Here is a 57,671-nt window from a genome sequence, read left to right as displayed (position 1 = left end):
CGAAGCGGCATTGTTTGCGAACCCGCTGGAAGTCTGGAGAAAACCAGAGTCAAGTATGGATCTGCAAATTAGCTATCAGGTCAATGACAATTTGGCGCTGACGTTTGATGGCACTAACTTGACTGAAGAAATTTACCAAAGCTATTACGGCGAAAACGGTTCAAAAACCAATAACTTTGGCTCTGCACTTTACAGCCGTACCTTTGCTATTGGAGCGCGTTTGACCTTCTAATTTTTATCTCGTTTCTGTTTAAACACTTTGCAGTTTTACTGCTGAGTGTTTAAACAAACTCATAAAGGTCAATCATTGGCCTTTGTCGTTGAGTTTCACTCTTGCTGTTGATGTCAACACGCAATGGTGAAACTCATTTTTTTGTGCCTTTAAAAATAATTAATAACCGAGGGTCTCACTATGTACAGCTTTGTTCGTTTATTCAGGTATATATCAACAGCGATAATTTCTGCGGCAGCAATTTTAGCCATTAGTTTTAATGTATTTGCAATCACGTTAACCGGCACTACCGATATTCACGATCCATCCACCATTATTAAAGATGGCAATACCTACTGGACATTTGGCACTGGTGGTGGCGCAAGTAATTTCCCCATTAACGCACTTTACTCAACTGATTTGATTAATTGGAAGCGTGGCGCATCGCCCATTCCCGCCAATACCTATCCATCATGGATCAGCAACAAAGTGCCTGGCTTTGATGGAAATTTTTGGGCGCCGGATGTGATTGAAATGAACGGAAAATTTTATTTGTATTACTCCGCATTTTCATCCACCTCGGGCATGCGTTCTGCAATTGGAGTTATGGTCACTAGCTCTCTGAATAATCCCAACTGGCAAGATTTGGGCATGATAGTGTCTACTGTCGATGAGGGCACTCTCAATGGGCAGCCAGTGAATGCGATTGATGCTGGTTTATACCGCGATGCGCAAAATAATGTATGGATGGTTTACGGTTCACACTATGCAGGAATTTTTGTTCGCCAAATTAATCCTGCCACTGGCAAGCTGATGAATAGCTCCCGTTACCCGGTAGTAGGCAATAATTATGCGTGGCATGAATACGAAGCGGCGCAGGTAAAATATATCAACGGTTATTACTACATGTTCGTGAATCTGGGTGAATGCTGTATGGGCAACCAAAGCAATTACTACATAGTCACTGGCCGCTCCACAAGTCCAACGGGTCCGTTTTTGGATAAAAATGGTAAAAGTTTATGGAATTACGGCGGCAGCACACTATTAATGTCCGATGGTAATTATATCGGCCCAGGCCACTTTGGTTATTTCTATAACAATGGCCAGCATCTCGCATCGATCCATTACTACGATGGCAGCACTGCAAATGGTTGGCCTGCACGTTTGGATTTATTGCAAATGACTTTCGCCAATGGTTGGCCGGTATTCAATCGCAACTTTTCAATAAAAAGCGATGCTAATGCGCGCATTAATGGCACCTATCGTATTACCCCGGTGCACAGTGGAAAATCGTTAGATGTAGAAAATTGCGCAATAGCAAACGGCACCAATCTGCGCCAGTGGAGCTGGATCAATAACAGCTGCCAGAAATTTATTGTTACGCGTGTTGATGATGTGTGGCATCGCATCTCGCCTGCCAATGCAAGCGACAAAGCTTTCGATGTAAATTCATTCTCAACTGCTGATGGCGCTAACCTGATGTTGTGGACATATGCTGGCGGCCACAATCAACAATTCCGTTTCCAGTCTGCAGGTTCCGGCCGTTATCGAATTATCAATCGCAACAGTGAAAAATGTTTGGATATTGCGGGTGCATCTACAGCGGATGGTGCCAATCTGTATCAATGGCAATGTGTGGCGAACAGCACTAATCAAATGTTTACTTTGCAGGCGCAGTAATTTTAACAGGCCTTCACTCGTTGAAAAGTTACGTTAATCCTGTGTCAGAAATAACGATAAGCATTATATTCCCACCTATTGGTGGGAATATTTTTCAGGAACTTTATAATGAATCTACTTAATGCATGTCGCGTAATTGCGCTAGGTTTCAGTGTTTGCATAGCTCCGGTTTTCGCGCTGGAGCTTGTGCCATTGCGCGATGTGCAGTTATTGGAAAGTCCATTCCTACATGCGCAAAACACTAATAAAAATTACTTGATGGCATTGGATGTTGAAAAATTGCTTGCGCCATTTCGCCGCGAGGCAGGGTTGCCTTTTAAAGAAACTTACGGCAACTGGGAATCGACCGGATTGGATGGCCATATGGGTGGTCATTATGTTTCCGCGCTTGCGCTGATGTATGCCTCTACACGTGATAAAGCTGTATTGGAACGTTTGGATTATGTCATCGCCGAATTAAAGAAATGTCAGGACAAAATAGGTTCCGGTTATATTGGTGGTATTCCCGCCAGTAACAAAATGTGGAGCGAAATTGCGAAGGGGGATATCCGCGTGGATAACTTCTCTACCAATGAGCGCTGGGTGCCCTGGTACAACCTGCATAAAATATACGCCGGCCTGCGCGATGCTTATATCTATGCGAATAGCGTCGATGCAAAAAAAATGTTGGTGAAATTATCCGATTGGACAATCGAATTAACCAAAACATTATCGCCTGAGCAGATGCAAGCCATGCTGCGCACCGAGCATGGCGGTATGAATGAAATATTTGTCGATGTAGCGGAAATTACTGGCGATAAAAAATACCTCGCCCTTGCACAAGCATTTTCCCATCAAGCGATTTTACAACCGTTGGAAAAATCGCATGACCATTTAACCGGCTTGCATGCCAACACCCAAATTCCCAAGGTGATCGGTTTTAAACGCTATGCCGATGCGACTAATAACCCTGAGTGGAAGCGTGCAGCGGAATTTTTTTGGCAAACGGTAATCGACAAGCGCACTGTTGCCATTGGTGGAAACAGCGTAAAGGAGCATTTTCACGATACGCAAGATTTCTCGCCGATGGTCAATGAGGTTGAAGGGCCTGAAACTTGCAATACCTACAATATGCTCAAACTAACCGAGTTGTTGTACCTTTCTTCTGGCAACCAGTCGTTCGACAATCAAGCATCGGGCCTTAAAAATTCATCGCAGCTTAAGTATGTAGATTATTACGAGCGCGCACTCTACAACCATATTTTAGGTTCACAAAATCCCACTACCGGCGGCTTTGTGTATTTTACCCCTATGCGCCCCAATCACTATCGCGTTTATTCGCAAGTGCACGATGGTATGTGGTGTTGTGTGGGGTCGGGGTTGGAGAGCCACTCAAAATACGCCGAATTTATTTATGCGCGCGATAAAAGACCTAAAAAAGACCCGGATGTATTCGTCAATTTATTTATCCCATCGCAAATGGAATGGAAGGAGCAGGGCATAAGCCTGACACAAACAACACTCTTTCCCGATGAGGCAGCGACACAAATCGTAATAGATAAATCAGCGCGCTTTAGTTTGCATTTGCGTTACCCTAATTGGGTCGAGCAAGGTAAATTAGAATTGCGTATTAATGGTAAAAAAGCCGATGTAACGCAACTGCCAGGTGACTATATCGCACTGGAACGCCGCTGGAAAAAAGGCGACACAGTTGAGTTGACCCTGCCGATGCACACCGAGTTGGAAAAAATGCCCGATGGTTCCAACTACTACGCGATACTGCATGGGCCAATTGTACTTGCCGCTAAAACCCAACCCTTTGCCAATGAGCAATTGGATTATTTTGCCGATGATTCGCGCATGGGGCATATCGCCCAAGGGAAAATGTGCCCTTTGGAAGCTGCTCCCTTTTTATTGGGTAATAGCCGCGAGTTTATCCAACAATTAAAACCTGTGGCAGGTAAGCCGCTCACCTTTAACGCATCGGGTTTAATCAATGGCCAGAATTTACAGCAGATTGAATTAATCCCCTTCTTCCGGCTGCATGAATCACGCTATGCGATTTATTGGCCCTACACCACAGCAGCCAATTTGGAAAAATCGCGCGCTAAGGCTGCTGCCGATGAACAAGCGCGCCTCACATTGCAGGCAAAAACGATTGATCAGGTCGCCCCGGGCGAACAACAACCTGAATCCGATCATTTTTATAAAGGTGAGCAAAGCGAAACAGGAATTTACAAGGGTCGCCACTGGCGCCACGCGCGCGCCTGGTTTAGTTACGAATTAAATGATAAACAGCAGGAAGCAAAAACACTGCGGATTACTTATGCGGGAATCGATAGCGGTCGCCGTTTTGAAATCTGGCTGAACGATGTTGTTATCGCCAAGGTACGTTCGCAGGCTAATAGCCAAGAATTTTTTACGATGGATTATGCAATTCCAGCGGAATTGGTAAAAAGTGCCAAGGGTAAATATACCCTGAAATTTGTTGCCGAAACCGGTTCGATCGCCGGTGGAGTTTACGGTGTGAGGTTGCTGCGGGAATAAGTTGCCTAATCCCCCTTGCCAATACTTACATGCCTCGCGAAGCGATAATGCTGCAAGTGAGTTTGATTATGGCTTTTAGTGTTGCTGGCGTCGTGCCATAAGATCTGCCACCGGGTCGGCGGAATTTAATTTTGCATCAATTAAATCGGCTTGCGCGCGGGTTTGATGGAGTAATGAAATGAGCATGCGCACTTCATCGTACATTTCGCCGTGAGTTTCGTTACTTAAACGCCGCCCCATCTCTTGTCCAAGCCGCAATAACTCAGCCAGTTCACGCGCGGTCTCGCCTTGCTCTTCACGTAAAATATCTTCTCTGGTCATCATATACCTCCGTTAAAAACCACATTCCCTACAGGGGTGTTTACCATGTGTAGTTACAGCCTAGCCCCAATGTGTTTTTTAAACAAAGAGTTAATGTTCATAAACTGAAATGCTTATGATCAAAAAGTTATGAAAAAATAATTTTGTATTTTTTTGTGATCTTCCGCACTTATTCCGTTAAGTGCGGTAATAAATTTTACTCAGATTATTTCAACCGTTTGCTTTTATATAAATCCAACTCTTCTTCATCTACAATTGGCCAGCTTTCTTTATCCCAGCTGATATTCAGTATTTTGAGTTTCTGCAAATAGTTGTCTGCGGTTTCGTAGGCGTGCAGCACTAAATAATCTTTACCATCCCAGCTATAAGCCCCGTTGTGGCCAAGGCCAACCCAGTTTTTATTACCGTTGATTAATAAGCTGCCACCGCCGTCATTCATGTCTTTACCGGTTTTATCCAAATAAGGGCCAATCGCATTTTTGGATCTACCGACCACCAAATGATAAGTAGAGTTCGCACCTTTGCAACAGAGTCCCCATGACGCAAACAAATAATAGTAATCACCTTTTTTGAAAATAAATGGCGCCTCAATTTCTCCGGGACCCGCATTGCTGCTGGTACTTGCGGGCACCTGATCGCGTTTGGCAATGCTGTGCCATTCTTGTGGTTCGGCAGGACGTGTCCAATCATTATTGAGCTTGAATATTTTCAGCCCGCTCCAGAAAGAGCCAAAGCTCATCCAGGCGGCGCCTTGTTCATCCACAATTACGGCGGGGTCAATTGCATTCCACATATCGCGATTGGGCACCGATTGAATCACTATGCCTTTATCTTCCCAGCGATAATCCGGCGATTTGGGATTTAAGGTTTTATTAACGGTTACGCCAATCGCCGAGGTATTTTTACCGAAGGCGGAAACCGAGTAATACAAATAAAACTGGTTGTTGCGCTGGATAATATCGGGCGCCCAAAGGTGGCTGTTAAAACCGGGTGCTACGGATTTTGCCCAGGTAGGTTCAGTGGCAAAGGCGCGATCTGACAGCTTCCAATTCACACGATCCTTGGAGCTGTAAATGGTGATACCTGGGCCGGTGCTGAATAGGTACCAGGTATCGCCTTCGCGCGCCATAACCGGGTCATGTACATCGACTTGTTTGGCGTTCGTGAAAGGCGCTGTGATCATTAGGGCGGCAACACCAAGAAATCTGGCTAAGCGCTGGTTTAGGGAAGGGGTAGCGGGCTGGGTTGATTGCATAAGTCTCTCTCGTATTGGTCTAATTCTTAGAATATGTAATATAATATTAATCTATTGAGAATAATAGTTAACCCGTGTAAAGCCGGTCAGGCCAGGTTGATACACGTAGCCGAGGTAATCCCATGAAGTCTGTGTTGAGTGTAGCGGCCTTGTCCGCGATTGGATTAGTAAGTGGATTGTTGATGTCATGTACGCCTGTGTGCGAACTCCCACCGCCAGCGGCTCAGTTGTCCGTTGCGGAGCCTTTGGTGGCACAACGAGCTGATCCGTTTATCCATCGCACACCTGAGGGGCGCTATTACTTTATTGCCACCGCGCCGGAGTTTGACCGCATTGAATTGCGCGCTGCTGATTCACTCGCGGATTTAAAAACCGCAGCGGCCAAAACCGTTTGGCGTAAACGCAACACAGGTGCGATGGGCGCAAATATCTGGGCACCGGAATTACATTATTTTAATAACACCTGGTACATCTATTTTGCCGCGGGCGATGCCGAAAAACCCTGGTTGATCCGCATGTATGTATTGGCCAATGAGTCGGTTGATCCATTAATAGGCGAGTGGAAAGAATTAGGCCGCGTAAAAACCGCGCGCGATTCCTTTGCGCTCGACGCTACCAGTTTTGAACATAAAGGCCAGCGCTATCTGGTGTGGGCGCAAAAAGATCCAGAGGAAAAATTAAATTCGGCGCTGTACATCGCCAAATTAATTTCACCTACGCAAGTCGGCGAAGTGGAAACTGAAATTTCCCGCCCGCAATTGGACTGGGAAATCCAGGGCTATAAAGTCAATGAAGGTGCAGCGGTGATTGTGCGCAACGGTAAAATTTTTATCAGTTATTCTGCGAGCGCTACTGATCACCGTTACGCGATGGGATTATTGTGGGCAGACGCCGAAAGCGATTTGCTTGCGGCATCCTCCTGGCATAAGTTGCCGGAGCCGGTGTTTACCACTAACGAAACCTTGCATCGCTACGGCCCCGGGCACAATAGTTTTACCCTGGCGGATGATGGTCAAACCGACATTATGGTATATCATGCGCGCGATTATTTAGAGCTGCAGGGCACGCCGCTTACCGATCCCAATCGCCATACCTATATTCGCCGCCTCGGCTGGACGAGCGAAGGTTTTCCGGATTTTGGGCAGAATAAACCGGACACCGAATAATCCCATTAATTATCAAATTGAAAAAATCTGAGAGTCTATTGTTAATGACAACCACCACGCCAATTACCCAAAAACTATTCGGCACCATAGCTGCCGGTGAAGTAGTAAATGAATATACCTTGACCAATAAACGCGGTAGCAGCGTAAAAATTATTAACCTCGGCGGCATCATCACCGAGTGGCATATGCGCGATAAAAACGGCGCGCTTGCCGATGTGGTCTTGGGCTTTGATACCCTCGAACCCTATCTGGATATCGGCCCCTATTTTGGTGCACTCATTGGCCGTGTTGGCAACCGTATCGCCAATGCACAATTCACATTGGATGGCGAAACTTATTCACTGACCGCGAATAATGGCAGCAATAATTTGCACGGCGGGCCAATTGGTTTTGATAAAAAAGTCTGGAGCGCAATTACCGCAGACGATGCAAATGGTCCCATTTTAAAATTACATTTGTTGAGTGAAGATGGCGATCAGGGTTTTCCCGGTAATCTGGATGTCACCGTCACTTATCAATTCACGCATGATGACGAAATCATCGTGGATTATTTCGCCACTACCGATAAGGCTACACCAGTAAATCTAACCCAGCACACCTATTTCAATCTTGCGGGCAAGGGCGATATCCTCAATCATCAAATGCAAATCTTTGCCGACCATATTAACGCGGTAAATGAAGTTCAAATCCCCGTTGGCGCACCTATGCCAGTTGCTAATACTCCATTTGATTTCCGCAACCCGCGTCCTATCGGCGAATTAATTAATACCGAGCACGAACAAATTAAAAACGGTTTTGGTTACGATCACAATTTTCTGATCAATCAAAAAACTTACAAAGAATTAACCCTGGCTGCGCGTGTTGAAGAAGCAACTTCAGGTCGCGCACTGGAAGTATTCACTGAAGAGCCGGGCGTGCAATTCTATTCCGGCAACTTTTTAGATGGCACATTAGCCGGCAAAGGTATTACCTACCAAAAACGCACTGGCTTTTGTTTGGAACCGCAGCATGCACCGGACTCCATTAACCAATCGCAATTTCCGTCGATAGTCTTGCGTCCGGGTGAGGAATATAAAACTCGCACGATTTTTAAACTTTCGGTAAGCTAAGGGCTCAATTGTTTATCAAGGAGCAGATGTGATGAGTAGCTTACAGCTAGGTATGTTAGTGGCGATATTGTTGGTGTGGTTGTTAACGATTATTGATATAGCCAGGTCTTCCAGAGTGGATAAGGATGAAAAGCTGATTTGGATTTTTACCTGTTTAGCGCTCTCCTGGTTTTGCTGGATATTGTTTTACGCATTGGCGCCGCTTAAAAAGCGTTTTAGCTGAAGCCCTAATAAAAAACGCCCTGTATTTAAAAGTGCAGGGCGTTTTTTATTTCCCCCAAAGATAGAGTAAAACTGATGATTTGACTCCTGCATCGACTTTGCATAGTCTGCGCACATAAAACAATAAAACTCTAGATGCTATCAACCGTGCGGTTTTACACAACAACCAGTAATAGGGAATTTTATTATGGCAATACGATTCATTTCGTTACTTATTTGTGTCTGTTTTATTACCGCCTGTGGTGGTTCCGGTTCTTCGGTTTCTTCAAGTCGCTCATCTCTGGCTAACTCGATAGCAACGACATCCTCATCAAGCGTTACAGCGTCCTCTAGTAGTGCTACAGCAATCCGGCAGCAAATTAACCCTCGCGAAGCCAAATTTTTTCAAGAGGCGGGTTTATGGCTAGGTTATACCAAAGTGGATGCTCGTAATCGTTTTGCGCAGGATGATCCACAAAAACCGTTTCTGGAAACACGCTTAACTGAAACCTCGGTAAATACGTATCTATTTACGCCAGCATCGAATGAGATTGCAGAAGGCTTATGTGTTTTTCCTCTTGACCCTGAGCAAACAAAGGACGGGTTTAGAAATATGTTGTTTGATACGCCGGTCGCCAATGAGCTTTATTGTGTAACTGACGATCATCTATTTCGTGAGGTAGATGGTTCCTATACGGTTGAGTATCACTGCGGCAGTGAGCTAGTTGCTACCACGCGCTTGGTCAAAGTATCGTCGGTAGCGGCGTTTAACGATCATGGTTTGATACTCGGCGGCGCACAAGTGCCACAGTCCGGTTGTTTTAACTGGAATCTGTCTCATTTCGAATTTTGGTCTTTGGATGCGCAGGGCAGGGATATACAGCTTGAAAGTGATGCCCATGTATTCAACGGCATTCAATTACGTACAGGCATCAATAAGCATTCAGTTTTATTTTATTTTAGAAATATTAAAAGTGCTTGGAAGTCTGGTGTGTATGATTTGGCTCCACATGATTTTAATGATCCTATGCTAATTGATAGCGCTGCTGTGGAAGTGCTTCCGGCAAATGCAGGCTTAGATGTTGATCCGCAGTGGCATATTTCAGTCAGTCATGGGGAGTTGCGTCTTGATCGTATTGAGCCACTTAGAATGAGTGGCAGTTTCCTATTGCATGAATCAGCTAATAAGAGTATCTCCGGTAGCTTTTCCTTTGATGTCAGTGAATATTTTACTGAATAAAACTTAAAATTTTTGCAACAGAAAAGCCCCACCTTTCAACCGAAAGGCGGGGCTTTTTGTTATCGCTTATTTATTCTGGCTATAGAGTCAGTCGTGGTAAGTAGCCACCTGGAAGAACTCCGAATACCGAGAGGACAATTAGTATAAGCAAGATAATGAACAAAACCCTTACCACTTGTGCAACGGGCGAGGGTAATGGCAGCAGGGATACCAACCACCAAATAAGGCCGAATACGACCAGATAGACGATTAAATTAATAAGAGAGTCCATATTGTTTTCCTTTAAAAATGGCTAAAGATTGGTGAGCGCACGTCATTTACATGTGCCTTTTTTAAATCCGGTAAGATGCTTATTGTCGAACAATCCATGACGCGTAAGTCGCCTGCATCATATAAAGGAAGGTGGCTTGCTGGCGGTGCGTTAGCGAACAAAAGGTATAGCGGACGGGTTTTATATTTCCCTTATCTGAACTGTAAAGATTCTCAAAAAGCTTGGTCTGTGGGTGATTTCTGGGTAGAATCTATTTGTCTTATAATATTAAGACAATATCAAACACAACCTCGCTTCATAACAATAATTTGCAGGTGATCACTATGTTTACACGTTTGCTCGCTGGCCTTGGCCTATGGGTGCTGAGCTTCACCGCTTCAGCTATCACCCTCTCCGGTTTAATCAACTCGCATGACCCTGGCACTATCACTAAAGATGGAAATACCTATTTCCATTTCACGACCGGTACGGGGATTTGGTATTCCACATCGACCAACCTCACCACCTGGACGGGTGCCGCTAGCCCGGTGTTCTCTACCTATCCGTCATGGATTTACAACAAAGTAAATAACTTCAGTGGATCGTTCTGGGCGCCGGATGTAATCCACATGAACGGTTATTACTACCTCTATTACTCGGTTTCGACGTTTGGGACTTCAGTGTCCGCGATTGGTGTTGCACGCACTGCCTCGCTTACATCGCCTAGCTGGACGGATTTGGGCATTGTGGTTGAATCCTGGGGCGGCAGTTCCGAGATTAATGCTATCGACCCTGCGCTTTACCGCGACCACGATGGCAAGGTGTACATGAGTTACGGCTCCTTTTTTGGCGGGATAGGTATCGCAGAAATAAATCAAAGCAGCGGCAAATTAAATGGCAGCGTGACCAAAATTTACGGCGGCAACCATGCCGATATTGAAGCGCCTTATATTTCACGCAACGGCGATTACTATTATTTGTTTATTAATCGCGGCGCTTGCTGTAACGGTGCAAGCAGCACCTATTACGTGCAAGTGGCGCGCTCAACGTCAATCACCGGCCCTTACACCGATGTGCGCACACTGCTGCCCAATACCGATGGCAAATACAAAGGCCCCGGCCATATTGGTGTGTTGAAACAAGACGGCTGTAATTATGTTTCTACGCACTATTACGATTTAAATGATAACGGTGCAGCCAAGCTCGATATTTTAAAAATGACCTACAGCAATGGCTGGCCCACATTAACGCGCAGTTTTTCGGTGGCGAGTTGCGGCGGTGTGAGCGATGGTTTGTATCGGATCACTGCACGCCATAGCGGTAAGGATTTACTGCCTGCTGCTAAATCCAGCGCAAACGGCGCGATGATTCAGCAAGAAACTTGGAATAGTTATCGCGCGCAACAGTGGTATCTGATCAACCAAGGTACTGGTTATTACAGTGTGATTAATGCTGCGAGTTTGAAAAGTTTGGATGTGTATAACAATTCCACCGCAGCCGGTGCGAACATCTCACAGTGGGATTATTGGGGCGGGGCAGGGCAAAAATGGAGCCTGACCAGCAACAGTGGTTATTACACGGTGAAATCGCAATTGAGTAATTTGCCGCTCGATGTGTTGAATTTAAGCACAGCTAACGGAGCGCAAATTATTCAATGGACTGCAACCGGTGCGACTAACCAGCAATTTAGTTTGACTCGACTGAAATAGATGTTTTATATCCGAAAAACTACAGCGCATTGAATGCGCTGTAGTTTTTTAATGGACTTTAATAAAAACGAGGTAAAAATGAAAAAAATAGGCAGTTATTTGGTCATGTTCAGTGTGTGCGTATTAGCCGGGTGCAGCAAGCCAGCGCCTGATTTGCTTACCAGTCCCGATAAACAATTGCACGTGAAGGTGTTTGTCACCAAACAAAATACACTTGCCTATTCAATTGATCGTGCAGCGCAACCGGTTGTGCTCGAATCGGATTTGGGTTTGCAATTAACCGCGGCTGATTTTACCCAGGGTGTTGCTATTGAATCCCAATCGCCAGTTGCTCCCGTAACTGATGAGTACAGCATGCGTGTGGGCAAAAAGAGCAAGATTGCCTACAGCGCCAATGAGCAAACCTTTGTTATTGAAAATGCACAGCAACAAAAATTACAGGTCACCTTCCGCGTTTCCAATGACGGTGTCGCCTTTCGCTATGCAGTGACCGATCCTGTGATTGCACAAAAACAATTTGTAAAAGAAACCACCAGCTTCCATTTTGCGCCTACTGCCAAAGCCTGGTTGCAACCCATGTCGGTCGCGCAAACCGGTTGGAGCAATACCAATCCTTCTTATGAAGAACATTATCAAATGGATATTCCGGTCGGCACCGCATCCACGCTGGGCGCGGGTTGGGCATTTCCCGGATTATTTAATACTAATAATAATTGGGTATTAATTTCGGAAGCGGGAATGGATGGCAGCTGGCATGCATCGCGTTTAGCCCATGACTCTGCCGATGGCGAATACACTGTCGCTTCACCGCAGGCACCAGAGGTGTTTACCAATGGTGGATTGCTCGCGAGTGGCACAGATAAATTAATTTCCCCCTGGCGTATTTTGGCAATCGGTGATTTGCCGACGATTATGCAATCCACCCTCGGTACTGATCTGGCCATCCCCGCCATTAGCTTAAAAAATGATTTTATAAAACCTGGTCATTCTTCCTGGAGCTGGGCGATTTTAAAAGACGATTTCACTACCTTTGATGTGCAGAAAAAATTTATCGATTACGCCGCAGATATGTATTGGGATTACACCCTAATCGATGCCGATTGGGATAAAAAAATCGGCTACGAAAAATTAAAAGAACTGGTTGATTACGCTGCGAAAAAAAATATCGGAATTTTAGTGTGGTACAACTCATCGGGCGATTGGAACCAAACGCCCTATAGCCCCAAAAGCGAATTGTTAACCCACGAGCAGCGCGCAGCCGTTTTTGCGCGTTTGCGTGATATAGGCGTTAAAGGTTTAAAAATTGATTTTTTTGCCGGCGATGGCCAATCAATGATTGCATATTACGTGGATATCTTAAAAGACGCAGCTGAATATAACTTGTCGGTGAATTTTCACGGTGCAACTTTGCCGCGCGGCTGGCAGCGTACTTATCCGCATTTGATGACCATGGAGTCGATCAAAGGTTTTGAGTTCACTACTTTCTCACAGGCGGATCAAGATCCGGTTGCCAAACATGTTGCCATGGCGCTGTTTGCGCGCAATGTGTTTGACCCAATGGATTTTACCCCTATGGCGTTTGGCGATATCCCCAATATCAAGCGTGTAACGGAAAACTCATTTGAATTAGCGGAATCGGTTTTGATGATTTCGGGCATCCAGCATTTTGCCGAGATTCCCGAAGGTATGGCGACAGCGCCGGATTACGTTAAAGATTTCCTGCGCGAATTGCCGCGCGAGTGGGACGATGTGAAATTTATTGACGGCTACCCGGGGAAATATCTGGTGCTTGCGCGCAAGGCGGGTGATGCCTGGTATATCGCCGGTATTAACGCCGAAGCAGAAAGCAAAACACTGACATTGGATTTGAGTTTTGCGGGCGATCAAAAAGGTGTGTTGATTGGCAGCGGTGAAACCGAGCGCAGTTTTGTGCAGCAGGAGATCAACAGCAAAACCCCACAAACAATTACTTTGCGACCAAGCGCCGGTTTTGTGGTGGTGTTGAAGTAAATGTTTACCGTAGGTAAAGCGGGCCGCGTAGGCTGAGGAACGAACCGCAACATGACCATGTCGCCGCGCCAACCAAAAGCGAAGTGGAGTATTGAATAAGGTTTCGGTGTGAATTTACAGATGGTCATGTTGCGGTTCGCAGTCTCACCCTACGCGGGCTGCACCAACCTACAAAAAATTAAAAAAGATGTAACCAGTGAGAGAGAAAACATAACTATGAAAAAATTATTAACCGGTCTGTTACTGCCCATTATTTTATTCGGTTGTGCGACCAAAGAACCAAGTAAAACACCCGATAAAATTGCTGCAGATCCCAACACCTTCACCAATCCCATCTACCCCAATGGTGCCGACCCCTGGTTGGAATATTTTCAGGGCAATTATTATTTAACCACCACTACCTGGACATCGCAGTTGGTGATGCGCAAATCGCCCACACTCGCAGGTCTCGCTACAGCAACACCAATTCATATCTGGTCAGAAAGTGAATTGGAGCGCTGCTGTAATTTTTGGGCATTTGAATTCCATCGCTTGAATACACCAAAGGGTTATCGCTGGTATGTGATGTACACCTCCGGTATCGCCGAAAATTATGATCGCCAACATTTAAGTGTGATTGAAAGCCAGGGCGATGATCCGCTTGGGCCTTACACTTACAAAGGTTCGCCTATGCCGGATATCTGGAATATCGACGGCAATTATTTTGAACATAATGGTGAATTATATTTACTGTGGTCGCAGTGGGTAAAAGACGAGCAGACCATTTGGATTTCCAAAATGTCCAATCCCTGGACAGTAACGGGCGAGAAGGTAATGATTTCCCGCCCGCAATACGAATGGGAATTTTCCGGCATGAAAGTAAATGAAGGCCCGGAAATTATCAAACGCAATGGCAAAACTTATATGGTGTATTCCGCGAGTTTTTGTAACACGCCGGATTATAAATTGGGGTTGGTTGAATTAACGGGCAGTGATCCACTTAAACCTGAATCCTGGCGTAAATTTGATAAACCCGTTTTCAGTAAAGCCAATGGTGTTTATGGCCCCGGCCACAACGGCTTTTTTAAATCGCCCGATGGCAGTGAAGATTGGTTGATCTATCACGGTAATGCTAGCGAGTTGGAAGGCTGCAGCAGTACCCGTTCGCTGCGTGCGCAAAAATTCACCTGGAACGATGACGGCACCCCGAATTTTGGCGAACCAGTTGCAGCCGGGAAACCGGTTGTTTCGCCTGCAGGTGAAAATGGCCCATTGATAACAAAAGTGCAAGGCACGCAGGTGCAATTGGTGAGCAAAGCCGATCAGCAATGTGTAACCAATGTGAATGGAAAAATCAGCAGTGCCGATTGCAACAGCACGCAGGCGAGTTGGACTCTGGATTACACCACCAACGGTAATTACCGTTTAGTAAATACAGCGGGATTATTTTTAGGGCAGGGCGGTGAGCAATGCGCTGCTAGCCCTTCTGCTGATTTAAATATTGCCCCATGGCACAACCAGCTTTGCCAGCAATGGCAATTGGTACCGCACGATAAAGGTTGGTTAACCTTGGTGAATGCACAATCAAAACAGGAGTTACAATTTGCCGATTGCAAAGAACCTGCACTTGCGGTGAGTGGAAAAAAATCCGTAGAAGATGTGCCACAATTCATCGAGAAAAAATCGGCCTGCACACTCTGGCGTGTACAACCATTGGGAGAAGTTGCCATCACCAGTATCCAAAGTGGTAAAGCAGTTACTTCAGCGGGTGCTATTGCAAAAGCGGGTAATAATATCGAACAGAATGAGTGGAACAACAACGCGAACCAACGCTGGCTATTGGTAAATACACAAGATGGTTACTACTACATTCAGTCCAGTGTAGATGCCAAGTTGTGCATGGCGATTGCCAATAAATCCATAGTGCCCGGCAGCAATGTCGAACTGGCTGCTTGTGGCGATATTCAAACCCAGTGGCAAGTGGATTTTTTAAACGATGGCACTGTAAAACTGGCGAACCGCAAAAGTAATCTAGTGCTGGATTTGGCGCACTGCGGTTTGGCAAACCACACCAATTTTGCACAAGGCCAATGGTTAAATTCCAATTGCCAAAAATTCCAGTTAAAGCCGATTAATTAAAAACCGATTGGTCCTCGCTCCCAGTTTGCAACTCTTCCTCACTCCCAAGCTCTGCTTGGGAGTTCACAACACCACCTCCCAATTATTAGCCAGCTCACCGCTCATTAATCTTTTCCTGAATTTTCCTTCATTTGACAATCCCTGTTGCTACATGTATACAAGTGAACAACTAACCCAACTACAATAATTGCTTCGTAATGTCTTCCCATGACATCTACGATAATCGGCAGTTTTTTGCCGGATACCCCTTGGTTTTTCATCAATGATAACGTTTTACCGGAATTTTGCCCTCGGCTCATTAGTGATGGTGATCCTGACGGCATGCTTGTTGACTATCGGCCATAAAAAATCACAGTTGGCAACGTCATTATTTCCCGCGCGCGATCAGGGTTTGGTTTGGAAAACATCGGTTGAGCCTGAGCAGCCAAAAGGAAAAACACAGTTATCACTCAGAAATGAAGTCGGTAATATCGAGTACGATTTTGTCCTTGATCCTGAGCAGCGGTTTCCTTATACCCACTATTCAATTTATTTTGTCGATGCGATCCAAACCTCGCTGCAGGTCGATCTAACGCGCTACCAAAGGGTGTCGTTTAACATTATCTGCGACCCAAAAAATGTGCTCCTGTTTACTCTGTTCAGTTTTGACGACAAGGTGACCGATCTGAAAAATCTTGTTACCCGCCGTGTATCCTCCACAGCAGTCACCTGCACCCAGAGCTGGACCAAGGTCAGTATTGCGCTGGATGATCTTGAAACGCCGCAGTGGTGGTTAAGTCAATACGGCTTTGACTACAGTGAAAAAGGTTACCGGCTCGATAAATCCATGGGATTCGCCTGGGTTAATTCCTTGCAAAGCCCTGCTAACACCCTCTCCAATGTAAAGCTCACCGATATCCAGTTATCGGGTTACGAGCCGCGCACTATTTATGCGGCCATTGCTGTTTGTGTGTGTTTATGGGTGCTATTTTTTGTGTGGCAATTGCGCCGCTATACGCGGGTGTTGACGCGGGAAATTCGCACGCGGGTGAAGGATGACCAACCGCTAATGGCCTACAAGAAATTATTTATTGAGCCGCAAAAAGATAAAGAAAAAGATGCGCTGCTGCGTTATATGGCGACGGAATATACCAACCATGACTTAAGCCTTGATGCAGCCATTGCATCGCTCAATATTAACCGCAATAAAATTAATGACATTTTAAAAGAAGAGTTGGGTCTGACGTTCACTACCTATTTAAACAAGTTACGCCTGACTGAAGCTGCGCGGTTATTGACTGAGAGCAGCCATGTGAACGTCTCTGAAATCGCCTACGCGGTGGGTTATAACAACGTCCCTTACTTTAATAAGCTGTTCAAACAAGAGTACGGTTGCGCGCCAAAAACCTTCAAAACCTTATATCAGTCAAAAGATCCGCTGTAGTAAAAAATCTACAGCAGTTTTATTAGCGAAAAATATTTTAATATTCCCCTCTCGTAGAATAAGCCTGGTCACTTACTTCTCTGTCATTTTTCGCACAAGAGCTTTCATTTTTCGCATCGCAATAAGAGGTTGTGCGAAAAATGAAAAGATTTCAGCTTATTTCTCTATATCGTTCGCATCTCTCCACCCCTTCATTGTGGGTTCGCTAGTCATATAACAATAATGCCGGTTCGCTCAAACCCTCACACCGATTGTTAGCTTTATGCCAACAACTATTGGTTAAAAAATTTCTATCACTCCATCGCTACTCTTATCGGAGATTAAGACAATGCACACAATAAATATTTTTCCTGAGTATATTACGCAGGCGTTTAAACGAACTCGCACCCTGGTTGCGGCGGGCGCTCTGCTGGCAATCACAGCACAAGGTACGTCAGCTGCCTGTACCTATACCATTGATAATGAATGGAACACTGGCTTTGTCGCGAGCATCACTATCAAAAATGATACGGGTGCAGCGGTCAATGGGTGGAGCATTAATTGGAGCTATTCCACTAACCGGATTACCAGTTCCTGGAATGCTAACCTCACCGGTTCCAATCCTTACACAGCGACCAATATTGGCTGGAATGGTAATATCGCTGCTGGCCAGTCGATATCCTTTGGTTTTCAGGGCAATAAAAACGGCGCTGCTGCGGAGCGTCCAACCATCAACGGCTCTGTATGTGCCGGTGGCACTGCTTCGTCGGTGAGATCCAGTGTTGCACCTAGCTCTGTGGCACCCAGCTCAGTGCCAAGAAGTTCGGTTGCTCCCAGTTCAATCGCCCCCAGCTCAGTGGCGCCCAGCTCGATTGCAGTAACTTCAAGTAGCCGATCTTCTGTTGCACCGACTACACGCAAATTCGTCGGTAACATCACCACTTCAGGTGCGGTGAGACCAGACTTTATTAATTATTGGAATCAAATTACGCCGGAAAACGAAGGCAAATGGGGTTCAGTTGAAGGCACGCGCGATCAATACAACTGGGCGCCGCTCGACCGGATTTATGCCTACGCGCGCGAACATAATATTCCAGTGAAAGCCCATACCTTTGTGTGGGGCAGCCAATTTCCAAGCTGGATTACTAATTTGAGTGCATCTGAACAAGCGGCAGAAATTGAAGAGTGGATTCGCGATTACTGCGCGCGCTATCCGGACACCGCAATGATCGATGTGGTAAATGAAGCGATTCCTGGCCATGCACCGGCTGCCTACGCACAAAATGCATTTGGTAATGATTGGATTATTAAATCCTTCCAGCTCGCACGCCAATATTGCCCTAACGCGATTTTGATTTTGAACGACTACAACGTGTTAAGTTGGGATACCGATAAATTCATCACGCTCGCCAGACCTGTTATCGCTGCCGGTGTAGTGGATGCATTGGGTGCGCAATCCCACGGTCTTGCTGATCGCCCACTATCAGAAACCACAACCAAACTGAATCAAATCGCGGCATTGGGTTTACCGATTTATATTTCTGAATATGACATCGAAAAAACCAATGACCAGGAACAATTGCAGGTGATGCAACAACAATTCCCGTTGTTCTATAACCACGCTTCAGTGAAAGGTATTACCTTGTGGGGCTACGTTGTTGGAAAAACCTGGCGCGAGGGTACCGGCCTGATCCAGGACAACGGAACATTCCGCCCGGCGATGACCTGGCTGATGAATTATCTTGCAACTACAAACCCGTCGAGCCAAAGTTCTGTACCCAGTTCAGTCGCTAGCTCATCCAGATCGAGTCAATCATCAGTGGTAATTTCCAGTTCATCATCAAGTGTGATTGTGCCCGCGAGTTCCACCAGTAGTTCGCGCCTATCTTCAAGTTCATTGCGTTCATCCAGTTCCAGTTCGATTATTTCGACAGCACCTACGTTGGTCTACGCGGTTAACTCGGGCGGCGGCAAAGTAAATTACAACGGCGTTGAATATCAGGCTGACCGTTTTAATACCGGTGGGACAGCGAACAGCACGACCGACAATATCAGCAACGTTGCAGAAGGCGCGCTCTTCCAAAGCGAACTCTACGGCACTTTCGGTTACGCAGTGCCAGTGACTAATTCCACTTACTCCGTCGAGCTGCATTTTGCCGAGATTTACCACACCACCGTTGGCAAACGCTCGTTCAATGTCTCGGTCGAAGGTAAACAGGAAATGTCGCAAACAGATTTGTATTCATTGATTGGTGCTGATGCTGCGTACACCTACACCGTGAACAACGTTCAGGTTACCGATGGCAAATTGAATATTGATCTGACAACGCTGGTTGATAATGCAACCCTTGCCGGTTTTGCGATTTACTCATCAACCGGTGGAAAATTTGTTGAGCCGCCAGTGGTTGATCCAGTTGCAACCAGCAAAGAAAATGAAGGCGCGGATTGCGTACTGGGTACAGCACCTGCTGCAACCAGCAATGCAAAACTGCCTGATCCTTTCAAAAAATATAACGGTGCACGCATCACTTCCAAAGCAGAATGGCGCTGCCAACGTCAGGAAATTTTGAAGCAAGTTGAAGCCTCTATTTATGGAGCAAAACCACCGAAACCTGAAAAAGTAACAGGCACCGTTAGTCGCACACAAATCACTGTGAACGTTGAGCATCAAGGTAAAACCGCCAGCTTTAGCGCCAGAATAGAAATGCCGAGCAATGTGAGCGGCCCGGTACCGGCGGTTGTTGTGCTCGGTGGTTTTGGTGGCGATACCGCAACCATTAAGGCAGAAGGTGTAGCAATCATTACTTATGATCCTTATGTTGTCGGTGCCGAGTCTGGCAGCCGTACTAATAAAACCGGTGCCTTCTACACGATTTACGGCAACAGAAGTACAACCGGATTATTGGCAGCATGGAGTTGGGGTGTGAGCCGTATCATCGACGTGTTGGAACAATCCGGCGCAACCATATTGAAGCCCGATGCAATCGGAGTAACAGGTTGTTCGCGTTTCGGTAAAGGCGCATTCGCAATCGGCGCGTTGGATCAACGCATCGCGTTAACCATGCCGTTTGAATCTGGTAGCGGTGGTGTTCCGATCTGGCGCGGCATTCCAGGCGAAGGCGCACAAAGCCCAAGCAGTGCTTACGGTGAAACCTATTGGTTAGGAGATGCCTTCAGCAATTACACCGCTGATACAAAACGATTACCGGTAGACACCCATCAAATTATTGCACTGGTAGCACCGCGCGGACTGTTCATTATGGACAATCCACACATCGCCAACCTCGGGCCAAAATCAGCGCACGCTGCTGCACTCGCTGGTGCAGAAGTTTACAAAGCGCTTGGTGCAGCCAGTTCCATCACCTACCACTCTAACGTAGCCGACGGATCTCACTGCGCTATTCGCCCGGAACACAAAGCACCAATGCAAGCCAACATCCGCCGCTTCCTGAAAAAAGAATCGGCGACCACGGGCGGTTTAACTGCGCGCTCAAACGCAACGGCAAATATCAACGATTGGGTGGATTGGATTACACCGACGTTGAATTAAGTTTGTTAGTGCCAAGGATGGTTAGTTGAATCATCAAAAAGCCAACATTATTTTTTGCAATGTTGGCTTTTTTGTTTTTTTGGCTTGTGAAAGACAGCGGAGTAATAGGTCGTAATTCAAACTGGCCTTAAAGGCTGCAATAGTGTTTACTTGTTTTTGTTGCCAAGTTTAGCCGTTGATAGTTCGATCTAAATTCCCGCATTCTGATGCTCAGCTTGTACTTGAAGGGCGCGCTTCGCTGAGCAAGCCGCCAGAGGTCGTGTAAGCAATTGCTATAGGAGTATGTATGGAGCCGATTTCAGTAATAGCGACGGGGTATGCAACCGATAAGCTAATTCAACTCGCTGAACGCATGGTTCACACACACGTTATTGAAAGATGGACTCGAAAGAGAGCTATAGAGTTTTATCGATATTTTTGCATATCGTTATTTGCCGAAGAGCCTGATGAAGGAAAGTGCCAAGACTTACTAAATCAACTTTTAGAAGATGACACTAAGTCTGAAATACTTTTTGAAGCATATAGGCTTGTATGTCTTGCTAAATCGAAAACAATTGGACCGCGCATCATTGCAGTTGTCGTAGCCGCGATTATCCAGCGAAATGGAATGGCAAATGGCGACGAAGAAATTCTGCTAGCAGCTGCCGAAACACTTTCAGATGATGAGCTTCTGTCATTTAGTGTGGCGGTAAAAGAATTTGGTGAGCCAAATGAAAAAGAAGAATTTGAGGAAATATTGGAGGCGCGCCAGTACTATTCATCTGATCAGAAGATAAAAATATCGCAAGGTGCATTGGTAGAAAAATATGGGAATTGGGCTGAAAAAATGAAGGCACTTGGCTTGATATCAGAAACAGTTATGGAAAATATATTCGAGCATGCGTTGTTTGGATCAGGTAGAGAGATTGTTCGGTCAGCCCACTTTCACAAGCCAAGTAAGCGATTGATGGAGCTTATTGATCGGCTATCATTTGACATCAATAACTGACCATATTGAAGCCAATTAGCACTTGCGAAAGTTTGAGCAAGATCACCAATGCTCACATTAGATACGATTTATTAAGCAAAAAAGCCAATATTGTTTCCACAATGTTGGTTTTTAATTTTTGTATTCTGAAATGAGCGAAAAACTTTACTTCCCCGCCGCAATCGCATCCTCAATAAAATTCAATGCTTCATCGATCAGCGCCAGCATAGATTGTTTCGCGCGTTCAGGGTTGCGGTTTTTAATCGCATTGAAAACTTTTGCGTGGTCTTCCACTATGCCTTCGTGGTTGCCTTTGATGGGGCTGGTGTGGCTGATACTGACACGCAGGGCGGTGGAAATAAAATCGCGCAGGCGGATGTAAAAACGGTTGTTGCTGGCGTAGAGGATGCTGACGTGAAAGGCGATGTCGGCTTCCAGATCTTCTTTGCTATTGCCTTCGGCTTTGCGCATACCTTCGAGGGCTTTTTCAATATTGTCTAATTTGGTTTGGTCGGCGTAGCGTGCGGCGAGGGCGGCGGCTTCGGGTTCGATGGCGATGCGGACTTGCAAAAATTCTTTTAATACCAGCAGCGAAGGTTTGCTTTCCAATACCCAGCGCAGTAAATCCGGATCAAAAATATTCCACTGATCTTCTGGCAAAATGCGGATGCCCTGACGCGGCTTGCTGGAGATCAATCCTTTTGCAGAGAGCATTTTTACTGCTTCGCGCACAGCGCTGCGGCTTACACCAAATTTATCGCAGAGTTCTGCTTCAGTCGGCAAACTGTCATCCGGAAATTCACCACAAATAATTGTGCGCCCCAGCTCTTGTACCATGCGTTGGGAAAGGTTGAAATTGCGGTCGAGGATTGCCATCGTTGTCATTGCTCTACTAGACGAAAAAGATGGACGAAGATTAACGATTTCTCGTTAATAATACAATCTGAGAATTCTGCTCAGGGTTATAGATTGGGAGGAGATTTAGACCAAGCGGTACAGCTTTGTCCAAGCAGGATCGGGCTTCCATGTTGCTGCCCAGTGAGGTAAGTCGGCAGCGGGCATTGGGCGGGCGATGCCGTAACCCTGCGCTAGTTCGCAGCCGAGTGGGATCAGCAATTCTCCGTGGGCGACAGTCTCTACACCTTCTGCAATAACTTTGCGATGGAATGCATTGGCTAAACCGATTACACCTTTCACAATTTCCAGATCATCCGGGTCGTCGAGCATATCGCGGATAAATGTCTGGTCAATTTTTAACAGTTCGGCGGGCAGGCGTTTTAAATAGGTCAGCGATGAATAGCCAGTGCCGAAATCATCCACCGCAAAGTGCACGCCCAGAGCACGACATGAGCGCATTAATTCCGCGACTTCGGCGATATCTTTCAACGCGCTCGTCTCTACGATTTCCAATTCCAGAAAATCCGGAGGAACCTCAGGGTGCATGGACAATTGGGCGGCGAGGCGCGCAGCAAAATTTCCCTGCTGCAATTGTTGCGCACCTACGTTTACGCTCACCGGAATATTCATACCCAAGTTGCGCCACAGAGCGATTTGCCGCAGCGCATCGTCGATCACCCAATCGCCCAGCTCGATACTGAGTGGATGGTCTTCGATCACCGGCAAAAAAGCGGCGGGTGCTAATAAGCCGCGCTCGGGGTGCTGCCAGCGCACCAGTGCTTCGGCACCGATAATTTCTCCGGTGCGCATATTGACCTTGGGTTGGTAGAACAATACAAATTCTTTTTTATCGAGCGCGGTGCGAATATGTTCAAGCGATTCGCGTTGATTTTTGGTGGCTATATCTTTTGCGACATCAAATAAGTGATAACAATTTTTGCCCGCTTGTTTGGCGATATACATTGCTTGATCGGCGTGACGCAAGAGTTGGTCGGCATCGGCGTTATCCTGTGGATAAAGTGTTGCGCCAATACTGGCAGAGACGCGCAAAAATTGTTGGTTGAGCATCACAGGTTCGGCAGCAACAACCAGCAGGCGATTCAATATAATTTCGTAATCGTTTGGGTTTTCCAAACCTACCATCACCACCACAAATTCATCGCCGCCAATGCGCGCGAGTGTATCGCCTTCACGCAGAACTTCTTTTAAACGATGTGCGATATTGACCAGTAGCTGATCGCCCATGTCATGGCCGTGTTGGTCGTTGACGGCTTTGAATCCATCCAGGTCGAGATAGACTACAGCCACTGAGCCACTTGTGCGATGGTTGTGTGCCATGGCTTGTTTTAACCGGTCCGCAAGTAAAACGCGGTTGGGTAAACCGGTTAACGCATCGTAATGGGCGATGTATTCGAGCTGGCGTTGGTGTTCTTTGATGGGAGTAATATCGGTAAATAAATTCACATAATTTTGCGCAATACCATGGATATCTTGCACGGCGCTAATGGTCATCATGGATGCAAAAATTTCACCGTTTTTACGCTTGTTCCAAATCTCTCCCTGCCAATCACCTTTGTTAATCAAGTCGCGCCAGAGCGATGAATAAAACTCCTGATTGTGGCGACCGGACTGAAGCAGGCGGGGGTTTTTTCCGATGACTTCATCGCGGCTATAACCGGTGATTTCTGTGAAGACGTCATTGGTTTCAATAATGTTGCCCTGGGCATCGGTAATTAAAATGCCTTCGCTCGCGTGAGTAAATACACTTGCGGCGAGATGCAAGCGCGACTCGGCGAGCGATTGCTCAATGGCAAGTGATGTCAGGCGCGCTTCGCTTTCAATTAAACGGATCTCGTCGTCAGTGGGATTGCGCATGTGGCTGTGGTAGAGCGCAAAGGTGCCCAACACTTTGCCCTGTGCTGACATGATAGGTTGTGACCAGCAGGAGTTAATATTGGCGCGGGTCGCAATATCACTGAAGCTTTTTGTCCAAGGGTGGTTATGTACATCGGCGATGATGACGCGGTGGCCAAAAAAAGCAGCGCTGCCACACACGCCCATCCCTTCTCCAACCGGCAGGCCATCAATCGCCTGAATAAAATAATCAGGTAAACCTTGCGATGCAGCGTTATGCAAATGTTTCTCTTCGCTATCGAGCATCATAATGCTGCAAAAACTACCCGGTAATAGCGTTTCAATATCGAGCGCAAGTGTTGTAAGTATGTCATGCAGCGCCACTTTGGCGAGCAGCATTTCCAAAATGCGATTGTGGTGATGGTGACGGCGCTCCGCTTGTTTGCGTTCGCTGATGTCTTGATAAATTCCGGTCAGCCGCACGACCTTGCCATTTTCCATATGCGCAGTGCAGGTAGTGCGGATATCGATTTTGCGACCTTTGAAGGTAATTTTTTCCACTTCAATATCAAACACTTCGCCGGTTTCCATGGCGCGGCGCAAGGCTCGCGAAATGCGCTCGCGCGATTCGGGTGGATACATGGAAAAACCTTCGTCGAGGCGAGGGGTGTACTCTTCAGGAGTGGTGTCGTGGATGCGATAAGTTTCGGCGGTCCAATAAATACTTCGTGTCGTCACATCCATTTCCACACCGCCGACATGGGCGATGGCTTGGGATGCCTCTAATATGCGCGCGCTGGTGCGCAAAGCTTCCAATTGATGGTGCTGGTGTTGACTGAGTTCGGTGAGGTTTTTTTCCAGTGCCTGCAGTTCTTCGCGCTGTAATTCCAGCGCCATTTTGTAAATTTGCAGTTCGCGTTCAAGCTGTTGCTGCCCGCTGAGTTCGGGCAGTGGTTTTCCTCCGCGCAAATCTTTCGCCTGCCATTGGGCAAGTGCGCGGCGATAAAGCTCTGAGTTGTCCGATGAAAATTCGGCTGTCATTGATTTCAACTATTCCTTCTCGCAAAACTCCCTGATGCAGGGTAACTCTGGGGTTAACAGGCTGGTCGTTGAAATATAGCAGCGGCTAATCAGTGTGTCGAAGTGACTGCAAGAGTATTTTGGGCGTAAGTTAGGATTGTTAGAACCAAAGTGATGAGCACCGTTATTATTGCGTGAAAATATTAATTAAACGGCTGTTTTTATGGCTGTGGCGTACATATTAATAAATTCTAATAACTATTTGATCCTGTGGGAAGCTTGGTTAGACGATGGGATGTAATGCCCTGTAATAATTTGCGTGCGTTGTTATTTTGGGTGACACAGGTACACCCAAGCGTGCGTGCGATCGCATTTATTACTCCTGGGATTGTGTAAAAGAGTGGTTACTTTCTTGATTAATAAATTGAAGATTTCAATAGAAAGGGGTGGAATCTGTTGTGGATTCTACAGAGCTGATTTTAGTTAAGGATGGTGCTTACGATGAAAAATATAATTTTCATACTTCCTGTGTTGTTGACACTGATTTCTTTTCAATCCCATGCGCTAATAATTACGGATGTGCGCAAAGATGCCGCGATCAGGGAAGGCTATGATGGCTTTTCCACAGATATGATCGCGCTGGGCTATAACCCGCAAACGGATATTGTTAACAGCGTGCGCTTATATGTCCGTGTCCACGAAATAATTGATGATAGCGATATAGATATGCCGGGCTCGGATACCAGCGAGTTCGTGATATTTTATACGATGCTATTCGGTGCGCGAATGCATGTGTATCCCGATGTCGATAACGAAAGCTTTGAGTTCGTGCGCGATTATTTTCCCGGCGAAGATACTTGTGTTATCTGGGGTATGTTTGAGTGTGATTATGATCCAGTAAAAACGGGGCAATTCGGTATTGGCATTGCGGCATCTACCGATAATTTATGGTTAGATGAAGCACGTTGGGAACTGGATATCACCCGCACAGCTATCGATGAACCATCAGCACCGATATTATTTTTATCCGCAATATTATCGTTAATATCTTGTCGTTATTGGCAGCGAGCCAACACTAAAAAATAAGTAAAAAATTATAAGCCAGCGCATCCACTCCGTATGCACTGGCTAATGTTGCATATTATTCGGCGTTTTTCGATTGTTCTGCTTTGCGCTTATAAAATTCCTGCAACACAAAAAACGATTTTTTCTTAACGCCTTCATTGGAATAGATACCCTTGCGATTGTAATCATCCTGGATTCCATCGAGCAGACGACGCGGTGAGCGGAAGTCGGCGAGAATCCAGGGTGAGGTGCCAACAAAACCGTCGATTTTATCGATCATGCCCAAGGTTTTACGATAGAGGTTTTCCTGAAATTCTTCGGTAAAAATCTGGTTTACATCGCCGTGCAATCCCTGTTTTGCGCTACCGCCAAATTCGCTGACAAAGACCGGCTTGTTGTAGCTGATCTCCCAGGTCACCCTATCGGCTTTTTCGGGCAAACCATCGTACCAGCCTATGTATTGGTTAAAGCTCACCATATCGACCAAATCCGCGAGCGGATCTTCTACTACCGCGATATTGGGATTGTCACTGCGGTAATGTTTTTCCATCGCTGCACTTAATAAGCGGGTGTTATCCAATGCGCGCGCTTTTTTTGCAAGGCGTGCGAGGAATTGGTTACGCACATCCGACACAGGCGTTTCATTGGCGAGCGACCAGATAATCACGGCGGCGCGGTTTTTATCGCGCTCAATCATCGCTGCCAATTGCGCTTCAGCGTTTTGGTAAGTGGCTTCGTTTTTCCAGTTGATGGTCCAGTAAACTGGAATTTCTGACCAGACCAATAAGCCCATTTGGTCGGCGAGGCGCACCATATCTTCGTTGTGTGGATAGTGGGCGAGGCGCACAAAATTTGCATTTAACTCTTTTGCCCAGCCCAATAATGTTTGCGCTTCTTTGGCATGACTCACGCGGCCGCCGCCATCGGCAGAATATTCTTCATGCACTGAAATGCCGCGCAAGAAAAGCGGTTTGCCGTTCAACAATAATTGTTTGCCCTGGGTGGTGATGGTGCGTAAGCCAATGTTGTCAGTTAACTTGTCGCTGCCGCTGCTGATTTGTACGGAATAGAGTTTTGGCGTTTCCGGTGACCAGAGTTGTGCATCGGGTACTGCGAATGAAAAACTGGCGCTGCCGTTTTTATCGGCGGTGAGTGTTTGTTTGATATTTAATTCAGGTAATCGCAGCTGGATTTTTTCACCACCTTTTGCACCATCCAATAACACAGCACCGGTTACGGTTTTTTGCTCCAATGAGGTGAGTGCGATTTTGTAATCGCGGATAAAGGTGCGCGGGACATTAAAGAGTTTTACCTCACGGGTAATGCCGCCGTAATTCCACCAATCGGTGTTGAGTGTGGGTACGGCATCGGCATGGCGTTTGTTATCTACTTTAATAATTAATGAATTGTCTTTAGGTTTTAATTTTCCGGTTACTTCGTAGTGGAAAGGCGTAAAACCACCGATATGTACACCGAGTTTTTTACCGTTTAAATACACATCGGCGCGATAGTTTACTGCACCGAAGTAGATAAACTGGCGATCGGTTTTTTTCGCAGCGGGTGCATCAAATTTTTTGCGATACCAAACGCTACCTTCATAGTAATAGAGTTTTTCTTTTTGGGTATTCCAATCACCGGGCACTTGCAATGTGTCTGCTTTATCGAAATCGTATTCAATCAGATCCGAGGGTGTTTTTTGTTTTGAATCGGTAAAGAACGCATTAACGGACGGATTTTCCTGCTGGTCAAACGGTTCGTAGCGATAGTTGTAGTAACCGTTTTCGTAAGGATCGACGATGATTTTCCATTCGCCGTTGAGAGAGGTTGCATCGCGTCCATATGCTTGAATTGATTGTGCCTGTAAAGGTAGTTCTGCTGCGAGTGAGAATTGCGAAATTCCCAAGCTGAGCACAAGCAGGCTGGAGACTTGCAACCAGCGGGTAACTGATAGTTTCATGGTGGTGTTCTCTTGTCGTCGACAGTAAGTGTTATTGGTTTTATGCGCCCGTCTGATGCGGGCTGATTGTCAGGTAAAGCTTATTTCGTTATAAATTTCACGGTTTGAATCGCCCTTCGTCCGCAATGATGTCCGGGCGCTCCATTAAAAAATCTGCATCGGCTTTTGGGAGTTGCCCTGCGTTTTTCCCTAACCCCCAATTCCGCACCTTCTCCATATACAAATACACCACCGGCGTCGTAAATAGGGTAAGCAATTGGCTGACAGCGAGGCCGCCGATGATTGTAATGCCGAGTGGGGTGCGCAGTTCGGAGCCTTCGTTAAAGCTGAGAATTAACGGCAGCGCACCGAGCAGGCCGGCGAGGTTGGTCATCATGATCGGGCGCAGGCGCAGGAGAGCGGCCTGGAAAATGGAGTCGCGCGATGACAATCCTTCTTTTCGCTCCAACTCCAACGCGAAGTCGATCATCAGAATTGCGTTTTTCATCACTATGCCGATCAATAAAAATAAACCGAGCATAGCGATCAAACTAAAAGGCGTATCGCTCAAGCGCAATGCGAGCAATGCGCCGATTCCCGCTGAAGGCAGCGTCGATAAAATCGTGAGCGGGTGAATGGTGCTCTCGTACAAAATCCCCAGAATTAAATAGACCGCAAGCAATACACAGGCAATTAATACCGCCGGATCTTGCGCCATGCCAGGTGTGCTCGGGCCCCAACCGGGGCGACTGCTGCCAGCGGGTGCGAGGTAGACTTCTTTAGGAACCATCAGCTCGGCGATTTTATTTTCGATTGCGGCGCGGGCTTGTTCTTCGGTGTAATTTTCCGCTACGCCGTAACCGATACTCTCGGATGCAAATTGATTGCTATGGCGCACGCGGTCTTCGGCCAAACCGTAATTGAAACTGGAAAAAGTCGAAAGCGGAACGCGTTTGCCATCGTTAGTGATAACTTGCAGTTGTTCTAGTACAGCGGGCGTTGCGGTGTAGCCGGGCTCCAGTTCCATCACCACTCGGTATTGATTCATCTCGTCGAACATGGTGGAGACTTGCCGCTGCGAGAAGGAATTGTTGAGCATGCTGGCGACCGCGTTCATGTTCACGCCTAAGCGCTGCGCTGCTTCGCGGTCAATGGTCAGTACGACTTGCTGGGTGCCTTCTTCTTTTACGCCGTCGATCTCGGTCAGCTCCGGCATTTTTTCCATCGCCGTGGTGATTTTTGCGGCCCATTTGTGCAACAGTTTTAAGTCATCGGCGAGCAACATGAGTTCCTGTTCGCTGCGGCTAAAGGGCGAGCTGAGGCGGATGTCCTGATCCGGGCCGATCATCAACATAGCGCCGGGAATGCTCGGCATTTGGCGACGCAATCTGTCCACCACTTCATGAACTGACACGCCGCGCTCGGCCATGGGTTTGAGGCTGATACGCATCCAGGCATTGCTCACGCCGTTGCCGCCACCGCTCGCGCCGAATACATCTTCAACCGCTGGATCAGCTAACAGGAGTTGGCGGAATTGCTGGATTTTCGGTTGCATCAATTGGAACGAAAAGCCGTCGTCGCCGCGAATCCAGCCTGTCATTTGGCCGGTGTCTTGCTCGGGTAGCATGGTTTTGGGAATCGCGACGTAGAGGTAAATATTAATCCCGATTACACCCGCGAGAATCAACAACACAATACGGCTATGGCGCAGTGCCCAATCCAGGGCGATGGAATAGCCGTTTTTGATGTCATCAAAAATACCGGGTTTATGTTCTTTTTTCGGCTCGGCTTTCAGAAGTTGCGCGCAGAGCGCGGGTGTGAGGCTGAGTGACACCGCGAGCGAAATAATCATCGCGGCGGCGAGGGTGATGGAGAATTCGCGGAAGAGTTTTTCCACCACGCCGCCCATCAATAAAATCGAGATAAAGACCACCACCAGCGTGATATTCATCGCCAGCAGCGTAAAGCCCACTTCGCGCGTGCCTTGAATCGCGGCTTGAAAGGGTGAAAGGCCGCGCTCGATATGGCGTTTGATATTTTCCAACACCACGATTGCATCGTCCACGACTAATCCGGCGGCGACAATCAGTGCCATCAACGACAAATTGTTGAGCGAAAATCCGTAGAGATACATGACCGCAAAGGCGCCGATAATCGCCACCGGAATTGCAAGGCTCGGGATAAGCGCGCTGCGGGCGCTGCCGAGAAATACCCAGACCACGCCGACCACTAACAAGACTGAAAGCACCAAGGTGATCTGCGCTTCTTTGAGCGTGGCGCGGATGCCGGGTGAACGATCCATTACTACTTTGAGTTGGGTATCGGCGGGCATAAGGGCGCGCAGCGCGGGCAGTTGGGCGTTAATCGCGTCGATGGTTTCAACGATATTGGCACCGGTCTGACGGCTAACGGTCAGGGTCACCGCTGAACTTTGGTTGTGGAAACCATCGGTGTAGCGGTTCTCGACTGAATCGGTAACGGTAGCAACATCCTGCAGACGCACGACACCGCCTTCGTCGCCGTAGCGGATCACGAGGGTCTGGTAATCCTTGGCTGAACGCAGGCTTTCATTGGTATGCACCTGCCAGCGGGTGTCATTTTCTTCGAGCATGCCAATCGGGCGCATCACATTGGCGTTAGCGACCGCGTTGCGCACTTCATCCAGGGCGATGCCGTAATTGGCGAGGGCATTGGGGTTGAGTTGGATGCGCACGGCGGGCAGGGAAGCGCCGTCGATTCCCACTTGGCCGACGCCTTTAATCTGCGACAGTTTTTGCGCCAGTATGGTCGCGGCTGAGTCATACAGAGCTGCGGGTGAGAGGTTAGGCGAACTGAGTGCGAGCGCCATTATCGGCGCTTGCGAGGGGCTGATTTTGCGATAACCCGGATTGCCCGGCATACCCGCAGGCAACTGGCCACGGGCGGCGTTAAGTGCGGCTTGCACATCGCGCGCGGCGGAATCCAAGTCCCGGTCGAGGGTGAATTCCACCCAGATAAAGGTTGAGCCTTGGGTCGAGTTGGAGTTGATCGCCGTCACGCCGGGAATACTGCCGAGCGCGCGTTCCAGTGGTGTCGCAACAGTTGATGCCATGCTTTCCGGGCTGGCGCCGGGCAGGCTCGCCTGAATCTGCACGGCAGGGAAATCCACCTGCGGCAGCGGGGCGACCGGCAGCATTCGCCAAGCCAGCAGCCCGAGCAGGACGATACCAACCGCCAGCAAGCTGGAGGCGACGGGGCGTTTTATGAAAGGATCTGCGATAAACATGATGTTTTACCGTAGGTTGCTGGTGAGCCTGCGAACCGCAACATGACCAAATATCCGCTTGCACTGAAACCTGATTCAAAGCTCCATTTGACTTTTGGTTGGCGCGGTGAGATGGTCATGTTGCGGTTCGTTCCTCACCGGCAACCTACGTTTGTGCCTCCTCGGAGAATTCGTTTGCAGTTGGCCTGCCAACCCAACGATCAAAAAACAAATACACCACTGGCGTGGTAAACAAGGTTAACACCTGACTTACCAGCAACCCGCCCACCATCACCAAACCCAAAGGCTGGCGCAATTCCGCGCCGGAACCGCTGGCGAGCATGAGTGGTATGGCGCCGAACAAGGCGGCGAGGGTGGTCATTAAAATCGGGCGGAAGCGCATTAACGCGGCGCGATGAATCGCCTCGCGCGGGCTGAGGCCGAGGCTGCGTTGGGCTTCGAGCGCGAAGTCCACCATCATAATGCCGTTCTTTTTCACCAAGCCGATCAGCAGTACCACCCCGATCACTGCAATCAAATCCAGCGGTTGGCCGGTCAGCAATAAGGCGAGCAGAGCACCTACAGTTGCCGAGGGTAGGGTGGACAAAATGGTCACAGGGTGAATAAAACTCTCGTACAAAATCCCCAGCACGATATACATAGTCACAATCGCCGCCAGCACCAACCAAAGCGTATTACTCAGCGATGCACGGAACGCCTCGGCGGCGCCTTGGAAGCGGAGTTCCAAGGCGGCGGGCAAATCCAACTCGGCCTGCGCAGCTTCAATCGCATCGATTGCTTCACCGAGGGACGCATCGCCCGCGAGATTGAAGGAAATAGTTGTTGAAGGAAATTGGCTCTGGTGATTGATCAACAGCGGCGCCGGGCGCTGGGTGATTTTGGCGAGGGTGGTTAGCACGACCGGTTTGCCGGAGCTGCTGGCGACGTAGGTATTTTCCAGCGCTTTCAAGCCTTGGGCGTAATCCGGATCGACTTCCAGCACCACACGATATTGATTCGCTTGGGTAAACAGGGTGGCGATCTGTCGTTGCCCGTAAGCAGTTTGCAGCGCACCGGCGATATCACTCACGCGTACACCGAGGCGCGCGGCAGCGTCGCGATCAATTTCCACATAAGCTTGCAGGCCACGGTTTTGTAAATCGGCGGCGATATCGGCGAGCGCCGGTTCCTGCCGCAAACGTTCCAGCACGCGCGGTACCCACTCATCCAATAATGCGGAATCCGGCGTGGTCAGGCTGAATTGGTATTGGGTGCGGCTGACGCGATCTTCGATACTCAATTCCTGCACTGGCTGGAACCAGGCGGTAACACCGGCGACGCCTTTGATCTGTTCCCGCAACCTGTCGATGATGTCGCTCGCGCTCGCATCCCGCTCGTGGTGGGGCTTGAGGTTTATCAGCAAACGGCCAGAGTTGAGGGTGATATTGCTGCCGTCCACACCGATAAACGATGAAAGCCCTTCTACATCCGGATCTTTGAGAATCAATTCCGCCAAGGCTTGCTGCTTCTCGGCCATGGCACTGAAGGAGGTATCCTGCGGCGCTTCGGTTACAGCTTGAATCACACCGCTGTCTTGAATTGGAAAAAAGCCTTTGGGCACGGCGAGGTAGAGGCCAGCGGTGAGCAACACGGTGCCTATCATTACCGCCATAGCCGCCGTTTGGTGTTGCAGAACTTTATCCAAACCGCGCCCGTAGCTGGTGATCAACCGCTCCATAAAGTCCGGTTGGGCGTCGTTGTGCACCGGTGCGTGTTTGAGCATACGCGCGCACATCATGGGGGTGAGGGTGAGCGAGACCAGCAGCGAAATACCAATCGCCACTGCCAGCGTAATCGCAAATTCCTGAAACAATCGCCCGACCAGATCACCCATAAACAACAGCGGAATCAGCACGGCGATCAATGAAATCGTCAGTGATACCAGCGTAAAACCAATTTCTCCCGCGCCCTTGAGCGCCGCATTCATCGGCGATTCGCCCTGCTCGCGGTGGCGGGCAACGTTTTCGAGCATCACTATCGCGTCGTCAACTACAAATCCGGTGGCGATAGTGAGTGCCATCAAGGTCAGGTTATTGATCGAGAAGTCGAGGAAGTACATAGCCGCAAAAGTGCCGACCAAGGAGAGTGGCACCGCGAGGCTGGGGATAATGGTGGCGGGCACCGAGCGCAGGAAGACGAAAGTAACGGCTACCACCAGGCAGATCGCAAAAATCAGTTCTTTTTGCACATCGCGAATCGAGGCGCGGATGCTGTGTGTGCGGTCGCTGAGCATGGCCACATTCACCGCTGCCGGTAATGTCGCAGTGAGTTGTGGCAGCAGTTTTTGTACGCTGTCCGCCACATCAATTACGTTGGCGCCGGGCTGGCGTTGGATATTGATCAGCACCGCCGGTTGATCATTGGCCCAGGCGGCGAGGAAGCGGTCTTCAGCACCGTTTTCTACGGTCGCCAAATCGCCCAAGCGCAGGGGTGAGCCATCGCGCCAGCTGATGAGTAAATCGCGGTATTCCTCAACTGAGCGCATCTGGTCATTGGCGTCGAGCATGGTGGAGCGCTGCGCGCCGTCGAAGCTGCCTTTGGGTTGGTTGGTATTGGCGGCGACTATGGCGTTGCGCACCTGCTCAAGGCTCATCTGGGTATTGGCGAGTGCATTGGGGTTGACCTTGATACGGATCGCCGGGCGCTGGCCACCCGCTAGAGTAACCATCCCCACACCCGGCAATTGCGCCAGTTTTTGCGCCATGCGCGAGTTCACCAGATCGTAAACTTCCGGCAAGGGCAGGCTCGCCGAGGTAACGGCAAGAGTCATGATCGGTGCATCAGCGGGATTTACTTTGCGATAAATCGGCGGGGTGGGCAGATCATTCGGCAGCAGGTTATTCGCCGTGTTCAGGGCCGACTGCACTTCCTGCTCAGCCACTCCCAAATCCACTTCCAGCGAAAACTGCAGGGTGATGATGGAAGCTCCGGTGGAGCTGGTGGACGACATTTGCTTCAAACCGGGAATCTGCCCGAGGCTGCGCTCCAGCGGTGCGGTCACGGTGCGCGCCATCACATCGGGGCTGGCGCCGGGGTTAAAGGTGAACACCTGAATAATCGGGTAATCCACTTGCGGCAAGGCGGCGACCGGCAACAGGCGGTAGCTCAGAATTCCGGCAAGTAATAGCGCCAGCATCACCAGCGAAGTGGCGACGGGGCGCAAAATAAAGGGGCGGGACAAACTCATTGGTTATCTCTAATTAATAAGAAACTTCAAACAGGGCGCTTTTTAGGTTGCTGCGGGCCGCGCAGGCTGAGCCTGCGAACCGCAACATATCCATCTCGCCGCGCCCACCAAAAACCAAATGGAGCTTTGAATAGAGTTTCGGTGCAGGTGGCGAGATGGTCACGTTGAGGTTCGTTCCTCAGCCTGCGCGGCCCGCAGCAACCTACGTTATTCCATCACCTTCACTTCTTTGCCTTCCCAGAGGCGGTCGATCCCCTCCAACACCACCTGCTCACCTTCGGTCAAACCTTCCAATACGGAGGTGCGCGGACCTTCAAGTGAGCCCAATTTAATCGGACGAATTTTGGCTTTGCCTTCTTCAATTACATACACATAAGTCCCTTTGGACCCGTATTGCACTGCATCGATAGGAATGGTCACAGCGCCATCAAGTGTGCTCAAGTGCAGGCGCGCATTCACAAATTGATTGGGGAAGAGGCTGTCGTCGGTGTTGTCGAACTGGGCTTTCAAGCGCAGGGTACCGGTGGCGGTATCGATTTGGTTATCGAGTGTAGTGAGTTTGCCGGTGGCCAATAAACTCTGCTCAGTGCGATCCCAGGCTTCAACCGGTAACGCGGTAGAGGCTTTTTCAGCGGCCAAATATGCACCACGCACGGCCACCAATTGGTTTTCCGGTATGGTGAAAGAGACCGCAATCGGCTGGGTTTGGGTGATAGTCACTAAGCCGTTGGCATCGCCGGTTTTTACCAGATTACCCACATCTACCCGGCGCAAGCCCAAGCGCCCGGTAATGGGGGCGGTGATGCGTGTATAAGACAGCTGCAGGCGCGCGTCATCCAGCTGTGCGGTATGATTTTTCAGTGTGCCGCGCAATTGCTCTACCAGCGAAACCTGCTTGTCATACTGTTGTTTGGCGATGGAATTTTTGGTCAGCAGTTGTTCGTATAAACGTAAGTCTTCTTCCGCATTTTTTAACTGCGCGCGGGTTTCTTGCAGCGTCCCTTCCGCTTGATCCAGTTGGACTTTATAAGTCGCCGGGTCGATCTCGGCCAATAACTCGCCTGCTTTCACCTGCTGCCCCTCTTCAAACAACACTCGCAGCAATTGCCCATCGGCGCGGCTGCGCACTGTCACCGTATTGAGTGGCGCTACGTTGCCAATCGCTTTTATATGCACTTTCAAATCTTCTTTGGTTGCCTTCACCACATGCACCGGCGTTGGTCCCATCCAGGGATTCGGTGGCGGCGGTAGTTTTTCCGCTGGTTTACGCACACCAAAAAACCACACCAGTAGCAAGACGAGAACCACAGCGATAGCCGCCAACCAGCGCTGGCCGCGCGACAAACGATTTACAGACGCAAACATGAACATATCCATCAGTTGATTAATTTGAAGCAATTCTTTTAGTAAACAATCGGCTTATGTTGCTGGTGCAATCTTTCTGTTGAAAAGCCAGCAATTGAAACGTGGCGCATTAAGTTGTGAGGCTAGTATGCAAGGAATAAGCCCGCAATGCTTTTTACATTTCCCGACGTTTGGTTACAGAGAGGAGGGTTTTTTTGCAGATAGGGGTGGTGCCTGCCGGTGTTTGATGGCGAGCACCGGCTGGTGGTCGATCAATTCAATATGTAAGCGGATTGAACAGATACTGTTTGTAATCATCCTTCAGTGTCGTAATAAAAGGATTGTCCATGTTAATAAAATGGCGTTCGTCCAGTTTTGCGCGCTTTAAATCTTCCTCATGCGCTGCGCGCCATAAATGTTGATAAGAGCCATCTTTATAGGCGATCTCAATACCTTCTTTGAGGCGATCCATCAGTACTTGATTGCTCTTGTGACTAAACAAAAATTTAGGCAGGGGATAATAGAGGGCGAGTTTATTTTCCAATTGAAGATCGGATATTTTGGCCGTCTTCAACTCATGAAAATATTCGGTCGGACTGGGGCAGAATAGATCAGCGCGGCCGGCTTGGGTCATACGGAACAGGCCGGTGATATTGCTCCCCTCCACAATCGGCACGCCGTGGTGCTGTAAAATTTTTGCATCCAGCCAACCGGCGCCCACACCCATTTTGTAGTGTTTAAGCTGACTTAAATTTTCAATCTGCTGCACTTGCGTAGTGAATTTTTTATTGGCATAGCAGATGCGATAACTCAGCGCACCTAACTCGACGGGAAACGGAATATAGATAAGGTTGCCGCTCTCTACCAGCGCATCTTCGTAGCTGAGTACCATCACAAAATTTTGGTAGAGGTTTTGGCTGAGTGCAGCTATGGCATGGGTGCGGGAAATGACGTTCACAGGCACCATCTCAAATGCACCGACTTTTTTCTGGGTTTTTTCCAGTGCCAATTGAATAACCTGCTGCTCGAAGGTTTTGCGTTTTAAATCGCCAAAATCGGGGAGTTTATGCGTCACAACCAAGGTCTGTGGGGCGGGATTTGCAGGAGCTTGAGCGTTGGCAACACCGGCAATAATTGCCAGCACAAGTATCCACATGAATTGGTGCATTCAATAAAACCCGGATATTAATTGGAAGCGATAGGAGGTGTAGTTTTTTATTCAACCAGAAAATGACTGGTGAGCGAAGTGTAGGCTATCCGGGGTGATAGCGCATAGAGGTGTTGTTAACAAGATTGGATTTTATTCTATTGCGCGCACGGCGTACGCGCTCTGGCGAGGCGGAGAATTAAAATTTATTGCGCAATACCAACAACAAACTGCCAAACAACAAGCAGCCAATACCCAATGAAATGGGAATGTTGACCCGTTGCTCTTCTTTAACGCTCAGCTTCAGCGGCCCGATATTGGTCTCGTGAGTTTCTTTGGTATAACTGAATCCGCCGTAAGCTAAACCTAATATGCCAAGGACAAGCAGGGCGATGGCAATTATTTTTGTAGTGTTCATGATGTATTGCTCGTTGTGATAGACAGATTTCATTGTAATTTTTGGCGGAGAGATAGTCTGTTCGCTGGCGTACCCCCAGTGTTATCGGGCGGCAACTTGTTCATAAGGCGAATGTGTTGAGATGGCGCCGTTGCGATAGCAGCGCCATAACGTCTCCAGAGTTGAATCAACAACAAGTTGAAACCCTTGGGAATCTGCGGAGGGCAACGGCGTTCCCGTGAGCAGGGCGGTAAAAAGTTCGAGCGGATTCTGTTCAAATTTGAGCGATAGTGAAAAAGTCGGTGTCGTTAAATTGGCAGACGCCAGTTGGCTAGCGGATTTTATGCCCGCTTCAAATGCAATCAGCGTTTTAGTAGTGGTATCGACCTGTGCGTGGTTTTCTAAAAATTGTTTAAACTGTTCCAGCTCCGCCGCAAAAAATAAGGTGCGTACTGGTTGGTTAGTGATGTATTCAACAATCACGTCGGTAAGGCCAGTGCGTTTGAGTAATTCTATTGTCAGGGGGGCAGTTGAACATACGCGGCTCATGCGCCACCACTGCTGAATTTGCTGGGTAACCTGCAACCCTTTTGAATCCAGAATCTGCGTTAACCATTCCTGCTCACCCGGTGTGAGCTGAAGGGCATTTTCATACGCACCCATTGAGCCGCGCGTCAAACCCACCAGACTGCGCTGTACATCAAGCAGCGACATTGTCCAACTCCTTGCGGCAATCCAGATAATAATTCCACAGGGATTTGCAGCGATCCAATTGCGCGATAATGCGAGCCTCGCCCATTAGCGGCAATGCTTGTTCAAGTAACTCATAGGTGATGGCACAAAGATTGGGCAACTTCGGCAAAATCCATTCGAGCAGCGCCCATACTTCTTCCGGCACTTCACTACTGTGTACATCCAATAGAAAACCCTCATGAGTAACGCCACCGGCAATATGAATTTCTATCACACGATCAAACTGTAAACGGGCCAATGCCGCGTAAGGATCAAAGCCAAAATTGATCGCGTTGCAATAAAAATTATATAAATCGAGTAAGAGTCCGCAATCTGTGCGGGCGAGTAGTTGGTTTAAAAAATCAATTTCATCCCAAGCCTGTGCATGGCTGGAAAAATGCGGCAGATAATAGGTGGTGTTCTCGATCAGGAAAGGTGCGCTGTAACGTGTACACAAATGTTGGATGCGCGGGCAAAGTAAATCCAATGCTTCTGCTGTAAACGGCATTGGCAACAGCAAGCCAGCATGGTCTTCCGATCCATCCGGATTTTTTACCAGAGTAAAACCCAGATGTTCGCTGTGCCAACAAAAAGGTTGTTGTTCCTCGTAATTGTCGAGCATCGTTAAATAGTCAGCATTCCAACCACTGGCAGAACCGAGCGATAAACCGAGTCCATGTACAATCACCGGGCATTTGCGCCCCAGTGCGAGTGCGTCCTGCAATTTACGCGTATCCAGCTGAAAGTGACGGCTGTTGTTTGCTGCGATAACTTCTTCGCAAAAAATGTCCGGGCTTACTTCGATGTAATCGATACGGTCGAGGTGAGTGTAGATGAGATCTTGAAAATCCCAGTGATAATTAATCCCTACACCGAGTTTGCGCAGTGATTTTTGTGGCAGCATTTCCTTCTCCCGACATTGATCGCGCCGATAAATGCGCTGGGCACTTACCGGCGCAAAAAAAGGCTTAGCGTTGTGACAGGGTTGCAGCAGCGGGAATACGTGTATCCAGGCGAATTACCGGATTGATGCGAAAACGTAAATCAAAACCGTTAAAGCCGCAATTTAAGCAGCCGGTCAGCTTGCCTAGCTGTTTGATGACACTGTACAAATCATCCATTACCAAGTCACTGCTATTAAAGGCGACATCGATAACCTGAGTGCCGGTGGCTTTTATCACATTGCCACCCGCGTCATAGCAGGTTTGCGCGCTGGCAGATTCCGCTACCGCCAACGTAGCCACCGCACCTGCTGCCAGCACTGAGTTGCGCAAAAAATCGCGACGCTCTTTAGTGGCAGATTCATCGATTTTGGTATCTACTGATTTATCTTCTGACATGGTCCTTCTCCTAAAAAGATTAATGGGATTAAAGAACAAAACTTGCCTCCTTGCTAGTGAAAGGCGTTTTGCCCTTACCTCAAATTATTCTCTTTCTCTGCAAGCGATGGCGGTGAAAAAAGAGCGCTGTTTACTGTGATTAATTACCCGAACGGGATATGAATAAATCACAGCTTTCTGTGTGTATGGAGGCTTAGCATCACAGTGTGTGGTAGTCGTTGCCTTTGGGATGAAGGCGCTTCCGCAGATGCACCAGGGATGAAGCGCCAGAGGAGATACTTCCAGTGGCTGTGGAACCATTCACCAGTCGTAAAAGGAAATTTGCCGGTTAGTGTTTTTTATCTTTCTTATTCGTCGCGCCTTTGTAGTGCAGCGTGGTTTTCCTTTTGGGAAAGCTGCGGTGAAGCATTTATCCGGCTGGCGAATACAGCAATTTTCCTCACTACGTAAATGTGTTTTACGCCTTGCTTATTAAGGCCAACATTTTTCTTGAGAGGATTTTTTCATGAACACATCATTTGACAATCTTGTTATTCCGCTTAGGTTCGATGGAAAACCGGAGGAAGATATTCCCCTGGTTGCTTTTTTGTTTTCCCGCAGCGGTAAGTTGCTGGAAAAAACCGCCGTGCGCGGTGAAGCCGTGGAGTTTAAAACGGCGGGCGCGAACCCGCGCTTGTATAAAGTGTTGGTCGCTCCTGCAGGTGATAAAGCGATAGATGACATTGCCACTATCGCTGAGCTTGAGCGTTTCAAACCTTTTGAAGTGGTGTTGGATTTCAACCGCGAAGGGCTTCTCAACCCGGTGTTAATTCCCCGCGATTATCCGCTGCTTTGGTTGCGTCGCTCCTGCCGGGTGCGCGGGCGCGTCATTAAAAATTTTTCGCTCGGTACGCTCACGCAAGATCGCGGCATTTGCCATGCGCGTGTACATATATGCGAAGTTGACCGCATCCGCTGGTGGATACAAAAAATTCCGGATCGCATCATCGCTAAAATTCCGGAAATTGTTATCCGGCCGGAATGGCCATTTCCGATTCCGGAACCTGAGCCGTTTGATCCTATCGGCCCGGTGGCAACTGAGCTGAATCCACAACCGCTACCGCCGCGCTTCCAGTTTGATGCGGTATCTGAATTTCCAGTGCGCTCGTCGGCGCTGGCAGCGCTGCAAAAAACGGCAGTAAATGATTCGTCAAATCTACGCGCTGCACCTGAAGCGTTAAGTGCAGCGCAGTCGGTGCTGTTGTCGTCACCAAAAATTCTCAGCCAATTAAATTCCGGCAAGGTTGCAGCGATCCGCCAGGCGCTGATCGAAAACTTTGCGCTTTTCCATCCCTATTTTTGCCATGTCTCCTGGCTGTGGCCGTATTTTTACCGCTACGACCAAGTCGCTTTGGCTTATACCGATTTGAACGGCGCCTTTGATGTCACTTTCCATTATTGGAATGATGGTGACAAACCGGATTTGTATTTTTGGGTGGAATATTTAATCAATGGTGTCTGGACAACCGTTTATAAACCCTCGGTGCCTTGCAATACTTATTGGGATTATCTGTGCGGCAGTTCAGTCACAATCCGCGTTACCGATCCGCGTGTGCGCTGGGAATGTAATGATGTCATTGATGGCGATATTGTGTGGATTAAAACCATTGGTTCCAGCGCAAGCGTTAACCATATCAAACAGGCTGATCAATACTCGGTGATCCAGGGGAAATTATTTAACCATGTGGGTTTGACCGATGTGTTTATGACCGGTGGCAGCAGTGCGCTGGATAATTATCGCCGGCCGTTTGGTGGCACACTCAATTTTGTTGTGCAATTTGGCAGTGGTTTGCCCGCGAATGGCATGTACTATTATCGCTGGAGTTATCGTCAATTGCGCAATGCGGATTTGTCCAATTCACCTGCAATTGCGCTAATGTCTCTGCATAAAGGCCAGGCGCTACACAAGGCCTATACCTATGAATATTTTGATGCACTTAACCATAAACATTTTGGACAGAATACCTTTAAGTTGGGTCCGGTATCGCTCAACGGCCAGGATGATTTATACATAATCCCGCCTGCATTTCCGGCATCCAATCCGGTTAATGCGCCGGAGTTGAGCCCGCTCTGGGATCAAAACACCATTACGGCGAGCGTGGATTCAACACAATTTGCCGATGGCCTGTACGAATTTGTGCTGGAATTGTTTGATGTCAACGGCAACAAATTGGCAGTAATTCCAAAACACATTTTCCAAGTGCCGCACTACACCAGCTTTGCGCCTTCCATCGATGCACCGGATGAGTATTTGTTAGTGAACGGTGCCAATGCCGATGGCTTTACCATGAGTGCACGTGTGGATAACCAACGCTGTGAAGCGACGATTTATAAAATCAAAGTGAATGGCAGCGAAGTTTCGTCTGACTGCTGTGGCTTTGTGCCTTATCCGCCTAATGCCAATATTGAAGTTGCCTTCCGCGCCTATCATCCACACAATTTTGCAACCTTTAGTTTTGTGGTGAAAAAAGGCACCTGCAATGATGCATTGCAACAAGGCTTTACCAATGCCAGTGGCATGGTGATTGGCAATGCGGATAATTACACGCGCGATAGCAATAGCATTTACCGCGAGGGATTTTCGCCCGCGCAATTGTTAGGTGTTTGTGTTGCTGGAGGAAAGGCTGCTTTTGCTGAACATGTGTATGTAACCGCACTGGCAACCAACGGCTATGATCGGCTCTCGTATCTGGATGCATCAGATTTGGCCGCCTTCGCGCTGGAGCCCTTATAAGCCAGGAACTGTTATAAAAAGGCAACATTACAAAGCATATAGGGTAAAAATCTTCGCTATAAAAAAACAGGCTAATGCAAATGCATTAGCCTGATTTCTTTCATAATCGAAAAATATGGTTGAGTATTAAAACTCTCTGTGGGCTTGCTCGATTTTTTTTGCCTTTTTGGCATCATGCTTTTCTTTCGCGGTTTTGGTGGCAGGTTTTTTGCCTTCTTTTTTGGTGTCGTGTGACTTGCTCATAATGATTCTCCGCTGATAGGTAAAGGAAGGATCTTTTGGTCGCGCAAGGTTGCAATGCACTGCTGTAACCTTCTTATAAGCATAGCGACCGCTTTGCATTGTGCCAAATGCCTTTAAGGCTTTTTTTGGTGACCGCCAGTGCGGGGGCACTCAATAGGTCGATGGCGAAAACAGTCGAGGATCAAATGCGGCGTAGCTTTCTGGCGCGTAAAAGTAGCGCGATAATAATTGCCGTGAGTAAAAATCCGAACAGTCCACTCCAGCCGTAAGACGACGCAAAACCGATAGCACCAACAATAACGAGCATAAATCCAATCATTCCAGCCATTTTTTTCTCTCTTTAATTGAATTAAAAAACTGCTGCCAGTCAATTGGGAGTAGTCTGTTCGATAGCGTACATAGCGAGCATTAGCGCTGCCGTATTATTCGCGCACTTGGAAGCTCACTATCATCACTTGGAGAATTAACTATGCCTCAACCGCCTAAACCACAGATCAATCATCTGCTTGCTGCCTTACCCCACGAGGTGCACGCGCGACTAACGCCCAACCTTGAACTGGTAGCCTTACCTTTAGGCAAAGTGCTTTACGAATCGGGCGATACCATGCGCCATGTGTATTTTCCCATTGATTGCATAGTGTCCCTTTTGTACGTGATGGAAAATGGCGCATCGGCTGAAATTTCTGTGGTCGGCCGGGAAGGTATTATTGGCATTGCTTTATTTATGGGCGGTGAAAGCACGCCGAGCCGAGCCATTATCCAAAGTGGTGGTTATGCCTATCGTTTGCTCGCACACAAATTTAAAGAAGAATTTAATCGCCACAGTGAAATGCTGATGTTGCTCTTGCGTTACACACAATCGCTAATTACCCAAATGGCGCAAACGGCGGTATGCAATCGCCATCACTCTATTGATCAACAACTTTGTCGCTGGCTGCTACTGTCGCTTGATCGTTTACCAACGAATCGCTTGACCATGACGCAAGAACTTATTGCCAATATGCTAGGTGTGCGGCGTGAAGGCGTAACTGAGGCCGCTGGCAAATTACAAAAATTGGGCGTAATCGAATATTCGCGCGGACAAATTACTGTGTTGGATCGCGCTCAACTTGAACATCTAAGCTGTGAATGTTACGCCGTGGTAAAAAAAGAAACTGACCGGCTAATGCCAAGCCCTTTGACACCTGCTGCATCGCTGCGCCCGGCACTCCGGCCTGGTGTGGTCAGATTACCTCCGTGTGTACAGTGAAGAGTGTTTCTTACCGCACTGTACTCATTTCCATGACACAACACATTACCATTCCATTGACATGCATTGAGCGTATGCGACCTGCATCCTGCCGGTGGAACCGCATGGGTGTTAATGACCAGTGGTTAGTGATTAACAGCTTTAGTTTGTCGTCCGTACCAATTACTGTCGGTGCGCAACCGCACATAATAATTGGCTGCTAATCTTTGCCTTTTTACACTCTCTGTGTTCTGGCGAACAGAATTGTTGGTGTTAAATCATCAGACTTCAATACGACATACTATACGAAATACTATTAATCAATTTTGGAGTTCATAATGAATACGTTTAATCAATCTACTTTCAAATTTTTTGGCATTGCTTTTTTAGCGGCAATGTTGTTGGCGACAATTGTTGGTTGTGCATCGACCTCCAAACAATCAAGCACAGGTGAATATATTGACGATACGGTGATCACCAATAAAGTCAAAGCGGCGATATTGGAAGACAAAGAATTAAAAGTTACCGAAATTAATGTGGAAACTTTTAAAGGTGTTGTGCAGATGAGTGGCTTTGTCAGCTCACAAAGCGACATTAATAGAGCAGCGACCATTGCGCGTTCAGTCGAAGGCGTTAAATCGGTCAAGAATGACATGCGAGTTAAATAATTCCTTGTCCATTTATTCTTAATCGTGCTGGAGAAATACATGTTAACCACTCAATGTCCGCATCTCGTTTTATTGCCTGGCTTGGTCAATGATTCACGTCTATGGCAACACCAGGCTTCCGGGTTGGCGGACATTGCACGTGTCTCTGTGGGTGATTTAACCAAAGGACACACCATTGCTGAAATGGCATCTGACGTTTTAGCCAGTGCCCCAGCGGGGCAATTTGCATTGGCCGGTTTGTCGATGGGTGGTTACGTTGCGCTGGAAATTATGCGCCAGGCGCCGGAGCGGATTCTGGCTTTGGCGCTCCTTGATACCAGTGCGCGGCCAGATACTCCCACTGCATTGGAAAATCGCAGTATTGCGATTGAGAAAGCGGAAAGTAATTATCAGGCAGTGATTGAAGAATTGATGCCCAAACAATTACACCCTCAGCACATGGCAGACGCAGAGATGGTGAGCATGATTACCGATATGGCGATGAGCCTTGGCAACAAAACCTTTATTCGCCAGCAGCGCGCCATAGCAGGTCGTATCGATAGCATTCCCTCCCTGGCCTTTATCCACTGTCCTACACTGGTGTTATGTGGACGCGATGATGCGATTACGCCTATAGGCTTGCATCAGGAAATGGTGACTGAAATTGAATGGGCAGAATTAAGTATCATCGATAACTGCGGCCATCTCTCTGCATTGGAGCAGCCAACCCGCGTAAACGAAGCGCTCACACAATGGCTTGCAAAAATTGTTCGTTAATCCATAATCACTATTATTAGAAAATGTAAAAATTTCTGCCTGATCATTGCAACTCTTTAAAAATAACGCTGTCAGCGTATGCCAGCGCACCGACCCCGCCTTTAAAAACTCCGATACTGACCACCGAAGAAGCCGCTCAACTTAATGAGCCTAAGGTCAGTCTGCGCAACCTGCGCAATCATGGACGGCACATCTCCCGGAGTTACACATGCAACACACAAACACACAAATTCATTCGCGCAGCCAGTTCCTCAAACCAACTCGTCTTGCAATGGCTATCAGCCTTGCAGCGATGGTGGCTAGCCCGCTGCTGTTGGCACAAGACGGCAACAAATACGACCTTACTTCGAATTGGTATGGTGGTTTGAACATCGGCCAAACTCATGAAAGCATCAACGATGGCGCGATTGCCACTGATGAAATGGGCGGTGGTTTAACATCGCTTACTGATGATGACCGCGACAATGGCTACAAATTGTTTGCCGGGTATCACCTCAATGATAATTTTGCGCTAGAAGCCGGTTATTTTGATTTAGGCCAATTCGGTTCGCGTGCAGTAAAAGGTCCGGAAGGCTCATTAAAGACTCGCGCTAAAACCCGAGGTTTTAACCTGGATTTAGTTGGCTCATTGCCAATGACGGAAAAATTATCAGCTTTTGCTCGTGCTGGTGCGCATTACTATGAAGCGAAAGACCGTTTTCAAGGTGGCAACGGCTATGTCGTTAGCGATCAGCATCGCCGCGAACGCGACGTCGATTTTAAATGGGGCGGCGGTCTGCAATATGACTTCACCCAAAAATTTGCCATGCGCCTTGAAGCAGAGCGTTATGCGATCAATGATGTGATTGGTAACAACGGCAAAATCAGCATGTATTCGCTCGGTGCGCTCTATCGCTTTGGCGAGCAAAATGCAGCACCGGCAAGAGCCGTAGTGGCTGAGCCTGTTACCAAGCGCAGTGAAAAACTCACGGAAGAATATTGCAGCGTCCTGGATATCCAGTTTGAAATTAATAACGACGAAATTCAGCGCGAAGATTTGGAGCGCCTGGCAGTTGTTGGCACTTTCCTGAAAAAATATCCTGATACAACAGCTGTTGTTGAAGGTCACACTGATAACGTCGGTACGCCGGAAGCGAATCAGCGCTTGTCGCGTGACCGCGCTGAAAGTGTGATGAGTTATTTGGTGCGCGAGCAGCGCGTTGCGAGCAACCGTGTTTCTGCCGTCGGTTACGGCGATACCCGTCCGATCGCGGATAATTCAACTGAAGATGGCAAGCGCGCCAACCGTCGCATTAATACCGTGATCGCCTGTGCCAATGATATTGAAGGCCTGTCGCCAGCTGCAGCACGCGTAACTATGGGCATGCTGGTTGAGTTTGATATCAACAGTGCCAATGTTAAGCCTGAGTACCACAGTGAATTGGCCAAGGTGGCAAAATTTTTGAAAGAAAATAAAACTGTGACTGCAACAGTTGAAGGCCACACTGCTAATTTGCAAACAACGCCCGCACTCGCACAGGAAATTTCCCTGAAGCGCGCGCAAAATGTGGTGGATTATCTGGTTGCTAACGAAGGTATTGAACGTTCACGTTTAACCGCGGAAGGTTTTGGTAAAAGCCGTCGTTACTCGTACAACACCAGTGCTGCTGGCCAGCAAGATAATCGCCGTGTAAATGTGATTTTTACTTACCCCAAGAAGTAATTATCCCTCTGCGTTGCGCTGTTAACATGTGTTAACGCGCAGCCGGGAGATACAAAAAGCCAGCAATTGCTGGCTTTTTGTATTTTTGGAGGTCTATTTAGCGCGGTATTTATTTTTCTCATATGTTCGGTAGCGTACAGACAGCACCTTAAAAAATCATGATTATTCGCGGTTGCCTCGAGAAGGCGTTCAAATTTCAACTTTCCCTGCAGGTTATATTTGAATAATCATTTATTTTTAGGTATTGGTACATGAAGAATACAGAAGAGAATGCTGTTCCCCCAACCAATACACGCAGTGCAGAGAGTATGAGTGAAATCAAGCGGCAACAGGCCCTGTTGAAGACTGGCGCCCTGCAAAATGCGATTTTGAACAGTGCAAATTTCTCCATTATCGCAACTGATGAAACCGGCATTATCCAGTTATTTAACATCGGCGCCGAGCGCACACTGGGCTACGCTGCCGCCGATGTCGTCAATAAAATTACCCCCAGCGATATTCATGACCCTCAGGAGGAGCTGGAGCGTGCGCAGGCGCTGAGCCTGGAGCTGAATACGGAGATCAAACCCGGTTTTGAAGCGCTCGCGTTCAAGGCATCGCGCGGCATTGAAGATATTTACGAGCTCACCTACATTTGCAAAGACGGCAGCCGTTTTCCGGCGATAGTATCGATTACGCCGCTGCGCGATGACGATGATGGTTTGATCGGTTATTTATTGATTGGCACCGACAACTCCCAGCGCAAACAAGCGGAGTTGAAATTAACCCAGGCGATGGCAGTGGCAGAAAAAGCCAATCTTGCCAAATCCGATTTTCTCTCCAGCATGAGCCATGAATTGCGCACTCCGCTGAGTGCGATTTTAGGTTTTGCACAATTAATTGAGTCGGGCAATCCACCGCCAACGGCCACGCAAAAACGCAGCATCGACCAGATATTGCAAGCGGGTTGGTATCTGCTGGAATTGATCAACGAAATTCTCGATCTCGCGTTAATTGAATCAGGAAAATTATCGCTCTCACTTGAGCCTATGGGTCTTGCTGATGTAATGCTGGAATGCGCGGCGATGATTGAACCGCAAGCGCACAAGCGCGGTATCAGAGTGACTTTTCCACCACTAGGTATGCGCCATTTTGTAAAAGCCGACCGCACGCGTGTGAAACAAGTGTTGATTAATTTGCTGTCCAACGCGATCAAATATAACAGCGTTGGTGGCAGCGTCACGGTAACTTGCGAGGAGCGGGTGCCGGGTCGTATTCGCATTGCCGTTGAAGATGCAGGTTCAGGTTTGGCGCCCGAGCAAATCGAACAATTATTCCAACCCTTTAATCGCCTTGGGCAAGAAGCCAATGCGGAGGAGGGCACCGGCATAGGTTTGGTGATGACCAAACGGTTGGTGGAACTAATGGGCGGTGAAATTGGTTTGGAAAGTACTATCGGCCAAGGCAGTACATTTTGGTTTGAAATGGATTTAACCCATGCCCGTATGCACGAGGCGGATGCAGTCACCGATGAGCCCGCCAAAACCTATCGTCAAACCGACGCAGCGCAACACTTGCTGCTGTATGTAGAAGACAATCCTGCGAATTTAATGTTGGTGGAAGACCTGATTGCGCGTCGCCCGGATATTAAATTAATTACCGCGCGCGATGGCCTTGAAGGTGTTGCTCTGGCGCGCAGCGCTCTGCCCGACATGATTTTGATGGATATTAATTTGCCCGGTATCAGCGGCATTACTGCTTTACTTATTCTTGCGAAAGATCCCACCACCAAACATATTCCCATTGTGGCGCTGAGCGCTAATGCGATGCCGCGCGATATCGCCAAGGGTTTGGAGGCGGGTTTTTTTCGCTATCTCACTAAACCCATTAAAGTGAATGAATTTATGGACACGCTCGATCTCACACTCAAATATGCGGATGCTCATCCAGCACCGGTAACACAAGCAGAGCAAGCGTTATGATGCTCACCACTCAGGATCTGCTCAACGCCAGGATTTTGATCGTCGATGATCAACTTACCAATGTGCAATTGTTGGAGCAATTATTGAGTGAAGCGGGTTATAAAAATGTAACCGCAACGCTCAACCCAACCGAAGTTTGCGCACTGCATCGCCAGCATCAATACGATTTAATTCTGCTGGATTTACAAATGCCGGGTATGGACGGTTTTGAAGTCATGGCTGGGTTGCGCACCAATATTACCGATGCCTATTTGCCCGTCATAGTCTTAACAGCGCAGCCCGCGCATAAACTGCGTGCGCTGCAAGCCGGGGCAAAAGATTTTATTAGCAAGCCCTTCGATTTACTTGAAGTAAAAACGCGCATCAGCAATATGCTGGAAGTGCGTTTGCTTTACAAAAAATTGGAGGATTACAGCAAAATTTTGGAAGAAAAGGTGGCAGAGCGCACGGCGGAGTTGCGTGAAAGTGAAGCGCGGTTTCGCAGCCTGACCGAGCTAGCCTCGGACTGGTATTGGGAGCAGGATGAACATGGTTATTTCACAAAAGTGTCAGGCCCGGTGCTGGATATGCTTGGCATCCGCGTTGATACCCTCGATGGCAGCGCCAACGAAAATACTCACGAAGGTTGGGATGCAGCAGAGCGCGCGCAATTACATGCGGCCATAGAGGCTCGCCAACCTTTTATCGATTTCGCATTCAGTCGCACTTATCCCGATGGTTCACAGCAGCATTACCGCGTGAGTGGCGAACCTATGTTCGATCAATCATGCCGTTTTATTGGTTATCGCGGCATAGGCGTGGAATGCAAACAAATGGTGTACAGCAATGCCAGTATCAATAATACCGCCAGTTCTTAATCCGGATTTACGCAAGTCTGCGGCCGCGAATTCCGCCGCAGCAAAACCCAAAGGTGCGTTCATCCTTGCCGCTGAAAAGGCGCAGAATCCCAGCCTGAATTATTTGTTGGGCACTTTACCTGCGGCTGACATGGCGTCGCTGTCAGAACATTTGGAACTGGTGCCCTTGCGCCTCGGTGACATGCTTTACGAGCCTAATACGCAATTGCAGCATGCGTATTTTCCCACCAGCGCCATAGTGTCATTGCACTATGTAACTGCCTCGGGCGCATCATCAGAAATTTCCGGCGTCGGTAATGAAGGTATGGTGGGCATTTCGCTATTTACCGGCGGCAATACCACGCCCAGTTCCGCTATGGTTCACACCAGCGGTTACGCTTATCGTTTGGAGCGATCGCAATTAAAAACGGAATTTAATCGCAACGGAAAACTGCAACAAATTTTGTTGCGTTACACCCAGGCGTTAATTACCCAGGTATCACAGACTGCCGCGTGCAATCGCCACCATTCCGTTGAGCAACAACTCAGCCGCTGGCTATTGCTCACGTTAGATCGAATCACCTCGGGCGAATTTGTACTCACGCAAGAATTAGTCGCCAACATGCTCGGCGTGCGTCGCGAAAGTGTCACCGCCGCTGCGGCCAGCTTGCAGGATATTGGTTGTATTAGTTACAGGCGCGGACATATTTCAGTGATTAATCGCAAAGATTTGGAGAAATGTTCCTGCGAGTGTTATGCGGTAGTGCGGAAGGAGACGCAGCGGTTGCTGGGGGTTAGTTGACGGTGTTTGTTCAGCGGCATATTTAATAAAAGCAGTTGTGGTCGTCAAATAAAAAACCCGGCCGGTGGCCGGGTAATCAGTAAGTGTTTATTCAATGGCGTACTGTCTCATCACACCATTGAACATTTCTCATAATGCAGGGCCGGTACCTGTAGCACCCAACACATAACCATTCACGATTAATTCGTTCACGCGGACATGACTTAATTGGACTCCAGGTCCTTTAAGCCCCAACACGCGAACACGGTCAGTCGTAACAGTCGTCGGTAGTGTGTAAGCGTTTTGCAAGGCGGTATTTCCGCGAACCTGATTAAACGCTACCCACTCAATGCCATTCCAATACTGTAAATCGTAATCCTGGATTGGATAACCAGCGGACGTATAAAGCTCGGTACTGATTATCGCCACCTTGTTCGGCCAGCGCAGCTCCACCCACTGGGGCAAACCGCCACCCACGTTAACCCAGCTATCCACGCCACCGAGTGTGGTACTGGTGCTGCCATCGTTGATACGTGAGGCGTAATAACAATGCAGCGGCGTTGTGGGCGAGGGGCAATAAGTAGATGACGCAGTAGCGGTTGCTGTAAGCGCAATATTTTTTGTAATACTTGTTTTGTCCACTCCGACGTACACGGTAATTCGCGCACTACCCACAGCTCCACTGTTGTCAGTAACCGACAAGGTGATGGTATGAATACCTTGCGACAACGCACGGGTAGTCAATTGCGAACCATAGCCCAAGTGGCCATTGATATTGGACGTCCAGCGCAATTTAGTAGACGCATTGAGCGTTCCATTTAACATCGCGTTCTGGATTTCACTAACCGATGGAATCGGACCATCTTCGGTGTCAGTAGCCGAACCGTTTAAATATAACGTTTGCCCTGGTTTAATACTTAATCCATCACCTTGCATAATCGCCACTCGCGGTGCGTTGTAGGGGACTCTAATTGGATTGGAATCAGCCGCTACAGTGTGGAATCCATCGAATGCCACCACACGGAACTGCCCGGCCGGGCTGCCTGCATAAAAACGCAAAGGATTGGTTTCAGTGGCCGGCAAATTATCGCGCATGGTGTAAACGTTAGCGGTAATGTCGGTATCTACAAGTTGCCAGTTTGTCGCGGCATTGGGGCGATAATAGAGAGTGAATGAGAGTGGATTATTATCGGCGTCCTGTGCAGTCCAACGAAGCTGTGAATTCGCTGTCAACTCAGCTTCTGAAAATGGCGTGATGCTAATTGTCGGTGCGTTGTTCGATATTGCGTAATTGGCAATCACGTTCGGACCGTAGGCCAACTCAAAATAGGTTGCACCTGACGCTAATTCTACCAAGCCAGTAATGAATCGATCCGGCATGCCGGAGTCATCATCGGAGATATTAAAATCACTGACAATATCAGCCTTTAATAAGCTGCGCGACGTTGCATTGTTGTATTGGTTGAGCACCACCACATTGGTATACACGCTGGTGTTTTTTGCACGCAATGCGGTTTGCAGTTTATTGGTTTCTTCTATGCCTGCCACGCCCGGCAAACTCGTGAGTTTCATTACCTGAAAGCTGTCGAGTGTTGGTTTGCTCACATTGTAATGACCACTCACTAATAGGTATGCAGGCATATTCGTGCGTACCAGTGCTGGTATAAAGTTCGCTGGTAACACTGCTGCAGCTATCGGATACGCTTGAGTGTAAGGTGGCACAGCCGGCGCTCCAGGATTGCGATCCGCGGCTACACCATGCGGTGAGTCACTATGGTTTTTTACAATCGCATCGTTATCCGTTTTTTTGTTGCGGCCGCTGATTAAGGCTTTATTGCAATTGATGCCTTGCTCATTCAACAGTTTGCAATAACTGTAAGGCGATATCCAACGCGGCGCACTGTAACTCATCATCGGAAATGCGCGGCGATTGGCAGGGAATGCAACACCAGGAGAATTACCCAGAATCGCAGGCTCATTTAATCCCCAGTAGTCGTGATACACATCCATCATAAAATAGCCGTCGTTGCCATTTGTAAAAAATGACGCTGCACCTTGTGCCATCAAACAAGGATCGTTGTAAGGATAACCGGAGTCCATGTCGTCGGGGCTGCCGATAGCGCACACATGATCAAGCCCTTTGTTATGGCCTAACTCATGCGCAAACGTAGCTCCGCGCGGCATGGACCACTCATTAAATTGGCCTGACATGAGCGTCACTGAACTTTGTTTGCCGCCGTAAGCAATACCGTTATTGGTGGGGTTGTTCAGCAGAGGATGTACCATGCCATGCCAATAAGAACCGGAAATTCCACAACCATTCAGGAATCTGGCCAGCGACACGCGCCACAGCATTTTGCCCCAGTCACCGCTTGAAGAAACATCCCATTGTCCAATGGTGGGGCGCAGTGCCCTCATGCCACAATCCAAATGGATTTGTCCGGGAATTGGGTGCATGCGTGTGAGGTTGGACACGATGGGATAAAAGGTTGTCGATGTGTTTTCGTAAATAAAATAAGGCTGATCGCGATCACCATTTTGGTGGATACGCAAAGGCACATCCACGTGAACATTCATCGCCGCATTCTGGAATTGCAGAGAGTCACTCCAGGTATTGTTAATGCTGTTGGCATCAACATTTAATCCGGTTGGATTAACTGTTGTGCGTAATTCAATATTGCCTGCCGCTGTCCACTGCGGTGGTAATTTAAATAAAAATGCATGGTTCAATTGTGTTCTGTCTATACCAGTACTGCGCACTGGAATTGTATTTTCGGGAGTAATGGGCGATCCCCCTAACTCAACACCATTTCTGAATGCGCGTAGTTCGGCATTGATATCGGTTACCGCATTCGTTGCGCTTGCATACACGCGCACATAGGTTCTGCGCCATGCGACTAAGGGCATATCGTTATTCAGATTTTGTACGCCTTGTGTTACTTCCATACCGCGCGCCATCACATCATTGGCGGCAAACAGTGCGTACAAACGCGGGCCGTTGTTGCCTTGTGCCGGTGTATTTTGAAACATACCCGAGGTCACTACTGCATTCGCGGGATTTTTATTTAACAGTGTCACTGTGTATCCGTTCACAGCATTCACAGTTGCTGTGCCGGGTAACGCCTGGGGTGAGCCAATCGGGCCAGTGTAATTGGTGATGTAACTGTAGCCGCTCGCACTATCGAGTGTGAATGTGCCTTTGGTTTCAGTGTTTGACCAATTCGCACGCACCGGGCAAGTGACGTAAATCTGGTGATTGCCTTCGTACCAGCCACGCTGCAATCGTTTAGCGCGAACAGTGACCGTTGAGGTCAAACACATAGTCGTGGAATTTAAAGAATAGGATTGAACCGGGTCACCGCCGGGAGAGTTTATGCTCAGTACATCGATACCATAACCTGGCCCGCCTATGCCGGAACTTCTGCTGGTATCAATCGTACATTGTTGGCGAACTTCAGTCGGTACACAAAACTCTACCGACTCCGTGCGTGAAGGCCATCCACCAAAAGTGCCGCCGCGAATATCAAAATAAGGAAAGTGGCCAGAGTAAGTGCGTTGTTCAAAACTACGCGTCTCTTGACCTTGCGCCGTAATAGCAACGTCAAAGGTGACAATCGCTGCATGAGTAGAGAGTGAGAAAAAAAATAGTGTGCAGAAAAATAGTATCGTTTGATTGGATGAGTGAAGCGACTTAAAAAATGCGTAGCATCTTTTAATCGCCAGATTGTTAATACACATAGATGATCCTTATATTTATAAAAAAATAACGCCAAGCCTAAGGCCTGGCACCGAGTACAACGTGGAAAACAGATTTTAAACGCGAGTTATTTCAGATTAAGGCAGGAGCAATCTCTTGTAGCATATTTAGAAGGTGTTGTTATTAAATGGGTGATGAGATGCCAGATATCACGCAAGAGATTAAGCGCTTGGCGTCTTAATACACGGATTGCCGAAATCGATTTTTTCATTCGCTCTTGCGAGTCAGGGCGCAAGCAGTGCAGAGGATGACGATTTTAAATGCCATGGTGCGGGATAAATGCGAGTGGTAAGCAAGCTAAATTTGCGTTACAGGTATCGATTTTTACCACAGTCGCTTGTTAGCTATTACTGCTTTTGAAGCTTTTCTACGCCATAGAAAACTAACGGAAGGCCTGTGAAACCTGTAATGACTGCCAAAAATAAATAATGCAAATAGTCCAGTGCATACTCCAGGTCGGAGAAATCAATTGCCTTAATGAATTCTATAAGTGAAATAACGCAGAATATTGACAAGAATACGCCGATTGTTAATGGGATTGATTTTCTGTAGTAGCTAAGCATATTTATTCCTTGATGTTATTGGGTGTGGTTTCTTCATAGAATTCTTCAAGAATTAAGCCGCAAACAAGCTTGGTGCTTGCTGTATATGAGCAATAAATAGAAACAAGCATTATTGCTGCAAAGGTTATGTAATATTTAGGTCTACTCATATTGTTAAGCTATCGTTAAACTCAGCTACAGGTTGTAAGTTGATTTTTTTACCACAGTCGCTTGTTAGGAATTTTCATGGGAAGTAAAAATGACAAAGACATTAACCATAATGAAATTACCCAACTATAACCACCATATGCCATACCAGTTCCTTCCCCCAGCGTACCCCCGCCACCAGCACAAAAGTAAGGCCCCCAAAGGGTTGAAATAGCAGCTATACACAAAACAACACAAATAGAAATAAGATACTTATTATTTCCAGGAAGATTTAGCGCTGACAGTAGAACGCAGAGATTGCACAGCCATCTAGGGTCATAAAAGAGGAGTCCCATGTATCCGGTTCCTAATACGAACCAACCACTTAAGGTATCGTTCCTTTGACATTCCCATACAGGACTAAACAACGACAACATATACAACGCAAACCCTGCAGAATATAACTTTCCTCTCGTCATGCTCCCTTCCTAACGTTGTTATAAGTGGTGGTTGGTAAGTTGACGGCTTTGGCGATAATGGCAAAGCCATGCCAAAACCGGCGACTTACCAACCATCCACTTGATGACCTTGTTAAGCTTTGTTTTCCGCATATGGAAGCTTAAGATTATGAGCCTTCAAAGCTTCCACATAAACATTTAAACGTTCATTCAGAAGCTCCAAAACATTAATTAGAATTTCTTTTGCTTCTTCGCTGTCACCGGCCTCAATTGCGACTTTGGCTTCAGTAATTTCCGACACTAGAATATTTAAAGAATCACCCTGTATAAGAGAACCAGGGAAACTTCTGCCGCTTAGTTTTAATACAGCATTATTTGAGGCATACGAATAAACTTCGACAGTTTCTAATTTCATATTTCCATTTCACTTGAATGCGACAATTTTTCTAATTTAACCAGCTTAACGTTGCGTTCACCTGCGGATTGTAAGTAGCGCGTTGCGGTTAAATTGGCGTAGCAATACTGCATAAGCGCTACTTACAATACGTTAGGTGCAACTGATTTTTATATGTTGCCCAAAGAAGCAACTTCTTCTACTGCCTTCTTATATTTCGCTTTTGCCGCTCTTTTTAGACAGACGATACCAATTTTTTTCTGTTCATCACTTGAAAATTCGGGATACTTTTTGTTGTATATATAATAGATCATGAACAACGCATGGCTGTGGTCTTGATCTGCAGCTTTCATATAGAGGTCTAAGGCTTTGGATAGATCTTTTTCCACACCATTTCCAAGATAGTAGAGCTCGGCAAGTAAAACTTGGCTACTTGCCCAACCTCTATCGCTCGCCATAGAGCACCATTTCAATGCTTTTTCATAGTCTTTAGCAACATTGTTGTAGCCATATATGTACGAGTAACATGCATCATGCACATCAGAGAATCCATCATATTTTCCAGAAACAGATGTGCACCCTGAGGCAAAAATAAAAACTAAGGTTATGATTAAATTTTTGTAGTTCATAAATGCCTTCATATAACGAAGCCGTAGAAAAACCTAATAACCACTAATTTTTCCTGCAGCCAATTGATTAATATTTAATTGACTAACTTTGCCCAATTATTTTCTGATTTTCAATCAATCTTGCTCAACTAACGCAATGCAATCAAAAAACGTCAAATCAACCGCTATTAACTGCTATTTTCGCTTTGCTCTAGTCAAATCACCGTAATTCGCCAGCTTTTCAATATTATGAATTATACAAAACAGCTGCCATTGCCCCTGAACTTTGGCCCTGCCTCGCAAGCTGAAGCGTTTTAGCCCTTTGTTTGTACCTATATTAGCGAACACAGGCTCAACAGTGGACATCCGATGACTATAAACCATTTTCCCCAATTCGCTATCTACCCGCACCTTCATCCATTCTGTGTATTTGTTTTTTCTTTCCTTATCAATAATAAAAGATACCTGCCGACCATGGCCGCTACGGTGATTAGCTGAATCCGGATTTTGCATGCACTGCGTTTTTAACGGGCATACCCGACACTTGCTGAGCCTTCCTTCAAAGTACAACTTTCGATGTTTGCCATAACGATCCGTCCCTTCGCGCTTTAACCACATGGTTTCCCCTATAGGACAAATGCAGGTTTTTGTCTGCGCATCAAAGTGGAATTCGCTGGCAGGAATGACCTCTTTATAACGGGTTTTTATTTTCTTGATGGGTTGACGCTTGCCATATTTCGTTTTCTGATCTGCAAATTTGGGGTCGCGAATGCGAAATTTATTGTCGGGAACATAGGCATTAATTTTATTATCGTGGAGATATTCCATATTGGCTTCATTCGCAAAACCAGTATCTGCAGTGACCAATACGTTCTTCCG

Annotated in this window: 42 protein-coding genes and 2 pseudogenes (1 of these 44 running past the window's edge); 24 read left to right on the top strand and 20 right to left on the bottom strand. The window is 47.6% G+C overall.

The window, feature by feature from the left end; all coding sequences use genetic code 11:
* The 3 genes from J2X05_RS11615 to J2X05_RS11605 form a co-directional block, all read left to right on the top strand.
* A protein-coding gene (locus J2X05_RS11615) for a TonB-dependent receptor (RefSeq protein WP_310072616.1) crosses the window boundary here: on the top strand, window positions 1–232 show its 3' end. It extends 2,561 nt beyond the left edge of the window; the window shows 232 of its 2,793 coding nt (coding positions 2,562–2,793); its start codon lies off the left edge, out of view; the stop codon is at window positions 230–232.
* Window positions 233–412: 180 nt separating this feature from the next.
* Window positions 413–1,891, top strand: a complete 1,479-nt coding sequence (locus tag J2X05_RS11610; RefSeq protein WP_310072615.1) for a family 43 glycosylhydrolase — start codon at window positions 413–415, stop codon at window positions 1,889–1,891.
* A 108-nt stretch (window positions 1,892–1,999) separates the two neighbouring features.
* Window positions 2,000–4,417 carry a beta-L-arabinofuranosidase domain-containing protein gene (locus tag J2X05_RS11605; protein ID WP_310072614.1) on the top strand — a complete coding sequence of 806 codons (2,418 nt, stop codon included), beginning with the start codon at window positions 2,000–2,002 and terminating at the stop codon, window positions 4,415–4,417.
* 75 nt (window positions 4,418–4,492) lie between these two features.
* Here the strand turns inward: J2X05_RS11605 and J2X05_RS11600 are convergent, their stop codons facing one another.
* Entirely contained in the window at window positions 4,493–4,741 is a 249-nt protein-coding gene (locus J2X05_RS11600; protein WP_310072613.1) for a hypothetical protein, read from the bottom strand.
* Between the two features lie 202 nt (window positions 4,742–4,943).
* Entirely contained in the window at window positions 4,944–5,993 is a 1,050-nt protein-coding gene (locus J2X05_RS11595) for an arabinan endo-1,5-alpha-L-arabinosidase (RefSeq protein WP_310072612.1), read from the bottom strand.
* A gap of 122 nt (window positions 5,994–6,115) precedes the next feature.
* Here J2X05_RS11595 and J2X05_RS11590 point away from each other — a divergent pair, with 122 nt between their 5' ends.
* From J2X05_RS11590 to J2X05_RS11575, 4 genes are all read left to right on the top strand, one after another.
* Entirely contained in the window at window positions 6,116–7,159 is a 1,044-nt protein-coding gene (locus tag J2X05_RS11590) for a glycoside hydrolase family 43 protein (RefSeq protein ID WP_310072611.1), read from the top strand.
* A 44-nt stretch (window positions 7,160–7,203) separates the two neighbouring features.
* On the top strand, window positions 7,204–8,268 hold the full coding sequence (locus tag J2X05_RS11585; protein WP_310072609.1) for an aldose epimerase family protein: 1,065 nt from the start codon (window positions 7,204–7,206) through the stop codon (window positions 8,266–8,268).
* A 31-nt stretch (window positions 8,269–8,299) separates the two neighbouring features.
* Window positions 8,300–8,491, top strand: a complete 192-nt coding sequence (locus tag J2X05_RS11580) for a hypothetical protein (RefSeq protein WP_310072608.1) — start codon at window positions 8,300–8,302, stop codon at window positions 8,489–8,491.
* A 186-nt stretch (window positions 8,492–8,677) separates the two neighbouring features.
* Window positions 8,678–9,709: a hypothetical protein gene (locus tag J2X05_RS11575; RefSeq protein ID WP_310072606.1), complete on the top strand. Its 1,032-nt coding sequence runs from the start codon at window positions 8,678–8,680 to the stop codon at window positions 9,707–9,709.
* Between the two features lie 79 nt (window positions 9,710–9,788).
* On the opposite strand, the gene J2X05_RS11570 is transcribed toward J2X05_RS11575, so the two are convergent.
* A complete protein-coding gene (locus J2X05_RS11570; RefSeq protein WP_310072604.1) occupies window positions 9,789–9,980 on the bottom strand; it encodes a Thivi_2564 family membrane protein in 192 nt (63 codons plus the stop codon).
* A 323-nt stretch (window positions 9,981–10,303) separates the two neighbouring features.
* On the opposite strand from J2X05_RS11570, the gene J2X05_RS11565 reads away from it, so the two are divergent.
* The 8 genes and pseudogenes from J2X05_RS11565 (at window position 10,304) to J2X05_RS11540 (ending at window position 21,736) form a co-directional block, all read left to right on the top strand.
* Window positions 10,304–11,668 carry a family 43 glycosylhydrolase gene (locus tag J2X05_RS11565; protein ID WP_310072602.1) on the top strand — a complete coding sequence of 455 codons (1,365 nt, stop codon included), beginning with the start codon at window positions 10,304–10,306 and terminating at the stop codon, window positions 11,666–11,668.
* A 78-nt stretch (window positions 11,669–11,746) separates the two neighbouring features.
* Entirely contained in the window at window positions 11,747–13,678 is a 1,932-nt protein-coding gene (locus J2X05_RS11560) for a glycoside hydrolase family 97 protein (RefSeq protein ID WP_310072601.1), read from the top strand.
* Between the two features lie 216 nt (window positions 13,679–13,894).
* Complete coding sequence (locus J2X05_RS11555) at window positions 13,895–15,796, top strand: family 43 glycosylhydrolase (RefSeq protein ID WP_310072599.1); 1,902 nt, start codon at window positions 13,895–13,897, stop codon at window positions 15,794–15,796.
* A 262-nt stretch (window positions 15,797–16,058) separates the two neighbouring features.
* Window positions 16,059–17,219, top strand: coding sequence for a helix-turn-helix domain-containing protein (locus J2X05_RS11550; RefSeq protein WP_310072596.1), 1,161 nt, complete (start codon window positions 16,059–16,061; stop codon window positions 17,217–17,219).
* 328 nt (window positions 17,220–17,547) lie between these two features.
* Window positions 17,548–17,934, top strand: a pseudogene (locus tag J2X05_RS21210) (cellulose binding domain-containing protein); the annotation flags it as partial.
* A 177-nt stretch (window positions 17,935–18,111) separates the two neighbouring features.
* A pseudogene (locus J2X05_RS21205) lies at window positions 18,112–18,942 on the top strand (endo-1,4-beta-xylanase); the annotation flags it as partial.
* Window positions 18,919–20,748 (top strand): glucuronyl esterase domain-containing protein, encoded by a 1,830-nt coding sequence (locus tag J2X05_RS21200; RefSeq protein WP_374725274.1) that lies wholly within the window; start codon window positions 18,919–18,921, stop codon window positions 20,746–20,748. The pseudogene J2X05_RS21205 and the gene J2X05_RS21200, both read left to right, overlap by 24 nt.
* A gap of 286 nt (window positions 20,749–21,034) precedes the next feature.
* A complete protein-coding gene (locus tag J2X05_RS11540; RefSeq protein ID WP_310072592.1) occupies window positions 21,035–21,736 on the top strand; it encodes a hypothetical protein in 702 nt (233 codons plus the stop codon).
* A 144-nt stretch (window positions 21,737–21,880) separates the two neighbouring features.
* On the opposite strand, the gene J2X05_RS11535 is transcribed toward J2X05_RS11540, so the two are convergent.
* Both J2X05_RS11535 and J2X05_RS11530 read right to left on the bottom strand, forming a co-directional pair.
* The gene (locus J2X05_RS11535) at window positions 21,881–22,600 is read right to left on the bottom strand and encodes a FadR/GntR family transcriptional regulator (RefSeq protein WP_310072590.1); all 720 of its coding nucleotides are present in this window, start codon (window positions 22,598–22,600) and stop codon (window positions 21,881–21,883) included.
* A 96-nt stretch (window positions 22,601–22,696) separates the two neighbouring features.
* A complete protein-coding gene (locus J2X05_RS11530; RefSeq protein ID WP_310073261.1) occupies window positions 22,697–25,507 on the bottom strand; it encodes an EAL domain-containing protein in 2,811 nt (936 codons plus the stop codon).
* Between the two features lie 480 nt (window positions 25,508–25,987).
* Between J2X05_RS11530 and J2X05_RS11525 the strand changes: the two genes are divergently transcribed.
* The gene (locus tag J2X05_RS11525; protein WP_310072589.1) at window positions 25,988–26,572 is read left to right on the top strand and encodes a hypothetical protein; all 585 of its coding nucleotides are present in this window, start codon (window positions 25,988–25,990) and stop codon (window positions 26,570–26,572) included.
* Between the two features lie 55 nt (window positions 26,573–26,627).
* On the opposite strand, the gene J2X05_RS11520 is transcribed toward J2X05_RS11525, so the two are convergent.
* From J2X05_RS11520 to J2X05_RS11480, 9 genes are all read right to left on the bottom strand, one after another.
* Complete coding sequence (locus tag J2X05_RS11520; RefSeq protein ID WP_310072587.1) at window positions 26,628–28,508, bottom strand: glycoside hydrolase family 2 protein; 1,881 nt, start codon at window positions 28,506–28,508, stop codon at window positions 26,628–26,630.
* 97 nt (window positions 28,509–28,605) lie between these two features.
* On the bottom strand, window positions 28,606–31,752 hold the full coding sequence (locus tag J2X05_RS11515; protein ID WP_310072585.1) for an efflux RND transporter permease subunit: 3,147 nt from the start codon (window positions 31,750–31,752) through the stop codon (window positions 28,606–28,608).
* A gap of 145 nt (window positions 31,753–31,897) precedes the next feature.
* Window positions 31,898–34,978 carry a multidrug efflux RND transporter permease subunit gene (locus tag J2X05_RS11510; RefSeq protein ID WP_310072584.1) on the bottom strand — a complete coding sequence of 1,027 codons (3,081 nt, stop codon included), beginning with the start codon at window positions 34,976–34,978 and terminating at the stop codon, window positions 31,898–31,900.
* A gap of 207 nt (window positions 34,979–35,185) precedes the next feature.
* Entirely contained in the window at window positions 35,186–36,343 is a 1,158-nt protein-coding gene (locus tag J2X05_RS11505; RefSeq protein ID WP_310072582.1) for an MdtA/MuxA family multidrug efflux RND transporter periplasmic adaptor subunit, read from the bottom strand.
* A 256-nt stretch (window positions 36,344–36,599) separates the two neighbouring features.
* Complete coding sequence (locus J2X05_RS11500; protein WP_310072580.1) at window positions 36,600–37,490, bottom strand: transporter substrate-binding domain-containing protein; 891 nt, start codon at window positions 37,488–37,490, stop codon at window positions 36,600–36,602.
* Between the two features lie 178 nt (window positions 37,491–37,668).
* Window positions 37,669–37,887 carry a hypothetical protein gene (locus J2X05_RS11495; protein ID WP_310072577.1) on the bottom strand — a complete coding sequence of 73 codons (219 nt, stop codon included), beginning with the start codon at window positions 37,885–37,887 and terminating at the stop codon, window positions 37,669–37,671.
* An 81-nt stretch (window positions 37,888–37,968) separates the two neighbouring features.
* Complete coding sequence (locus J2X05_RS11490; RefSeq protein ID WP_310072575.1) at window positions 37,969–38,580, bottom strand: hypothetical protein; 612 nt, start codon at window positions 38,578–38,580, stop codon at window positions 37,969–37,971.
* The gene (locus J2X05_RS11485) at window positions 38,567–39,502 is read right to left on the bottom strand and encodes an MbnB/TglH/ChrH family RiPP precursor modification enzyme (RefSeq protein ID WP_310072573.1); all 936 of its coding nucleotides are present in this window, start codon (window positions 39,500–39,502) and stop codon (window positions 38,567–38,569) included. The genes J2X05_RS11490 and J2X05_RS11485 overlap by 14 nt, the downstream gene beginning before the upstream one ends.
* A 64-nt stretch (window positions 39,503–39,566) precedes the next feature.
* Complete coding sequence (locus tag J2X05_RS11480; RefSeq protein ID WP_310072571.1) at window positions 39,567–39,938, bottom strand: hypothetical protein; 372 nt, start codon at window positions 39,936–39,938, stop codon at window positions 39,567–39,569.
* Window positions 39,939–40,443: 505 nt separating this feature from the next.
* Between J2X05_RS11480 and J2X05_RS11475 the strand changes: the two genes are divergently transcribed.
* A complete protein-coding gene (locus J2X05_RS11475; RefSeq protein ID WP_310072569.1) occupies window positions 40,444–42,711 on the top strand; it encodes a hypothetical protein in 2,268 nt (755 codons plus the stop codon).
* Window positions 42,712–42,837: 126 nt separating this feature from the next.
* Here J2X05_RS11475 and J2X05_RS11470 read toward each other — a convergent pair whose 3' ends face one another.
* Window positions 42,838–43,053: a hypothetical protein gene (locus J2X05_RS11470; RefSeq protein WP_310072567.1), complete on the bottom strand. Its 216-nt coding sequence runs from the start codon at window positions 43,051–43,053 to the stop codon at window positions 42,838–42,840.
* Between the two features lie 82 nt (window positions 43,054–43,135).
* Window positions 43,136–43,282, bottom strand: a complete 147-nt coding sequence (locus tag J2X05_RS11465; protein WP_310072565.1) for a hypothetical protein — start codon at window positions 43,280–43,282, stop codon at window positions 43,136–43,138.
* A gap of 141 nt (window positions 43,283–43,423) precedes the next feature.
* On the opposite strand from J2X05_RS11465, the gene J2X05_RS11460 reads away from it, so the two are divergent.
* The 7 genes from J2X05_RS11460 to J2X05_RS11430 all read left to right on the top strand — a co-directional run bounded on the left by J2X05_RS11460 (window position 43,424) and on the right by J2X05_RS11430 (window position 50,907).
* Window positions 43,424–44,203 carry a Crp/Fnr family transcriptional regulator gene (locus J2X05_RS11460; protein ID WP_310072563.1) on the top strand — a complete coding sequence of 260 codons (780 nt, stop codon included), beginning with the start codon at window positions 43,424–43,426 and terminating at the stop codon, window positions 44,201–44,203.
* A gap of 317 nt (window positions 44,204–44,520) precedes the next feature.
* Window positions 44,521–44,850, top strand: coding sequence for a BON domain-containing protein (locus tag J2X05_RS11455; protein ID WP_310072561.1), 330 nt, complete (start codon window positions 44,521–44,523; stop codon window positions 44,848–44,850).
* 39 nt (window positions 44,851–44,889) lie between these two features.
* Window positions 44,890–45,606 (top strand): alpha/beta fold hydrolase, encoded by a 717-nt coding sequence (locus J2X05_RS11450; RefSeq protein WP_310072559.1) that lies wholly within the window; start codon window positions 44,890–44,892, stop codon window positions 45,604–45,606.
* 208 nt (window positions 45,607–45,814) lie between these two features.
* On the top strand, window positions 45,815–47,308 hold the full coding sequence (locus J2X05_RS11445; protein WP_310072557.1) for an OmpA family protein: 1,494 nt from the start codon (window positions 45,815–45,817) through the stop codon (window positions 47,306–47,308).
* Window positions 47,309–47,559: 251 nt separating this feature from the next.
* Window positions 47,560–49,269, top strand: a complete 1,710-nt coding sequence (locus J2X05_RS11440) for a PAS domain-containing hybrid sensor histidine kinase/response regulator (protein WP_310072556.1) — start codon at window positions 47,560–47,562, stop codon at window positions 49,267–49,269.
* On the top strand, window positions 49,266–50,126 hold the full coding sequence (locus tag J2X05_RS11435) for a response regulator (RefSeq protein WP_310072554.1): 861 nt from the start codon (window positions 49,266–49,268) through the stop codon (window positions 50,124–50,126). Before J2X05_RS11440 ends, J2X05_RS11435 begins: the two co-directional genes overlap by 4 nt.
* Window positions 50,095–50,907, top strand: coding sequence for a Crp/Fnr family transcriptional regulator (locus J2X05_RS11430; RefSeq protein ID WP_310072552.1), 813 nt, complete (start codon window positions 50,095–50,097; stop codon window positions 50,905–50,907). The genes J2X05_RS11435 and J2X05_RS11430 overlap by 32 nt, the downstream gene beginning before the upstream one ends.
* A 129-nt stretch (window positions 50,908–51,036) precedes the next feature.
* Here the strand turns inward: J2X05_RS11430 and J2X05_RS11425 are convergent, their stop codons facing one another.
* The 4 genes from J2X05_RS11425 to J2X05_RS11410 form a co-directional block, all read right to left on the bottom strand.
* The gene (locus J2X05_RS11425; protein WP_310072551.1) at window positions 51,037–54,624 is read right to left on the bottom strand and encodes a zinc metalloprotease; all 3,588 of its coding nucleotides are present in this window, start codon (window positions 54,622–54,624) and stop codon (window positions 51,037–51,039) included.
* A gap of 1,299 nt (window positions 54,625–55,923) precedes the next feature.
* Window positions 55,924–56,205, bottom strand: a complete 282-nt coding sequence (locus J2X05_RS11420) for a DUF6959 family protein (RefSeq protein ID WP_310072549.1) — start codon at window positions 56,203–56,205, stop codon at window positions 55,924–55,926.
* A gap of 149 nt (window positions 56,206–56,354) precedes the next feature.
* On the bottom strand, window positions 56,355–56,825 hold the full coding sequence (locus J2X05_RS11415) for a tetratricopeptide repeat protein (RefSeq protein ID WP_310072547.1): 471 nt from the start codon (window positions 56,823–56,825) through the stop codon (window positions 56,355–56,357).
* A 162-nt stretch (window positions 56,826–56,987) separates the two neighbouring features.
* Window positions 56,988–57,671: transposase (locus J2X05_RS11410; RefSeq protein WP_310072545.1), on the bottom strand; the 684-nt coding region annotated here is incomplete at its 5' end.

The sequence above is a fragment of the Cellvibrio fibrivorans genome (assembly GCF_031457055.1).
GTDB classification, from domain to species: Bacteria; Pseudomonadota; Gammaproteobacteria; order Pseudomonadales; family Cellvibrionaceae; genus Cellvibrio; species Cellvibrio fibrivorans.
This window is presented reverse-complemented; position numbering and strand designations above follow the sequence as displayed.

Excerpts from the sequence above, each read along its gene's own strand:
- J2X05_RS11610 (WP_310072615.1), top strand. The coding sequence starts at position 413 with ATGTACAGCTTTGTTCGTTTATTCAGGTATATATCAACAGCGATAATT.
- J2X05_RS11605 (WP_310072614.1), top strand. The coding sequence starts at position 2,000 with ATGAATCTACTTAATGCATGTCGCGTAATTGCGCTAGGTTTCAGTGTT.
- J2X05_RS11600 (WP_310072613.1), bottom strand. The coding sequence starts at position 4,741 with ATGATGACCAGAGAAGATATTTTACGTGAAGAGCAAGGCGAGACCGCG.
- J2X05_RS11595 (WP_310072612.1), bottom strand. The coding sequence starts at position 5,993 with ATGCAATCAACCCAGCCCGCTACCCCTTCCCTAAACCAGCGCTTAGCC.
- J2X05_RS11590 (WP_310072611.1), top strand. The coding sequence starts at position 6,116 with ATGAAGTCTGTGTTGAGTGTAGCGGCCTTGTCCGCGATTGGATTAGTA.
- J2X05_RS11585 (WP_310072609.1), top strand. The coding sequence starts at position 7,204 with ATGACAACCACCACGCCAATTACCCAAAAACTATTCGGCACCATAGCT.
- J2X05_RS11580 (WP_310072608.1), top strand. The coding sequence starts at position 8,300 with ATGAGTAGCTTACAGCTAGGTATGTTAGTGGCGATATTGTTGGTGTGG.
- J2X05_RS11575 (WP_310072606.1), top strand. The coding sequence starts at position 8,678 with ATGGCAATACGATTCATTTCGTTACTTATTTGTGTCTGTTTTATTACC.
- J2X05_RS11570 (WP_310072604.1), bottom strand. The coding sequence starts at position 9,980 with ATGGACTCTCTTATTAATTTAATCGTCTATCTGGTCGTATTCGGCCTT.
- J2X05_RS11565 (WP_310072602.1), top strand. The coding sequence starts at position 10,304 with ATGTTTACACGTTTGCTCGCTGGCCTTGGCCTATGGGTGCTGAGCTTC.
- J2X05_RS11560 (WP_310072601.1), top strand. The coding sequence starts at position 11,747 with ATGAAAAAAATAGGCAGTTATTTGGTCATGTTCAGTGTGTGCGTATTA.
- J2X05_RS11555 (WP_310072599.1), top strand. The coding sequence starts at position 13,895 with ATGAAAAAATTATTAACCGGTCTGTTACTGCCCATTATTTTATTCGGT.
- J2X05_RS11550 (WP_310072596.1), top strand. The coding sequence starts at position 16,059 with ATGATAACGTTTTACCGGAATTTTGCCCTCGGCTCATTAGTGATGGTG.
- J2X05_RS21200 (WP_374725274.1), top strand. The coding sequence starts at position 18,919 with ATGACCTGGCTGATGAATTATCTTGCAACTACAAACCCGTCGAGCCAA.
- J2X05_RS11540 (WP_310072592.1), top strand. The coding sequence starts at position 21,035 with ATGGAGCCGATTTCAGTAATAGCGACGGGGTATGCAACCGATAAGCTA.
- J2X05_RS11535 (WP_310072590.1), bottom strand. The coding sequence starts at position 22,600 with ATGACAACGATGGCAATCCTCGACCGCAATTTCAACCTTTCCCAACGC.
- J2X05_RS11530 (WP_310073261.1), bottom strand. The coding sequence starts at position 25,507 with ATGACAGCCGAATTTTCATCGGACAACTCAGAGCTTTATCGCCGCGCA.
- J2X05_RS11525 (WP_310072589.1), top strand. The coding sequence starts at position 25,988 with ATGAAAAATATAATTTTCATACTTCCTGTGTTGTTGACACTGATTTCT.
- J2X05_RS11520 (WP_310072587.1), bottom strand. The coding sequence starts at position 28,508 with ATGAAACTATCAGTTACCCGCTGGTTGCAAGTCTCCAGCCTGCTTGTG.
- J2X05_RS11515 (WP_310072585.1), bottom strand. The coding sequence starts at position 31,752 with ATGTTTATCGCAGATCCTTTCATAAAACGCCCCGTCGCCTCCAGCTTG.
- J2X05_RS11510 (WP_310072584.1), bottom strand. The coding sequence starts at position 34,978 with ATGAGTTTGTCCCGCCCCTTTATTTTGCGCCCCGTCGCCACTTCGCTG.
- J2X05_RS11505 (WP_310072582.1), bottom strand. The coding sequence starts at position 36,343 with ATGTTTGCGTCTGTAAATCGTTTGTCGCGCGGCCAGCGCTGGTTGGCG.
- J2X05_RS11500 (WP_310072580.1), bottom strand. The coding sequence starts at position 37,490 with ATGCACCAATTCATGTGGATACTTGTGCTGGCAATTATTGCCGGTGTT.
- J2X05_RS11495 (WP_310072577.1), bottom strand. The coding sequence starts at position 37,887 with ATGAACACTACAAAAATAATTGCCATCGCCCTGCTTGTCCTTGGCATA.
- J2X05_RS11490 (WP_310072575.1), bottom strand. The coding sequence starts at position 38,580 with ATGTCGCTGCTTGATGTACAGCGCAGTCTGGTGGGTTTGACGCGCGGC.
- J2X05_RS11485 (WP_310072573.1), bottom strand. The coding sequence starts at position 39,502 with ATGCTGCCACAAAAATCACTGCGCAAACTCGGTGTAGGGATTAATTAT.
- J2X05_RS11480 (WP_310072571.1), bottom strand. The coding sequence starts at position 39,938 with ATGTCAGAAGATAAATCAGTAGATACCAAAATCGATGAATCTGCCACT.
- J2X05_RS11475 (WP_310072569.1), top strand. The coding sequence starts at position 40,444 with ATGAACACATCATTTGACAATCTTGTTATTCCGCTTAGGTTCGATGGA.
- J2X05_RS11470 (WP_310072567.1), bottom strand. The coding sequence starts at position 43,053 with ATGCAAAGCGGTCGCTATGCTTATAAGAAGGTTACAGCAGTGCATTGC.
- J2X05_RS11465 (WP_310072565.1), bottom strand. The coding sequence starts at position 43,282 with ATGGCTGGAATGATTGGATTTATGCTCGTTATTGTTGGTGCTATCGGT.
- J2X05_RS11460 (WP_310072563.1), top strand. The coding sequence starts at position 43,424 with ATGCCTCAACCGCCTAAACCACAGATCAATCATCTGCTTGCTGCCTTA.
- J2X05_RS11455 (WP_310072561.1), top strand. The coding sequence starts at position 44,521 with ATGAATACGTTTAATCAATCTACTTTCAAATTTTTTGGCATTGCTTTT.
- J2X05_RS11450 (WP_310072559.1), top strand. The coding sequence starts at position 44,890 with ATGTTAACCACTCAATGTCCGCATCTCGTTTTATTGCCTGGCTTGGTC.
- J2X05_RS11445 (WP_310072557.1), top strand. The coding sequence starts at position 45,815 with ATGCAACACACAAACACACAAATTCATTCGCGCAGCCAGTTCCTCAAA.
- J2X05_RS11440 (WP_310072556.1), top strand. The coding sequence starts at position 47,560 with ATGAAGAATACAGAAGAGAATGCTGTTCCCCCAACCAATACACGCAGT.
- J2X05_RS11435 (WP_310072554.1), top strand. The coding sequence starts at position 49,266 with ATGATGCTCACCACTCAGGATCTGCTCAACGCCAGGATTTTGATCGTC.
- J2X05_RS11430 (WP_310072552.1), top strand. The coding sequence starts at position 50,095 with ATGCCAGTATCAATAATACCGCCAGTTCTTAATCCGGATTTACGCAAG.
- J2X05_RS11425 (WP_310072551.1), bottom strand. The coding sequence starts at position 54,624 with ATGTGTATTAACAATCTGGCGATTAAAAGATGCTACGCATTTTTTAAG.
- J2X05_RS11420 (WP_310072549.1), bottom strand. The coding sequence starts at position 56,205 with ATGAAATTAGAAACTGTCGAAGTTTATTCGTATGCCTCAAATAATGCT.
- J2X05_RS11415 (WP_310072547.1), bottom strand. The coding sequence starts at position 56,825 with ATGAAGGCATTTATGAACTACAAAAATTTAATCATAACCTTAGTTTTT.